The sequence below is a fragment of the Parabacteroides sp. AF19-14 genome, from assembly GCF_003635485.1.
In the GTDB taxonomy this organism is placed as follows: Bacteria; Bacteroidota; Bacteroidia; order Bacteroidales; family Tannerellaceae; genus Parabacteroides; species Parabacteroides distasonis.
This window is the reverse complement of record NZ_QTMJ01000003.1, coordinates 57,672-115,342: the sequence shown is the minus strand read 5'-3', so window position 1 is coordinate 115,342 and position 57,671 is coordinate 57,672. Positions and strand designations below refer to the sequence as shown.

Genomic DNA, 57,671 nt, shown 5'->3' with positions numbered 1-57,671 from the left:
ATAGTCCGTCAACTTCTCGTCCGGTATCCAAAAGCCGCCATTGTCTAACGTTTGCGCCGGCTCAGAATCCTCAAAGCGGAACTCTACCCCGTCCGGATTCGCCGTGTTCGCCAGCTGTACACGTACAGCCATGCCCTTCGTGAAGTTCTCGATATTGAAATTCAAGCTCCAAGTAGCCATCGGATCCCACTTGTAGATAAAGCTATAAGCTACAGGATCCAGAGTATTGGAAAACCGTACCTCCCCTTCCGCCTGGCTCTGTCGAGCCCCGGGTGTCATTCCCGCCGGGCTCGCCGACCCGGCCATACCCCAAGCCAGTCCATGCCCCGGCCATGCGGCGCATAAACATAAGACCATCGCGATGAGCGACAACCTCATACTAATTCCTCGTAAAATTGTTTTCATAAGCAATAAATTTATAAATAGGTGTTTTGTATTCATAATACGTATCGGTATCTCTCACCATTCCCGACTTAGCGTGTCGTATTCGTAGGATGGCCTTTTTCCCATGCGCCGAGCGCAAACACGCCGGGCCGGTATGCGGAGGAAATCCTCCGCATACCGGCCCGGCGTATACATATAATAGATCTGGGTTAGCTTGCTTGCTTGCTTGCTTGCTTGCTTGCTTGCTTGCTTGCTAGACAATTATTCCGATTTACCAAGCGCATACTGATAAAAAAGGTTAACATCATATATCCATCACACATTATCATATGATTTTCATATACTCTTTTAATGTATAAGACGTAGTAAATATAAGAAATAAAAAAATATGTAATAAAGACCTGCACACCCCACACCCCAAAATTCATGCTTATTGTGCGTATATAGCGGATAAGCGATTAAAAATAGCGGTTATGTGACATAAATAAATTTGAATACCATTTTGAGGGGATGGAGACGGGGCACGCCCCGTCTCTACAACTGGGTAATGAGTTAATCCTATAGACCTACTTTTTTCCTTACCAAATATCTTATTACATGGAAATTATTCCATACATTTGCCACTGTACTAATAAATAACAGTTACGACTATGACAAAATTAAGCAACATCCCCGCCAAGGAAACTACGGCCAAGACCGCAAAGACACGTAAGACCAAGACCGGACCCGCAAAGCTCAAGTGGGATCCTACCAAGCCGATGCAATTCACCCAAGAAGAGATCTGGGAACATATCCATGAGATTGAGAAGGGGCCGTTCATGACCCTAGATGAAGGTTTTAAACGTTTTGAGGCATGGAAGCAAGACCTACTCAAAAGCAGGTTATAACCAGTAGTTTATTTTGGGAAAGTTACGATAATGTATATGTTCAAGGCCTTGACTTATTTGGATTCTACCAAGCGGAATTATACGCTAACAAGATAAAATCCATCTTATACGAGTTAGACCAAACCTATCCTTATTATCCCGAATGCCGACACCTAACCACGAAAAGCCACATGTACCGGAACATCATCCTAGATTCACACCTTATCATCTACCGCATCACCGAGGAACGCATCGAGGTGCTGGACATCGTCCATTCAGCATCCAGCATGCGAAAGATCAAGAAGACTAGGAATATCCACATCGAATAACACGAAGAAAGGCGAGCCACCCATAAGTGACCCGCCTTCTTTTTTACTCATTAAATATCTTATTACATGGAAATTATTCCATACATTTGCCACAGTACTAATTAATAACGATTACGACTATGACAAAATTAAGCAACATCCCCGCCAAGGAAACTACGGCCAAGACCGCAAAGACACGTAAGGCCAAGACCGAACCCGCAAAGCCCAAGTGGGATCCCACCAAGCCGGTGCAATTCACACAAGAGGAGATCTGGGAACATATCCATGAGATCGAGAAGGGGCCGTTCTATCCTATTGAAGAAGTACATCAAAGAATAAGATCATGGATGGACAACTATCAAGGAAAAAAGTAATCGGTTCTCCCATTTACGAGGAAAGCCTTGAGAGGATTTTCGTGGAAGGTATAGAACGATTCGGCATATTCCAAGCCCGGAAATATCTTGAGCACATATTGAATACAGTCGAGAAACTGGAAAACGACTATCCTTATTATCCCGAATGCCGACACCTAGCTACGAAAAGCCGCATGTACCGGAACATCATCCTGGATTCACACCTTATCATCTACCGCATCACCGAGGAGCGTATCGAAGTGCTAGACATCGTCCATTCCGCATCCAGCATGCGAAAGATCAAACAGGCTAGGAATATCCACATCGAATGATGCAGAGAAACAGAAAAAGGCGAGCCACCCGTAAGTGACCCGCCTCTTTTTGCTGATATATAAGGATTAAGATTGGATTAGTTATTCTCCGGACGAAGCTTACGTACAGTAACAGCTGTCTGCCACATCTCGCTCTCGCGCAATGCCTTCAATTCAGCCTCCAATTTCTCACGATAATCCGGCTTAGAGTTTGAGTCGATAGAGATCTGAGCCTCGTTACCGCATTTTACGTTTGCGTACAATTTCTCGACAACCGGCTTGATTGCGTCGTGGAACGGACCCATCCAGTCCAAAGCGCCACGCTGGGCGGTAGTAGAGCAGTTCGCGTACATCCAGTCCATACCATTCTTGGCGAATAAAGGCATCAAGGATTGAGTCAACTCCTCGACCGTCTCGTTGAAAGCCTCGGAAGGAGTGTGTCCATTCTCGCGCAATACCTCATACTGGGCCAACAACAAACCTTGGATAGCGCCCATCAAAGAACCACGCTCACCAGTCAAATCGGAAGTAGCCTCACGGATGAAAGTCGTCTCGAACAAGTAGCCGGAACCGATACCGATACCCAACGCCAACGTACGATCCATCGCCTTGCCAGTAGCGTCTTGATAGATAGCGAAAGAAGAGTTCAAGCCACGACCCTCAAGGAACATGGAACGCAAAGACGTACCAGACCCCTTCGGAGCGACCATGATCACGTCAATATCTGCGGGAGGAACAACGCCCGTACGATCGTTCCAAGTGATCGCGAAACCATGAGAGAAATACAGGGCCTTGCCAGCTGTCAAATAAGGCTTCATCGTAGGCCATACAGACATTACGGCAGCGTCGGACAACAAGCACATGATGATCGTGGCCTTGTCGCAAGCCTCCTCGATACCGAACAGAGTCTCACCCGGAACCCATCCGTCCTCAACCGCTTTATCGTAAGTCTTACCTTGGCGCTGGCCAACGATTACGTTGAAACCATTGTCACGAAGGTTCAATGACTGTCCCGGTCCCTGTACGCCATAGCCGATAACAGCGATTGTCTCATCTTTTAATATCTCTCTTGCCTTTTCCAACGGAAATTCCTCGCGGGTCATTACATTCTCTACAACACCGCCAAAATTCATTTGTGCCATTTTCTTTTTAACTATTAATGTTTAAAAACCTATTTATGTATCTCTTTTATTATCTCCAAGTAACCGCCGCACGACAGATCGCCTTTCCCTCATGGCAAATAGCCATGTCTTGCTTATCGGGAGCGGACTCCGCCTTATGAAGCGTAAGCGGCATACCTTGTTTACCCTCGGATTGGTAGGCGATCTCCAGACGGCCGATCTCACGGGTCTTGAACTGGTCGATATCGAACAAATCCAGCAGATGCTCGATATACTTCACGCTATTGAAGTGACCGTTGATATCCAAGTCACTGTATTTGATCGAATACGGGATTCCCTCCGCCTTATTCTCCGCCGGCATGATCTTGCCCGGCTTCTCGATCGGGCACGGACGCTCGTCGATATATTTGCCCAATGCCTCTATATCCAATAAGGTAGGACGGCGGGTCTCCACGTCGATAGCCGCCCAAATAGAACGGGCGAATCCAAAGGTTTTCCCATTCTCATCCGCCAGCTCAAAACAACGGCTGGTGAAGAGGCGTCCGACCTCATCGATCCAAGTGTATAGATTAATATTATCGAAGGCGGTAGGATATTCCTTCATCTCGATAGCCAGACGGGACAACACCCAAGCCGTATGACGCTCCGACATATCATTGAAACCGAACCCACGCTCTCCGGCATGGCTGGAAGCGGCGTGAATCAAATAATTACCAATCATAGGGAGCGTTACACGTCCCCTAAAATCCATCAAATACGGCTCCGCCACGAAATGAAATAATCCTACTTTCTCCATATCTTATTATTGTTGCTTTTCATGTAACTTTCGCTCCATATCGGCCAACATATCGCTCAAGCGCTCCACCTTGCTCTTCGTGATAGCCACACGTCCGGAGCGGATGAATTGCAGGACACCGATCGTCTCGCTCAACTCATTGAACAAGGCTTGTGTCTCGTCATAGTGGCCACTCTTCTCCAATACCACGCAGGTCTCGTTCATCTCCAAGATACGGGCGTTGTATTTACGGATCAATCCCTCCACGGTTCCCATCTTGATGAAAAGCTCGGTACTTAGCTTATAAAGAGCGATCTCTTGATAAACCAAATCCTCATCCGTATTATAATAAGCCTTCAAGATATCCACACGTTTATCGATCTGTTTCACCACCTTATCGATCATATCCTCATCGGCGAATGTCGTGATCGTAAACTTATGGATGCCCTTGATAGCGGACGGAGAGACGGACAGAGTCTCGATGTTCAGCTGTCGGCGTGTAAAGATAATCGTTATCTGGTTCAAAAGACCTACGATATTCTCTGAAAAGATAATAACGGTATATAATTTCTTTGTTGTCATAGCTTCATCTCCTCCTTATTTCTCGTCTCCCATAATCATGTTTGTCACGCTTCCCCCGGCAGGAACCATCGGATATACCATTCCGCAAGTCTCCACGTTAGCGACCAACACGTAAGCGCCGTCGTGGTTTAGCATCTCAGCGATAGCGTCGTCCAATTCCTCCCGCTTTTCAACGGCACGACCGGCGATACCATAGGCTTTAGCGATCGCCACGAAATCCGGATTCTCCATGATGGTGTTTGAATAACGCTCGTGGAAGAACAATTCTTGCCACTGACGTACCATACCTAAGAAGTTATTATTAAGAATGATAATCTTCACGTTCAGTTTTTCCTGCATGATGGTACCCAATTCTTGAATCGTCATCTGCATACCCCCATCACCGGTAAAGAAGCAGACCGTACGGTCCGGAGCCCCGAACTTTGCGCCCATAGCGGCCGGCAGACCAAATCCCATCGTACCTAAACCTCCGGAAGTCACCACGCTACGGGTTTGTTTATATTTGAAATAGCGGACGCCCATCATCTGGTTCTGCCCAACGTCGGTCACCAATACAGCGTCGTTACCGGTCGCCTCGGAAACCTTACGGACTACCTCGCCCATTTTCAGTTGGCCCTCGGTCGGATACAATTCCTTCTCGATTACCTTATCGTATTCCTCTTTCTCGTCCCGATCGAACTCGGCATTCCATTCCGGACGTTTACGTTCTTCCAGCAACGCCGTAATCATCGGTATCGTGTGCTTGGCATTACCCAGCACCTTTACGTCCACGGCAACATTCTTGCCGATTTCCGAGTTGTCGATATCCAGATGGATAATCTTGGCTTGCTTAGCGTATGTCTTTAAATCGCCAGTCACACGGTCGTCGAAACGCATACCGATAGCGATCAATACATCACACTCATTCGTTTTCCGGTTCGGCCCTACGTTTCCATGCATGCCGAGCATTCCCTTGTTCAATGGGAAATCGGTTGGCAACGCGGATAAGCCCAATACCGTAGATCCGGCAGGTATATCATTCTTTTGGAGAAACGCTTTCAATTCCTCTTCCGCACCGCCTAACAATACTCCCTGCCCGACCAGACAGAAGGGTTTCTTCGCCTCATTGATTAAATCGGCGGCGGCCTTGATACGATCCTTATTGATATCCGGCTCCGGTTGATAACTACGTACGTAATCGACCTTCTTATATTCATATTCCACCAACCCTACTTGCGCATCCTTCGCTAAATCCAGCACAACTGGACCCGGACGGCCTGTAGAAGCGATATAAAAAGCACGAGAAACAGCCCATGCGATCTCCTCCGGCTTGCGGATTTGATAAGCCCATTTCGTGATCGGTTGCGTGATGCCAATCACGTCGACTTCCTGAAAAGCATCGGTTCCCAACAACGGCGAGGGTACTTGACCGGCGATTACGACCATTGGCGTACTATCCATCAGCGCATCAGCGATACCCGTGATGGTATTCGTAGCGCCCGGGCCGGAAGTAACCAACGTCACTCCTACCTTGCCAGATACACGGGCATATCCTTGAGCCGCATGGGTAGCGCCTTGCTCGTGGCGCACCAATACATGCCTCAACTGGTCCCTATAATCATATAAACTGTCGTAAATAGGTATCGCCTGTCCGCCGGGATAACCGAAGATAGTATCTACTCCTTCAGCAATCAACGCTTTCAGCAAAGCTTCCGAACCGGTTATCTTTTGTTTCTCCATAAAAAATAACGTGTTTAATGTATATTATTGGCTTTAATCTTCAACAATCCTTACACCTCCCTTATCGGCGGAGCTAACCATCTTCCCGTACGCTCTCAACGCTTTCGAGACCTCACGCTGACGCGTCGGCGGCGTAAAGGCTTTCTTTCCACGTGCCTCTTCCGCCTTACGGCGCTCGGCCAACTCCTCGTCGCTCAACCGCACGTTGATGGAACGTTCCGGGATATTGATCTCGATGATATCCCCGTCTCTCACCAGTCCGATAGCGCCACCGGAAGCGGCCTCGGGAGAGATATGCCCGATAGAAAGACCGGACGTACCGCCACTGAAACGACCATCCGTGATCAAGGCGCACTCCTTACCTAAGTGACGGCTCTTTATATAAGAGGTAGGATATAACATCTCTTGCATTCCCGGCCCCCCTTTCGGACCCTCATACGTGATGACGACCACATCGCCTGAAACGACCTTGCCTCCTAAAATGCCCTCGCAAGCGGCATCCTGTGAATCGAAGACTTTCGCCGGGCCGGAGAATTTCCAAATACTCTCATCCACACCGGCGGTTTTTACGACACATCCGTCCAAGGCGATATTCCCTCTCAAAACAGCCAAGCCGCCATCCTTGGAATAAGCGTGCTCCACGTCACGGATACAACCTTCGGCACGATCCGTATCTAATTCCTTATAATAAGATTCTTGGGAACCCATCTGGATACTGAACCGATGAGCGGGAGCGCTCTTGTATTTACGGATCGCCTCCTCCGTTACGTTCGGGGAAGTGACGGCGTATTTATCAACAGCCTCGGCCAAGGTCAGGCCGTCCGCACGTCTCGTGCTGCCATCCACAAGCCCGGCTTTCATCAACTCGTTCATGATACCGAGGATTCCACCGGCACGGTTTACGTCTTGTACATGATAAGTGTGCGTATTCGGGGCTACCTTACACAGGCAAGGAGTCTTGCGGGATAACATATCGATATCCTCCATATGAAAATCGGCGCCGGCTTCTTGTGCCACGGCCAATAAGTGAAGCACCGTATTGGTAGACCCCCCCATGGCGATATCCAGAGACATGGCGTTCAAGAAAGCCTGACGGGTAGCGATGTTGCGAGGTAACACGGAATCATCCCCATCACGATAGTATTTGTAAGCGTTCTCAACGATTTGCTTAGCCGCGTCACGGAAAAGTTGGATACGGTTCTTATGGGTAGCCACGATCGTCCCGTTACCCGGAAGCGCCAGACCGATCGCCTCGTTCAAGCAGTTCATAGAGTTAGCGGTAAACATACCGGAACAACAACCGCAACCCGGACACGCATGGCGTTCCACCTGCTCGATACGCTCATCGCTTACCGATGTATCGGCAGACTCAATCATCGCATCGATCAAATCAAGATGGCGGCCATCCAGCTCACCTGCCTCCATCGGGCCACCGGACACGAACACCGTCGGGATATTTAATCGCATGGAAGCCATAAGCATACCCGGCGTGATCTTATCGCAATTGCTGATGCAAACCATAGCGTCCGCCTTATGGGCATTTACCATATATTCCACGCTGTCCGCGATAATGTCGCGTGAAGGAAGCGAGTAAAGCATCCCATCGTGCCCCATAGCGATACCGTCGTCGATAGCGATCGTATTAAATTCAGCGGCGAAACAACCTTGTTTCTCGATCTCGGCCTTGACCAATTGCCCGATCTCATGCAAATGCGTATGCCCCGGCACGAACTGGGTAAATGAATTTACGATAGCGATAATAGGCTTGCCGAACTGTTCCTCTTTCATCCCGTTGGCACGCCATAGCGCACGGGCTCCGGCCATCCTACGACCTTCGGTGCTAAATGAGCTTCTTAACGGATTCTTCATCTCTTTCCTATTTTTTGTTCGTAGAGCGCTTTATCCACGCCTCTACCTTGATTTATTTATAATAAAAAAGCCTTTCCCTATATGGAGAAAGGCTTAAGAAATATCTCTACGACTTCACAACTTCTTACACACCTTTCTCCTTACCTACTAATGACTAGAAGGACCACCACGAGAATAATATGCAATACGTTGTTCATCATCTTTTCTTATTGTCTTTGTTTGTTTGACGCTGCAAATGTAGAACAATAATTGATATGCGCAAAGGATTTAAAAGAAAATTCTTCATTTTTCTTTCAATTCTCAAGCAAATACCATTTTAGGATTGCATTTTAACAGGAGCAAGAGTGTATTACTTAGGAATCGGAAGGTATAGAAGGGAAAAAACTTCGATTTCCAAACAGAAACAGTAAAAAGACAAATGTTATCTAAAACAGATCCCAGATAACATTTTTATCAGATAACACGACTTACGATAACACGTATCTCATAAGAAAATCCTATTCTAGCGATAAAAAAGATACATATAAACTCTAAATCACATATTTATTAACACTTGTAGACTATAAATAGCCTTGAAAAAATTCATAATAGTGTTCTAGAAAAAACATAAGAAAGTTTTCTGAAGAACATAAGGAAGAAATTTCATCTAGTATCGGACTAAATTTTGTTAACATTCGAATGAAAATCACCTAAAATCAAGACTAAATCCGGCATAACCCACGCTAGAAGCAGCTCAAGCAAAGACATTTTCAAAATGACTTTCAGACAGAGAAAGCCTTAAATACTCAACCGATAGACAGCTATTCAAACATCAATCATAAAAAAGACCAACAACACCTGCATTCAAACATCATTCTGATTTACACAACCATCAAATGCTTGCGCTTTTTCCGTGCGACCAAGCCCCCGCCCCATAATTCATCACCCACAGAGAGCAATAATAACACTTTGACATTTTGCCAGTTCACGGTTTGATAAGCCATTTAAGTAAACGATTCATTAAATATATCGCCGATTTCCTAATATACAGCATTTCATACTTTGATTTGGATAAACAATAAATATAATAATTTGTATCTTTGACCCCAATAGCAATTAAGAAACTGATCGTTAATAAAAATATGAAACACTACAACTTCGACGAAGTTATCGAACGGCATGGGACGAGTTGCGTGAAATTCGACCGTTTGAAAGAGATGTTCGGTGACGAGAATCTGATACCACTATGGGTGGCGGATATGGATTTCCGCACACCGGACTTTATTGTAGAGGCCCTGAAGAAACGTTGTGAGCACGAGATATTCGGCTATACATTCGGCTCCGACGAGTATTACGAGAGTATCATCAATTGGGTACACTACAAACATAACTGGAAAATACAACGGGAATGGATCAGCTATATCCCCGGAATCGTAAAGGGAATCGCTTTCGCTATCCAATGCTTTACGCAAAAAGGAGATAAGGTCATCATCCAGCCCCCTGTTTATCACCCGTTCCGCATCGTTCCGGAAAAAATGAAGCGTGAGGTCGTTTATAATCCGCTAAAGATGGTAGATGGTGTTTATGAGATGGATTTCGATCATCTTGAATCTATTATAGATGATAAATGCAAGGTATTGATCCTCTGCAACCCTCACAATCCGGGTGGGATCGTCTGGAAAAAGGAAACCTTGGTCCGCTTGGCCGAGATTTGCGCCAAGCACAATATTTTGGTTATCTCCGATGAGATTCATGCGGAAATGGCCTATCCTCAGTATACGCATTATCCATTTGCCTCCGTATCGGATACTGCCGCTTCTTGCAGCATAACTTTCATGGCACCGAGCAAGACGTTCAATATCGCCGGTATCGTGACTTCCTACGCAATCGTTCCCAATGATCGCATCCGGGAAGAATTTTATTCTTTCCTTGAGGCCGGAGAGTTTGGCGATGGCACGATCTTCGCTTATACGGCGACAACCGCCGCTTACACCTATGGCGCCGAATGGTTGCAACAAATGCGAATGTATATCATGGAGAATGTACGTTTCGTGGAAGAGTTCATGAAACTACATCTCCCCAAGATAAAAGTTTACCAGTCCCAAGCCTCCTTCCTCGTTTGGTTGGATTGCAGGGAACTGAAATTAAGTCAAGATGAACTCGTACACCTGTTCAAAGACAAAGCCGGACTAGCGCTGAACGACGGAAGTATCTTCGGCCCCGGGGGAGAAGGCCATATGCGTTTGAACATTGGCTGCCCCCGCTCTGTTTTAGATAAAGCGATGAACGCTCTTAAAAAGGCGGTGGATAAGAAATAAAATCGTATCTTTGCGAGCATTTCTATACATATTTAAAATACAAGACAAATGAAAATTACAGCAAACAAATACGTTGCGGTTACATACGACCTGAACGTTGGCGAAGGTGAAGAACGTGAGTTAATGGAAAAAGCGACGGTCGAGGCTCCTTTGAAATTCATCTACGGAACAGGCATGATGCTTCCGGCATTCGAGAAAGCCTTGAACGGGCTGGAAGTAGGTGGCACGTTCAACTTCTCCATCGAGCCAGCCGAGGCTTATGGCGAATATAACGAGGAGCACGTATTGGATCTTCCGAAGAATATCTTCGAGGTGGACGGTAAATTCGACGCCGAGATGATCAAGGAAGGTAATACCGTCCCAATGATGGATTCTAATGGCAACCGTATGAACGGCTCTGTATTGGAAGTGAAGGATGATATCGTGGTAATGGACTTCAACCATCCGTTGGCTGGCGAGACTTTGCATTTCAGCGGCGAGGTAATCGACGTACACGAACCGACAGCGGAAGAGATCGCAGCCTTCTCCGCTCCCGCAGGTGGATGCAGTTGCGGTTGCGACGATTGCGGTAGCGATTGTGGCGATAACCACGAGGGTGGTTGTGGTTGTGGTGGATGCCACTAAATAATGGGAAATTGAGAATTGAAAATTGAAAATTAGGAGAAGTGCCTAATCATCGGCTTTTGATTCTCAATTTTCAGTTTTCAATTTTCAATTAGACAAAGCGGTGAATACTTTTGGTAATATTTATAGATTAACATCGTTCGGCGAATCGCACGGCCCCGGTATCGGCGGCGTGATCGACGGATGCCCAGCCGGGATCGAATTAGATACGGCATTCATCCAGCAAGAGCTGAACCGTCGTAAACCGGGACAATCCCGTATCACGACCCCCCGTAAAGAGGATGATGAGGTACAGTTTCTTTCCGGTATCTACGAGGGAAAGACAACCGGCACGCCGATAGGTTTCATCATCTGGAACAAAAACCAACATTCCTCGGACTATGACAATATGAAAACGGTTTACCGTCCTTCCCATGCTGATTATACCTATCAAACGAAATATGGAATCCGTGATCCCCGTGGAGGTGGACGTTCGTCCGCCCGGGAAACGATCGCTCGTTGCGTGGCTGGAGCCATCGCTAAACTCGCCCTTAAGCAATACGGCATACAGATTCAAGCTTATACCTCGCAGGTCGGCCCGATCCAATTAGCGGGTAGTTACCAAGATTATGATCTAAGCTTGACGGAGGAGAGCGACGTACGTTGCCCGGACCCGAAGACCGCCTCAGAGATGGAAACCTTGATCGCCGAGGTCAAATCAAAAGGAGATACGATCGGCGGTGTTATTACCTGTGTGGCGAAAGGGGTTCCCGTCGGATTGGGAGAGCCTGTGTTCGGCAAGTTACATGCCGCGTTGGGACATGCGATGCTTACGATCAACGCCGTGAAGGGCTTCGAGTATGGAGACGGATTCAACGCCGCCTTCTTCCGCGGATCGGAAAGGAACGATCGCTTTTTCAATGATAACGGGCATATCAATACTCGTACCAATAATTCCGGCGGTATCCAAGGAGGGATCTCCAACGGACAAGATATTTATTTCCGGGTAGCCTTTAAATCGGTCGCTACGATCTTGATGGAACAAGAAACGGTTAACATGGAGGGAGAGGATACGATATTAAAGGCACGCGGACGTCATGATCCATGCGTATTGCCTCGTGCGGTACCTATCGTCGAGTCTATGACCGCCATGACTTTATTGGATTATTTATTGATCCAGAAGACACGGGAAAACTTTTAAGACTAATTCTATATGGCTTGGATTCTGTTAATTATAGCCGGATTATTCGAGATCGGCTGGCCGCTGGGCTTTAAATTAGCAAGTATGCATTCCAAATATTTTATTTGGTTTATAGGTTTATCGATCTTATCCATGGGCTTAAGCGGTTATTTCTTATATCTCGCCCAGAAAAGCATCCCGATCGGTACGGCTTATGTAATCTGGACCGGGATCGGGGCTATAGGGACTGTTCTTCTTGGAATCTTGTTTTTCCATGATTCCGCGAATATATTCAGATTATTGTTCTTATCCTTGATATTGATAGGGATCGTCGGCCTGAAATTAGTCCATTAATCCGGGAGAAAAACACCAGTATTCGCATAGCCTCACGGCAGTATCGGTGTGAACTTACGCCAGTATAGGCGTAGGGCTATGCGGATACCGGCGTTAAACGATGCGGTTATTCATGATGGTAAGGCTCGTTATTCAAGATCGTCATCGCCCGGTAAATCTGCTCGATAAAGATCAATCGGATCATCTGGTGGGAAAAAGTCATCTTGCTCAACGAGATCTTTTCCGATGCCGCCTTATACACGGCCTCACTAAAACCGTAAGGACCGCCCACCACAAATACCAAGCGTTTCGGGACCGTATGCATTTTCTTTTCCAGATAAGTAGAAAATTGCATGGAGGTGAACTCCTTCCCTTTCTCGTCCAGCAACACCAAATAATCGCCGGGCTGCAAAGCCTTTAAAATCAATTCGCCCTCTTTCTCCTTTTGCTGCGCCTCTGAGAGGTTCTTCACGTTCTTTATATCCGGTATGACTTCCATTTCAAAGGGTATATAATGCGTCAAGCGATTTTTATACTCATTGATAGCCTCCACAAAATAACCGGCATCCGTCTTACCAATCACAATCAGTCCAATCTTCATCTACTTACATTTACAGGTTTAGAAAGGCTAAGTTACAAGAAAAATACATACCTTTGCCACTAATTACTCAATAAAATAAAGAAAGCTTATGAAACGACTCTTACTTACATTCGCCTTGATATTCGCATTCGTATGTGCGCAGGCGGCGGATATTACCAGTATATCAAATGCTTTCAAGGCAGGAAATGCCTCCTCTCTATCCGGTGCTATGGATAAGGTGGTGGATGTAGCCTTGCCCGGTTCCTCTAAGAAATGTAACGGAAGTGAGGCCGTCTCTATGTTGTCCTCATTTTTCAGTTCGAATAAGCCTTCCGGATTCTCGGTCGTACATCATGCGGATAAAAAGGAAAGCGGTTTCCTTGTCGGAAAGCTTCCGACGTCTTCCGGTGAGTACCGTGTAAACATCACGTACCGTGCCGAAGGGAATACAGCGATTATACAATCAATCAGAATAGAATAAAAGATGGACAAACTTATTGACGACTTAATCAAATTAGCGTTTGCCGAGGATATTGGCGATGGTGATCATACCACCTTATGTTGCATCCCCGAGACAGCGATGGGGAAAAGCCAGCTGATCATCAAGGAAGATGGCGTATTGGCCGGCGTGGAAATGGCTAAACGTATCTTCCACGACTTCGATCCGGAACTGAAAATGACGGTCTTTATACAAGACGGAGCCGAAGTGAAAAAAGGGGATATAGCGTTCGTGGTGGAAGGTAAGATCCAATCCTTATTGCAGACCGAGCGGTTGATGCTGAACGTTATGCAACGCATGAGCGGTATCGCTACTACGACTCGTAAATACGCCAAGGCGTTAGAAGGCACCAAGACACACGTTCTAGATACTCGCAAGACAACTCCCGGTATGCGTATGATCGAGAAAGAGGCCGTACGTATCGGTGGCGGCATGAACCATCGCATCGGTTTGTTCGATATGATCTTATTGAAAGATAATCATGTGGATTTCGCCGGCGGCATCGAGCAAGCGATCACACGTGCGCAAAACTATCTGAAAGAGAAAGGAAAGAGCCTAAAGATCGAGATCGAGGTTCGTAACTTCGACGAGTTGGAACAAGCCATGAAAGTAGGCGGTATCGATCGTATCATGTTGGATAATTTCAATATCGAGAATACAAAAGAAGCGGTTCGCCGCATCAACGGACGTTTCGAGGTAGAGTCTTCCGGCGGTATCACGTTCGACACATTACGTGATTACGCGGAATGTGGCGTAGACTTCATCTCCGTAGGGGCTTTGACTCACTCCGTGAAGAGCTTGGATATGAGCTTCAAAGCCTGCTAAAACGAAAAACGATCATTCTATAAAAAAACAGCCTTGAGAAGATCAACTTCTTGAGGCTGTTTTTTCTATATCTACCCTATTATCTTGATTCACTATCATTTCTGATAGAACTATTATCATTTTTAAAACATTACCATTCCTTCCTTTCCCGTACTTTTAAGAACAAATTATTCAACCTAAAAATAGTATCATGAAAGAATTGAAAATGTTTATAGATGGCAGATTCATTGAGAATGAGTCTGGGAAATGGATCAAGGTATTGAATCCTTCTACCGAAGAGGTTATTTCACTGATGCCTGACGGGACGGTTGAAGATGCCAGAAAAGCAATCGATGCCGCAGAGAAAGCGCAGAATCAATGGGAAAGAACACCCTCTATAGAAAGGGCTGCTTATCTGACAAAGATAGCGACAGGCATCCGTAAGAGAGAGAAGGAACTGACCGACATCATCGTCCGTGAAGGAGGCAAAACCCAAGGACTCGCCAATGTTGAAGTTCTTTTTACCGCGGATTATATGGATTACATGGCAGGCTGGGCCCGTCGGTACGAAGGGGAAATCATTCCCAGTGACCGCCCTCATGAAAACATTTTCTTATTTAAGAGACCGATTGGAGTAACGACAGGTATCCTACCTTGGAATTTCCCATTCTTTCTAGTCGCTCGTAAAGCCGCTCCGGCCTTGATCACCGGAAATACGATCGTGATAAAACCTAGCCAGCTTACGCCAGAGAACGCATACGTATTCGCACAGATCGTGGAGGAGGCAGGTTTGCCTGCCGGTGTTTTCAATCTGGTAAATGGACGGGGTAGCGTGATTGGGCATGAACTCGCGGCGAATCCGAAAGTAGGTATGGTTAGTCTGACTGGAAGCGTGGGAGCCGGACAACAAACCATGGCAGCTGCCGCTCCTAATATCACGAAAGTTTCTCTGGAGTTAGGAGGTAAAGCCCCGGCTATCGTGATGAAGGACGCAGATATCGATCTTGCTGTTAAGTCTATTATTGCCTCTCGTGTGATCAATACCGGACAGGTATGTAATTGTGCCGAACGGGTTTATGTAGACAAAGCGATAAAAGAGACCTTCATGGAAAAACTAGTCGCCGGCATGAAGCAGGTAAAAGTAGGAAATCCCAATGAGGTCGCGGATCTGGATATGGGACCGCTTATTGAAGCCAGCGCATTGGAGTCTATGGAGAAAAAAGTAGAGAGAGCGATCCAACAAGGTGCTAGGCTACTGTGTGGTGGCCATAGGATCGGTACAAAAGGATATTTCTTCGAACCGACCGTTTTGGATTGTGTTACGCAGAAAATGGATATCATACAAGAAGAGACTTTTGGCCCCGTGCTGCCGGTTGTCGAATATTCGGACATCAACGACGCTATCGCATGGGCGAATGATTGCGAATATGGATTGACATCTTCCGTATATACACAAAACTTGGATAACGCATTCAAGGTAATGCGCTCCTTAAAATTCGGGGAGACTTATATTAACCGTGAGAATTTTGAGGCTATGCAAGGCTTCCATGCGGGATGGCGTAAATCCGGAATCGGTGGCGCGGATGGAAAACATGGACTTGAGGAGTATTTGCAAACTCAAGTGGTTTATCTTGAGACAAAGGAATAAAAAATAAGACTAAAGATCCCTTCTTGGGATCTTTAGCATATCTACTTAATCTAACGTCAAATTAAACTCATCCCTCAAACGGCCCAAGGTAGGATTTATCTTCATCAGCAACTCTAGCTTTTCCGTGGATGTATAAGCCAAATGCTTCTCATTTCCCTCTACGATCCGGACACGCATCTGGATACGGCTATTAGTAAGATGCTGGCGGAGAAATGGCAGGATATGGATCGCGTTATTGATCAATTCCTCTTGCTGCCCCGGGTTATGTACAGCTACCTCAAAATAATAATTCTCTTGCAAGGTAGGCTTGCAATTGATCATCGTATTCTTAAGATACACTTTCTTGTCAATCGTTGCGGCGTAATTATCCCATTCACGAACCAAGGAATCATTGTCAAAGGGAGTTACTACCTCCTTTACGTTCGTTGTCGCTTGTTGAACGGTTTGTTGCTTAGGCTTCTCCACTCCGATCTCCTTCATGGAGATTCCCATCGGACGAGCCGTTCTACGAACCGGATTAGGCGCTGTAGACGGAGGTGGCGCAGGAACCGAGCTCGGCATGTGCGTACTCATAACTTGTGGAGCACCGGCCGCTGCCGTAACTGAAGGAGCTTGAGGCGGCTGTTGAGGCTTCCCGCTATTCACCGCTTGAGAAGCTGGATTCGTCCCGGCGATCGGCTCAATCAGCGCTTTTTTTTTATCGTCGGCGGCTACCTGTGTTAATTGACAGAGCTGAATCAACGTCAATTCCAATAAAAGACGCTTATTGCGGCTGGCACGATAATTCAAATCGCACGTATTCGCTAGCTCTATCGCCTTGAACAGAAGTTGATCCGGACAATGTTTCGCCATCTCCTTATATCGTTCACGTATAGAAGCCCCCACCTCGAATAGCACCAAGGTGGACTCATCCCGGCATACCAATAAATCCCGGAAATGCCCGGCCAAACCGGTTATGATATTCTGCCCGTCGAATCCTTTGCCTAATATCTCGTTCAAGATCAATAAAGATGCCCGCACATTGCCAGATAAGATCGCATCCGTCAGACGAAAATAATACTCATAATCCAGCACGTTCAAGTTATCGATAACCGCTTGATACGTGATATTTCCATTCGTAAAACTTACCACTTGGTCAAAGATAGACAAAGCGTCGCGCATACCTCCATCCGCTTTCTGGGCGATCACGTTCAAGGCTTCCGGCTCCGCTGTTACCCCCTCTTGCGAAGAGACATATTGCAAATGCTCCACCATGTCGGCGATGGATATACGGGAGAAATCATAGATCTGACAACGGGAAAGGATCGTGGGAAGCACCTTGTGCTTCTCGGTCGTAGCCAAGATAAAGAGAGCATGATGCGGAGGTTCCTCCAATGTCTTCAAGAATGCGTTGAAAGCGGCGGTTGTCAACATATGGACCTCGTCAATAATGAAGACTTTGTATTTACCGATTGGAGGCGGGATACGCACTTGGTCGATCAAGGTACGGATATCGTCCACCGAGTTATTCGAGGCGGCATCCAGTTCATGAATATTGTAAGAACGCTGCTCATTGAAAGCCCGGCACGACTCGCACGCATTACAAGCCTCGCCATCCGCCGTCGGATTCAAGCAATTGATCGTCTTCGCAAAGATACGGGCACACGAGGTCTTTCCTACTCCACGAGGACCGCAAAACAGGTAAGCATGCGCTAATTTGTTACTTTGTATCGCGTTTTTCAGCGTAGTGGTAAGAGACTTCTGCCCTACTACACTCCGAAAAGTGGACGGGCGATATTTTCTTGCCGATACAATATAATTATCCATTCTCTGCTTTTTATTGATAAGACAAAGATAAACAAAATAATTCATTATCTTCGCGAAAACGATGTTCCGATGTCACGCATAAAAGAGTTTTACATAAAGTATCTATCGTGGATCAACGCTTATTGGTTGGTTACCATCGTGTTCCTTATCGTCACCTTTACGGTGGGCGATAGCAGCTTGTATAAACGCTATACGTACGACGAGAAAATACGCAGCTTGGAGAAAGAGATCAAACATTACCAAAAGGAGATCGAAATCAACAGCAAGAAATTAAACGACCTTCATACGGACAAGGAGGGACTGGAACGTTTCGCCCGTGAAGAGTATTTTATGAAAAGGTCGAACGAGGATGTTTTTATTATCAAGGACAAATAAATGAATCAACAAATCAGATCGATTATTTTCGGCGTAGCGGGATTACTCGTATTAGCCGGTGCCGTATTGTTTCTTACTCATTGGGCTGTCGCCCCTTATTTATTCGCTGTCGGTGCGGCGGGTATAGCCGTTTGCTATCTGACCCTTCCGGTTAAGGACTTGGACTTTCGTCGCCGTCGGCTCCACCGTTTCAACGTATTCGCCGGACTTCTAATGATCGTATCTTCCGGCTTTATGTTCAACAACCGTACCGAGTGGATCCTTTGCTTGAGCGTAGCCGCTATCTTACAAGTATATACCGCTTTCGTTACTCCTAAAGAGTAATTGGCCGCAAAACGCAGCGCTACTGATCCGACCGATGAATATATACTGACCAAGCCAACGCAGTATATATTACTTTGCAGATACAGTATATCTTCTATAAAATCCCCGGTAAGTACCGTTAAAAAAGGGTGTATCAAACGTTCCTTTGATACACCCTTTCTTTTATAAATTCTATTAATAGCTTACTTGGCCGGAGAGGAATAATTCTTATTCAAGTATTCCAGCAATTCGCCTGTGATATCATAGGAATCGCCAGCCAAAAGGATATTATCTCCTACCGTATTGCTGAATACCACTTGATAGCCCCTACCCAGATTGAAAGCCTTCAATTGAGAAACAACCGTATCGCGTAATTGCTCGTTCAACTTCTGCTGCTCTTGCATCAACTCTTGAGCCAATTGGTTATCTAAGTTCTGCAACTCTTGTTGCTTATTCAATAAACGTTGTTGCTCTTGCTCCGCCCTCTCACGGGTAAGGAAAGCGTTATTTTCTACCTTACGCTGGAAATCTTGCATCTCGCCTTGTAAACTACGGGCTTTCTGGGTGATGTTAGCACGGGAATTCTCTTGTTTCTTCAAGATGATCTCGTTCAGATCCTTGGAATAATTGTAATTAAGTAACAGGGAATCCACATTTACATAAGCGATCGGAAGTAAGGCCGTTGTGTCTCCCGCTGACGCGAATGTTCTTGTTACGCTTGATTCTTTCTTGCCGGAAAATTGCATAATATACAAGATTACGACAGCCACCGCTAGCACACCGTTAATAACGTAGTTAATGTTCTTCATAAAGTGCAATTTAAATCTTATTTTTTTATTCTTTTATTTCGTTCATGATGTCATAGAGTCCCTTTTGCTTCACCGCCATACGATCCATGGTCTTCGCACAAAATATACCTTTCTTACCCAACGCCCTGTTTCCTTCGATATGCGTATTCGGGAACCTTCCTCCCTTTTTCAACAGCACTTTTATCGATAGCAACACGACACTGATAACAAGAATTATGACCGTAAATAATAACGTTGTAAGCATTTTCTCTATATTTGTGGACGCAAATATAAGAGTTTAAGTGATTACTAAGTGTCTTTTTGGCATTTTATTCTACTTTTTTTCGAACTAAGCTCTTTCAGTTGCGGTTTTATTAACTTTAGAGTAACATCTATAATACATTGTAACATTATGAAGATTACTGATTTAAAGCCTACTATCGTATGGAAGTTCTTCCATCAAGTAACCCAAGTGCCTCGCCCCTCAAAAAAGGAAGGCAAAATGATTGAATTCCTAGAATCATTCGCGAAAGAGTACAAAATAGCTATCAAGAAAGATGAAGCCGGCAACCTTTTAATGTCAAAGCCTGCCACTCCGGGAATGGAGGATCGTCCGGTAGTCGTATTGCAGTCTCACATGGATATGGTTTGCGAGAAAAATAACGGTACGAAACACGATTTCGACAATGATCCGATCGAGACGATCGTCGACGGCGAATGGCTGCGTGCCAACGGCACTACTTTGGGAGCCGATAATGGTATCGGTGTAGCGGCCGAGTTGGCTTTGCTTGCCTCCGATGATATCCAACACGGTCCGATCGAATGTTTGTTCACAGTAGACGAAGAAACAGGTTTGACCGGAGCGAAAGCCTTGAAAGAAGGTTTCATGACCGGAGATATCTTGTTAAATCTCGATAGCGAGGACGAGGGAGAGATCTTTATGGGTTGCGCCGGAGGTAAAGACACACAAGCGACTTTCCATTACGAGCCAGTTCCCACGTCCGATAAGATGCAGTATTTCCGTATCGACGTGAAAGGGTTGAATGGCGGTCACTCCGGTGGCGAGATCCACAAAGGATTAGGCAATGCCAACAAGATCTTGGTTCGTTTCTTATTCTTATTGAAAAAGAAATATGATTTCGTTCTTTGCTCTATCGATGGAGGAAACTTACGTAACGCAATCGCTCGCGAGGCACACGCCGTGATCGGCTTGCATCCGGAAAATAAGGAGGATGTACGTATCTTGCTGAACCATTTCGCCGCCGACGTTGAAAATGAGTTGAAACATGTAGATCCGAACGTTCAGTTAGCGATGGAGTCCACGGATCGTCCGGAGTACCATATCGACAATGCCACCGCCGAGAAATTAATCTACGCCTTGCACGCTTGTCCGCACGGCGTAATCGGTATGAGCCACGATATAGAAGGCTTGGTAGAGACTTCTACCAACCTTGCTTCCATAAAGATGAAAGAAGGCAATACGATCTTGATCGGTACCAGCCAGCGTAGCTCTATCGAATCATGCAAGATCGCTATCGCCAATACGGTAGCCTCCACGTTCCTATTGGCTGGAGCAGATGTAAAACATGGCGACGGCTATCCGGGATGGGCCCCGAACCCCGACTCTAAGATCTTGAAGATCGCACAGGAGACTTACAAACGCCTATTCAACAAAGACGCCAAGATCATGGCCATCCACGCCGGATTAGAGTGCGGTTTGTTCTTGGAAAAATATCCGAAACTGGATATGATCTCTTTCGGGCCTACTTTGCGTGACGTACATTCACCCAACGAGCGTATCGAGATCGCTACGGTCGGTTTATGGTGGAGCCACCTTCTTGAATTATTAAAGAGCATCCCCGCAAAATAAACCAACGTTTTTTGCGTTATAAGAAGAGGAAAGACACGATAACCGTGTCTATCCTCTTTTTTTATGTTAATGTCTTGCAACTTTTTTATAATAATTTTGTTTATCTATTAAAACAAGAACACAAGATATTTACAGTTAACATTTACGAAAATGAAAAGATTAACGATAACGCTATTTATACTCGCGACGCTTCTGTTGAACATGCTTCCGGCATGCGACGGTTTGGATGATCATTATTCCACCAACCCGACTTACCGGCTAAGCTTCTCGACAGACACGCTCGCTTTTGACACGATCTTCAGTACGATCGGTTCTACCACCCGTCAATTTATGATCTACAATAAAAATAGTGAACCTCTGAGCATTGAGTCCATCATGCTGGCCAGTGGAGAGGCTACCGGCTTCCGCATGAATGTGGATGGACGCAAAGGTAGCTCATTTAATAATGTAGGGATACTCGCCAACGACAGCATGTATGTATTCGTGGAAGTAACGGTCGATCCGAATGGGGGTAATCAACCTCTGTTGATACAGGATTCCGTACTTTTCACCGTGAATGGCATCCGTCAATCCGTATTATTGGAAGCCTATGGGCAGGATGTTAATCTTTACAAAGGCGGTGTTACGATTACAAAAGATTCTATCCTCACGGCCAATCGTCCTTATTTGATCTACGATAGTTTGGTTATCGCTAAAGGGGTTTCATTGAATATTGAGAAGGGGGCTACTTTCTATATGCATGATAAAGCGAGCCTGATCGTTCACGGCTCCATGAACGCTTTAGGCACCTTGGATGAGCCTATCACTTTCCGAGGCGACCGTTTGGATTATATACTAAATGATATATTACCGTATGACCGGACTCCCGGACAATGGGGAGGCATTACCTTTAAGGCGGATAGCTACGGGAATGTCTGGGATAATGTAATCGTACGTAATGGTACCTCCGGTGTATATTGCGAGCCTTCCACCCCGGACCGGCCAAAGATCAAGATAAACAACTCACAGATCACGAATATGGGGAGCGATCTATTCTTCGCCATCAATTGTGATGTTATCGCTACAAATACGGAATTCAGCAATGCCGGAGGAAGTGTACTCACTTTAGTCGGTGGTAAATATTACTTCGCTCACTGTACGATGGCTAATTACATGAGTTTAACCAAAAGGGAAATGGCCAGCGAGACTGTTCCTTTGGATAGTAAATGCCTGTACTTGCTCAATAACGTAACAGTAGACGGAAATGGCCCGTATCCTATCACGCAAGCTTATTTTGACAATTGCACTATCGATGGAAGTTACGATGTCGAATTAAAAGCAGATGGCAGTACAGATTTCGATTATCGGTTCAATCACTGTGCGCTTAAAGCCAAAGAATCCTCCAGCGATCACTTCAAGGAGGTCTTGTTTATCAAAAAGACTCCTTCCTATCGGAAAGTAGGAGGCAAGCAAAATAAATACACCTATGATTTCCGGCCAGATTCCGTATCGACTACCGGAGTCGGAAAAGCAGATCCCGAGATAACGAAGAATTATCCGATCGATCGTTACGGTGTCAACCGGCTAACCAGTTCGAACGGCCCGACCATAGGAGCCTACGAGTTTGTTCAAGAAGAGACCGAAGATTCAAACGAATAAGAATACATTACATATTAACAATTAATCAAAGCTTTAACTATGAAGATTTTTATGTTTTTTCTTTTATTCTTTGCCTCCCCTCCGTTATTTGCCCAAGCTACGTTCAAGGTCATGACCTATAATGTGGAGAACTTTTTCGACACAAGGGATAATCCAACCAAGAATGACGATGAGTTTCTACCTTCCGGCAACCGGTACTGGACACAAAGCCGCTACTATCATAAGCTACAACAAATAGCAAAAGTAATAAGCGCTGCCGGGGAATGGAGCACACCGGCCTTAATAGCTCTTTGCGAAGTCGAGAATGACTCCGTCCTGTCTCATCTTACCCGTCGCACACCGCTCCGCTGGCAGGATTACCGATATATTATCACTCAAAGCCCCGATCCCAGAGGTATTAATGTCGCTCTTCTTTATCAACGAGATCAGTTCTTTTATTTACGACATGAATCCATTCCAATTCGTTTTTCCGGGAACAAACACAAATTAACCCGAGATATCCTACACGTATATGGAAAGATCATAACAGGCGATACCTTAGATGTTTTCGTGTGTCATTTCCCCTCCCGCTACGGAGGAGAAAAAGAAAGTGAAAAGGATCGTTTTGACGCGGCCCGCACTTTACGGGAATCTAGCGATTCCCTGTTACTGATACGAGAAAAGCCGCAGATACTCATTATGGGAGACTTCAATGATACCCCTCAAGACAGAAGTATTTCCGAGATATTCGCTGCCCAAGCCTTTCTTGAAAATACGCAGATCACAGATTCCACATCTTGTACCTATTATAATTTGTTCGCAAGCCCCCATATAACTCAATTCCCGGGTAGTCATAAATACCAAGGCGAATGGAGCCAACTCGATCAAATAATCGTAAACCGGGATCTCATCACGCAAGAGTCTTCCATGCATATCATTCCGGAAAGTATCCACATATTCGCTCCTGATTTTTTATTGACTAAGGATAAAACATGGCGAGGGGTACGTCCTTTTCGAACCTATTACGGCTTTAAATATGAGGGCGGTTTTAGTGACCACCTGCCATTAGTCATCGATTTCCAAATATGCCCGTAAAAACACGTACGTGTTTTCCATAGACACAAAAAACACTATCTTTGTATCACAAAATACGTAATACCTATGAATATTAGATCCATATATCTAGCCGGTCTATTCGCGATCATCGGCTCCCACATAATCAACACAAACGCCCAGCAACTTAGGAATCCTTTCGATTTCCCGATCTTACTGAGCGGAAATTTCGGTGAGTTAAGAAGTAATCATTTCCATTCCGGAATAGACTTCAAGACACAAGGGGTAGAAGGTAAACCCGTACATACGGTACAAGAAGGATACGTATCACGTATATCCGTAAGTCCATGGGGCTACGGTAACGGGCTTTACATCACACACCCGGATGGAACGACCACCGTATACGGCCATCTACAAAAATTCTCGAAGAAAATAGCGAATTATGTAAAAGAGCAACAATACGCACAAGAAAGTTTCAATGTAAATCTCTTCCTTACGCCGGATTTGCTTCCTGTCGAGAAAAATGAAGTCGTAGCGTTAAGCGGCAATACCGGAAGCTCTGGTGGACCTCATCTCCATTTTGAGGTACGAGACACCGAGACCGAGGAAGTCATGGACCCCTTGGATTATTTCTCGGATCGGATAACCGATACCCGTCCTCCTAAAATCCAAGGAATACAGATCGTCCCCATCGAAGGAAAAGGCGTAGTAAACGGCAAAAGCAAGAAGCTTGAGATAAAACCCGTCACGGCGAAAAACGGGAAACAGACAATCACTGGAAAAATCGAGGCATGGGGAGAAATAGGGCTCGCTGTAAAAGCCTATGATTATATGGATAATACGACTAACATTTATGGCGTACGAGAAATCACGCTCACGGCGGACAGCCAAGTGATTTTCCATAGTAATCTCGATAGGTTCGCATTTGACGAGACCCGTTATCTGAACACATTCACAGATTACGAAGAATGGAAAGATCATCGCTCTTTCTATATGCGTAGTTTCATCGAGCCGGGAAACCGTCTACGCTTCCTTGAAAGCGTAAACCGGGGAATCTTGCGTATAGATGAACCTCGTACCTATCATTTGACGTATACACTTGCTGACGCTTTCGGCAATGCCACCCGTTTATCCATCTGGATCGAGGGAAAGAAACAAGAGATCCCCCAGATCGATACGACTCATACAGAATTATTCCATTGGGGTGGCGAGAATAGGTTCGGCGCTAAAGGCATCCGTCTCGTCATGCCTAAAGGTAATCTATATAATGACCTCTACTTCCGCTATTCGGTGAAAGAAGATAGTACCTCATTATCAGCCACCCACATATTGCACGATAAGCCAATCCCTTTGCATGGAACGGCCCAGTTATCACTATTCTTGCAAAGCGATACGCTTGAGAATAAACAACAATATGGTGTGGTTCGCTTACAAAACGGACGTGCCTCTTGGATGGGCGGTACATACCGTAATGGCTGGATCGACGCAAATATCAAGGAATTGGGCAGTTATAAGATACAACAAGATACAAAGGCTCCGGTTATCACGCCGATCAACCAACAGACGTGGATCAACAAACAGAACTTCATATTCCGTTTGTCCGATAACTTAAGCGGGGTACAAACCTACCGGGGAGAAATAGACGGGCAGTTTGTCTTATTCGAGATGAATAATAAATCGGTTATTACCTATCGCTTCGATAAAGAAAGACTGCAAAGAGGTAAGCACGAACTTAAATTAATCGTAACGGATGCTTGCGGAAATGAGTCGATTTATACACATCCGTTCACGTGGTAGAACGATTTATCGCATTTTTTAGGCAAAATATAAGTCCTTTGATTGCTTTACTTTAAGAAATTCGTATATTTGTTTCTTGTATATTTATCGTATTGAGTAGATTGCTCAACAATAAACACAATAATATTATAAACATGGAAAACAACGACTTATTAGAAATGGTAAGAAGTAAGGCACAAGGATGGCTTACGAAAAGTTATGATGCGGAAACTCGTGCTCAAGTTCAAGCGTTACTTGACAACGAAGATCCTACTGAGTTAATCGAGTGTTTTTATAAAGACCTAGAATTCGGCACAGGCGGATTGCGGGGAATCATGGGAGTAGGTTCAAATCGTATGAATATATATACGGTTGGCGCGGCTACCCAAGGTTTATCCAACTATCTGAAAAAGGAATTCGCAGATCTTGAGCAGATAAAGGTTGTCATCGGTCACGATTGCCGTAACAACAGCCGTAAATTCGCTGAAATATCAGCCGATATCTTCTCCGCTAACGGAATCAAGGTTTATTTATTCGAAGACCTGCGTCCGACTCCGGAAATGTCATTCGCTATCCGTAAACTGGGATGCCAGAGCGGTATCATCTTGACGGCTTCTCACAATCCGAAAGAATACAACGGATACAAGGCTTATTGGGATGATGGCGCACAAATGATCGCCCCGCACGATAAGAATACGATCGCCGAGGTTAACAAGATCCGTAACGCTAGCGAGATTAAATTCAAAGGAAATAAAGAATTGATCGAGATCATCGGACAAGCGATCGATGATGAATATATCAAGGAATTAACAACGATTTCTTTGTCTCCGGAGGCTATTTCCCGTCATAAGGACATGAAGATCGTGTATACTCCAATTCACGGAACAGGTGTTAAATTGGTTCCTGCCGCTTTGAAAGCTTACGGATTCACGAACATTATCCATGTACCGGAACAAGATGTTGTTAGCGGTGATTTCCCGACGGTTATCTCTCCGAACCCGGAAGAGCCGGCTGCTTTAGCTATGGCTGTAGAGAAAGCAAAAGAGACTGACGCTGAATTGGTAATGGCTTCCGATCCGGACGCAGACCGTGTAGGTGCCGCCGTTAAGAATAACGAAGGCGAATGGGTACTTTTGAATGGTAACCAAACCGCTTTGATGTTCGTTTACTATTTAATCACCCGCTGGAAAGAGTTAGGTAAGATCAATGGTAAAGAATATATCGTAAAGACAATCGTTACGACAGAGACGATCAAGACGATCGCCGAGCGTAATGGCGTAGAAATGTACGATGTTTATACAGGCTTCAAATGGATCGCTAACGTTATGCGTGAGAACGAAGGCAAGAAAAACTATATTGGTGGTGGCGAGGAAAGCTACGGATTCCTTTGCGAGGATTTCGTTCGCGATAAAGACGCTGTTTCCGCTTGCGTTATCTTAGCCGAGATCGCAGCTTGGGCAAAAGATCAAGGTTTGAGTTTGTATCAATTGCTTCAGAAGATTTACGTGGAATACGGCTTCTCTAAGGAGAAAGGTATCTCTGTCGTGAAGAAAGGCAAGAGTGGAGCGGAAGAGATCGAGGCTATGATGAAAAAGTTCCGCGAGAACCCATTGACAGAGATCGCAGGCTCTAAGGTAACTTATTTCTACGATTACTCTACATTGAAAGGTAAGGACTATGCAGAGAACGAAACCGTTACATTAGATATGCCTACTACCTCTAATGTGCTTCAATACTTCACGGAAGATAATACGAAAGTATCTATCCGTCCTTCCGGAACAGAACCGAAGATCAAATTCTATTGCGAGGTTCACTCCAAGGTAAAGAGTATCGATGAATTGCCGGAGGCAGAGAAAGCGGCAGAAGAAAAGATCAATCAGATCAAGGCTTCTTTAGGGATCTAATCGAACTTAATTATTACATATAGAGGCAAGGGCGAGAATCGTTCTTGCCTCTTTTTATTCTATCAGATCAAATCAGACTTACTGAAACAAAACGGCAACAAGGCCGTCGCGCTCGGAACGAGATACGCTTCCTCTTTTCCACAAAGAAGGACTTTCATAGGTTTGTTATAACGTTGCTCGGTTTCCAACATCACTTGCCGGCAGGCACCACAAGGCGTGATAAGATCCACACGTTCCCCATCCTTCATAGCCGCGATCGCCAAAATCTGAACTGCCGCATCCGGATAACGTGCTCCCGCATAAAATAAGGTGGTCCGCTCCGCGCAAAGCCCAGACGGATAGGCTGCGTTTTCCTGATTATTTCCGGAAAGTATCTCCCCATTCTCCAATAGAACCGCCGCTCCCACATGAAACTTGGAATAAGGAGCATAAGCTTTTTTCGAGGCTTCAAAAGCGGCCTCGTACAATTGCCTATATATATTGTCCAATTCTCCTACCGCATAGACCTCTACCCGGGTCTCTAATTTCAATTCTTTCATTTTCTTGATTGTTTTAATGTTTTGAAAGAAACATAACTATAATTCTTATAGGCTATAAATATAAAAAGAATATATTAATTTCGCACCCACATCATAGAATATACCTTAATATAGAACAAAGACATATGCATTCAATGCTTCTTACATCCGATAAAGACCCGATGGGCGCCGCTATCATCGATTATCTCGCACATGGAAAAGCGAGCAAACTCCGTGTATTCTCCTCCATGTTCGATGAAGATGAGATTCCCGTGAATCAATTATTCCGGACTTTCCAAGAAATGCCCTCCTTGGAACAGAAAGCCCTTCAACTCAGTACAGGTAAAATATTGGATGTTGGTGCCGGAAGTGGATGCCACACCTTGGCTTTACAGGAAATGGGTAAAGAGGTTACCGCTATCGACATATCCCCTCTTTCCATAGAGGCCATGAACAAACGGGGCGTAAAAGACGCCCGCTTACAGAATTTTTTTGACAAGAGCTTAACCGGACCATTCGATACCATTCTTCTCTTAATGAACGGTTCCGGGATTATCGGTAAACTGGAAAATCTCCCGGCTTTCTTTCACCGCTTAAAAGAGGTTCTAGCCCGGGACGGACAGCTTTTACTTGACTCTAGCGACTTAAGTTATTTATTTGAAGATGAAGACGGGAATCTGGATATCGCCCCCGAGGATGATTATTTCGGAGAGATCGATTTCCGCATGCAATATAAAAGTATCAAAGGGGATTCATTTGATTGGTTATATATAGATTTCAACACGCTGAATCTATACGCAAGGCAAGCCGGCTTTAAAGCGGAAAAAATAGAAGATGGGGAGCATTACGATTATCTAGCCCGTATCTCCTATTTTTAACCCATCAATTCCCAGTAGATATGTATTTTCTTTTATATATTTGTCCGGTAAAATCGGATCGAAAAGAACAGTTATGCGTTTATCCCTTCATTTTTTAGGTATATTATTATTGTCCCTCGCCTGTTTAAGCGCAGGGGCAGAAAGCCAGCGGAAGCTGACTTCCTATCAAAAATACATCAGTAAATACAGTGATTTGGCGATTCAACACCAAAAGAAATATCGCATTCCGGCAAGTATCACCTTAGCGCAAGGATTACTGGAATCCGGAGCTGGGCAAAGCGACTTGGCCAGACGCTCCAACAATCACTTCGGTATCAAATGCCATTCGGACTGGCGAGGCGGCAGGGTCTATCACGACGACGACCTGCGGGGAGAGTGCTTCCGGAAATACAAACGAGTAGAGGATTCTTATGATGACCATTCCCGCTTCCTCGCCGAACGCTCCCGCTACGAACGCCTGTTCAAATTAAACATCAAGGATTACAAAGGCTGGGCCAAAGGACTACAAAAATGCGGTTACGCCACCGATCGTGCTTACGCGAATAAATTAATCAAGGTTATCGAAGATTATGAGTTATACCGCTTTGACTCCGGTAAGGGAACAAAGAAGACCTCTACCAAGAAGCAAAATCTTCCGGTGTTCAATTATCAAGTCTATCGTACCCACGGTTTGATCTATGTATACGCTAAGGATAACGACAGTTTCGACCAGATCGCCCGAAGCATGGGATTCAAGGCCAAGCAGTTGATGAAATTCAACGAGGTGCCCGAGGACTTCCCGTTGCAGGCGGGCGATATCGTATATCTGGAAAAGAAAAAGAAGAAAGCGGACAAGCCGAATTACGACCACGTGGTACAAGTCGGAGAGTCTATGCACAGTATCGCGCAGATGTACGGAATCCAGATCAAGAGTCTGTATAAAATGAATAAAAAAGACAAAGATTACATCCCGGAGGAAGGAGATGTCTTAAAACTTAGATAAGTAACATAAAAAAGTATTACCTTTGCGGTTCAAATAATATAGTACAATGAGTGATCAACGTTATAACCTGCGAGGCGTTTCCGCTTCAAAAGAAGATGTTCACAACGCGATAAAGAACATCGATAAGGGAATTTTTCCGAAAGCGTTCTGTAAGATCATCCCCGATATCTTAGGCGGTGATCCTGAATATTGTAATATTATGCATGCGGATGGCGCCGGTACCAAATCGTCCTTGGCGTATATGTACTGGAAAGAGACCGGAGATCTTTCGGTGTGGAAAGGTATCGCCCAAGACGCTCTTATCATGAATATCGATGACCTGCTTTGTGTAGGTGCCGTAGACAATATCTTGGTCTCTTCTACAATTGGACGTAACAAGCTGTTGGTTCCGGGCGAGGTGATATCGGCGATCATCAATGGAACAGATGAGTTGCTGGCAGAGTTACGTGAGATGGGCGTTGGTTGCTATGCGACAGGTGGCGAGACCGCAGACGTTGGCGACTTAGTTCGTACCATCATCGTAGATAGTACGGTCACTTGCCGCATGAAACGTTCGGACGTAATCGACAATAAGAATATCCAAGGAGGAGACGTGATCGTAGGTCTGGCATCTTCCGGACAAGCCACTTACGAGAAAGAATACAATGGAGGTATGGGTAGCAATGGTTTGACCTCTGCCCGCCATGATGTCTTCTCCAAGTATTTAGCGCAGAAATATCCGGAAAGCTACGATGCCGCCGTTCCCGAAGAATTGGTTTACTCCGGAGGATTGAAACTTACGGATAAGATCGAGGAATTAGGGATAGACGCCGGAAAGATGGTGCTTTCGCCGACACGTACCTATGCGCCGGTAATTAAGGTATTGCTTGATAAACTACGCTCTCAAATCCATGGCATGGTACATTGTTCGGGAGGGGCTCAGACAAAAGTTATGCACTTCGTAGAGAACAAGCGTGTAACCAAGGACAATCTCTTCCCTATCCCACCGTTATTCCGCACGATTCAGGAGCAGAGCGGTACGGACTGGAGCGAGATGTACAAGGTATTCAATATGGGACACCGGATGGAGATCTACATCGCTCCCGAGCATGCGGAAGAAGTAATCAGCATCTCAAAAAGCTTTGGTATTGATGCGCAAATCGTGGGTTTCGTAGAGGAAGCTGATAAAAATGAATTGATTATCGAAAGCGAGAAAGGTCGCTTTACCTATTAATAAAGATAAATGGCCGAAAATAGTTTACTTGGTAAATTAGACGGATTAGTGAGCCGTTTCGAGGAAGTCGGTACGCTTATTACCGACCCGGCGGTGATCGCCGACATGAAACGGTTCGTAAAACTGAACAAAGAGTACCGTGATTTGGAGAAAATCGTGGGAGCTCGTTCGGAATACGTGAAAGTATTGAACGGGATCGAGGAAGCGAAAGCCTTGCTTGAGTCCGAGCAAGATCCGGAAATGCGGGAAATGGCCCGTGAGGAGCTGGATACCTGCAACGAACGTATTCCCGCTTTGGAAGAAGAGATAAAATTATTGCTCGTTCCCGCTGATCCGCAAGACGACAAGAACGCGATCGTTGAGATACGGGGAGGAACGGGAGGTGACGAAGCCGCCCTTTTCGCCGGTGATCTATATCGTATGTACGTGAAGTATTGCGAACTGAAGGGATGGAAAATAAGCGTGTCTAGCTTTAGCGAAGGCTCGTCCGGTGGTTTTAAGGAAATCATCTTCACGGTATCGGGCGAGAAAGTATACGGAACGTTGAAGTATGAGTCCGGTGTACACCGTGTACAGCGTGTACCGGCTACGGAGACGCAAGGACGTGTACATACCTCCGCCGCTACAGTCGCCGTATTGCCTGAGGCGGATGAATTTGATGTTGAGATTAATGAAGGGGAGATTAAATGGGATACCTTCCGCTCCGGTGGGGCTGGTGGTCAGAACGTAAACAAGGTGGAATCAGGTGTCCGTCTGCGTTATGTCTGGAAGAACCCCATTACAGGTGTGAGTGAGGAAATCTTGATCGAATGTACGGAGACACGAGACCAACCGAAGAACAAAGAAAGGGCGCTTACCCGTCTTCGTTCGTTTATTTATGACAAGGAACACCAGAAATACTTGGACGATATCGCCAGCAAGCGTAAGACCATGGTATCTACCGGTGACCGCTCCGCGAAGATCCGTACGTACAATTACCCGCAAGGGCGTATCACGGATCACCGTATCAATTACACGATCTATAATCTTTCAGCCTTTATGGACGGCGAAATTCAAGATTGCTTGGATCACCTGATCGTAGCGGAGAACGCTGAGCGATTGAAAGAGTCTGAATTGTAAACACATCCAATCATTTCATACTGAAAAGAAAATGAACAAACAACAGCTATTCGAGAATATTAAAAAGAAACAATCCTTCCTTTGTGTCGGATTAGATACAGATATAAAAAAGATCCCGCAACATCTATTGTCGGAAGAAGATCCTATTTTCGCGTTCAATAAAGCGATCATCGACGCTACCGCCGATTATTGTGTCGCTTACAAGCCGAATCTGGCTTTTTACGAGAGCCTTGGTACAAAGGGCATGATGGCTTTTGAGAAGACTGTGGCTTACTTACGGGAGAATTATCCCGATCAATTTATCATCGCCGACGCGAAACGTGGCGATATCGGAAATACCTCCGAGATGTATGCCCGTTCTTTCTTCGATCATATCAAGGTAGATGCCGTAACGGTCGCTCCCTATATGGGCGAGGATAGCGTAAAACCATTCTTGATCTACCCGGAGGCTTGGGTAATCTTATTGGCCTTGACCTCCAATAAAGGCTCACATGATTTTCAAATGACGGAAGACGCGAATGGTGAACGTCTTTTCGAGAAAGTATTAAAGAAATCGCAAGAGTGGGCAACCGACGAGCAAATGATGTATGTAGTGGGCGCTACCCAAGGCAAGATGTTCCTTGATATTCGTAAACAGGCTCCGAATCATTTCTTGTTAGTCCCGGGCGTGGGCGCTCAAGGCGGAAGCTTGGCGGAAGTAGCTCAATACGGGATGAATGACCAATGCGGTCTTTTGGTAAATTCTTCCCGTGCGATTATTTACGCGGATAAGACGGAGGCTTTCGCCAACGTAGCCCGCGAGGCGGCACATGCCGTACAGAAAGAAATGGCCGGTTATCTACATGATAAGGGAATTATTCCCTGCAAAGCATAGGCTATATAAAGAATTTTCACCATTTTTGCAAACTAACTGTCTATAAACAGCGGACAGTCAACGAAGATACATATATAATTGAATAAGTAATGGAGTTTTCAGCCCAACAAATTGCCGGCTTCCTGAACGGAACGATCGAAGGAGATCCGAACGTTAAAGTCAGCAACTTCTCTAAAATAGAAGAAGGAAAGCCAGGTACATTGACCTTTTTGGCGAATCTTAAATATGCGCATCATATTTATAATACCGAGGCAAGCATTGTTTTGGTGAATAATGATTTCAAACCGGAACAACCGATAAGAGCCACACTTGTAAAAGTAGAGAACGCTTATGCGGCGCTCGCGATGTTATTAAATTTGGTAGAGCAATCGAAGAGCAAAAAGAAGGGGGTTGATTCTACCGCTTTTATCGCCGCTTCCGCGACCGTGAGCGACGATTGTTATGTCGGTAACTTCGCCTACATCGGAGAAGGCGTAAAAATGGGTAAGAACTGTATGGTATACCCGCACGCTTATATCGGTGATCACGTGACGGTAGGAGATAATTGCGTATTCTATCCGCATGCCACCGTTTACGAGAATTGTACAATCGGCAATAATTGTATCCTTCATGCCGGTAGCGTAGTTGGAGCCGACGGTTTCGGATTCGCTCCCGAAGGTGAGACTTACAAGAAAATCCCGCAATTAGGCAACGTTATTATCGAGGATGATGTAGAGATCGGAGCCAATACGACAATTGACCGTGCGGTGATGGATTCTACGATCATTCGCCGAGGCGTTAAGCTGGACAATCTCGTACAAATCGCTCATAACGTGGAGGTAGGCGAGAATACCGTGATGGCGGCGCAAGTCGGCATCGCCGGTTCCGTAAAAGTAGGAAAGCATTGTATGTTTGGCGGACAAGTTGGTCTGGCCGGACATATCCATGTGGCGGACCACGTCGTATTCGGAGCTCAGGCTGGCGTTATCAGTGACGTGAAGGAAGCGACGACATTACTCGGGGCGCCGGCGATCAACGCTAAGAACTTCATGCGTTCCAGTGCGATCTTCAACCGTCTTCCGGATATATACCGCTCGCTGGGGCAAATGCAACGGGAAATCGAACAACTCAAGAAAGAAATTAATAAACAATAAAGACCTATGCAAAAACAGAAAACGCTTGCGGCAAGTTTCTCCTTGAAAGGAAAAGGGTTGCATACCGGATTAGATATAGAGATTACGTTTAATCCCGCACCCGAGAACCATGGATACAAGATCAAACGTGTCGATATGGAAGGCCAACCGACGATTGATGCCTTGGCCGAGAACGTGGTTAATACACAACGGGGTACGGTGCTTAGCAAGAATGGCGTTCAAGTAAGTACGATCGAGCATGCGATGGCGGCTTTATACGCTTATGAGATCGATAACTGCTTGATCGAGGTAAACGCACCCGAGTTTCCGATCCTAGACGGAAGTTCTCGCTTCTTCTCCGAGGAAATCCAAAAGACAGGGGTCGTTGAGCAAAACGCTCCGAAGGATTATTATATCGTAAAGCACAAGATCGAGGTAAAAGATGAGGAAACCGGTTCTTCGTTGATCATCCTTCCGGATGATAAGTTCAGCGTGAACGTATTGATCTCATTCGATTCGCCCGTGCTTTCCAACCAATTCGCCACGTTAAACGATCTCAGCGAATTCCCGACAGAATTGGCGGCTTCACGTACGTTCGTATTCGTACGCGAAGTGGAGATGTTGCTCAACCACAACTTGATCAAGGGTGGCGATTTAGACAATGCGATCGTTATCTACGACCAGAAGATACCGCAAGAATCTTTGGACAAATTGGCAGATATGCTGAACATCCCTCACAAGAATGTGCAGGAATTAGGCTATATCAATAACAAGCCGCTTGTATTCGATAACGAACCGGCACGTCATAAATTGATCGACGTGATCGGAGATATCGCCTTGATCGGTAAGCCGATCCGCGGACGTGTGATCGCTACCCGTCCGGGACATAAGATCAATAACCAGTTAGCTCGTATGATCCGCAAGGATATCAAGATGAACGAGGTGCAAGCCCCGGTATACGATCCGAACCGTGAGCCGGTGATGGATATCAACCGTATCCGTGAATTATTGCCGCACCGCTATCCGTTCTTATTGGTTGACAAGATTATCGAGGTTGGCGGGAACTATATCGTAGGCGTAAAGAACATCACGACCAACGAACCGTTCTTCCAAGGGCATTTCCCTCAGGAGCCGGTCATGCCGGGAGTTCTACAGGTTGAGGCTATGGCACAAACAGGTGGTTTGCTAGTCTTGAATTCCGTAGATGAGCCAGAGCGTTATTCTACCTACTTCATGAAAATAGATGGCGTGAAATTCCGCCAAAAAGTCGTTCCGGGCGATACGTTGATCTTACGTCTGGAATTATTGGCACCGATTCGCCGCGGGATCTCTACCATGAAAGGGTATGTATTCGTTGGTGATAAATTGGTTAGTGAAGCCGAGTTCATGGCTCAGATTGTAAAAAACAAATAATAAGATAAAGTACGATAATGAATATATCTCCTCTAGCAGTCGTTCATCCAGAGGCCCAGATCGGCCAGAATGTAACTATCGATCCGTTTGCCGTGATTGAGAAAGATGTCGTAATCGGTGATAATTGCCATATATATTCTCACGCCGTTATCTTGGATGGCGCACGGATTGGTAAAAATTGCAATATTTTCCCGGGAGCGGTCGTTGCCGGTATCCCTCAAGACATGAAATTCGCGGGGGAAACCACGACGGCGGAAATCGGAGATAACACGACGCTTCGCGAATGCGTGACGATCAACCGGGGTACCGCTTCCAAAGGCAAGACCGTGGTAGGTCGCAATTGCTTAATCATGGCTTATTCGCACGTGGCCCATGATTGCGTCTTAAAAGACCATATTATCATCGGTAACGCTTCGCAAATCGCCGGGGAGGTAGAGATTGATGATTTCGCTATCGTAAGCGGAGGTTCCTTGGTGCATCAGTTCACCCGTATATCCAAGCACGTGATGGTACAAGGCGGTTCTCGTATCGGAAAAGATATCCCTCCTTATACCTTGATCGGCCGTGATCCGATCGTTTATTGCGGTATCAATATCGTAGGTTTACGTCGCCGGGGATTCACGAATCAGCAGGTATTCTTGATTCAAGACATCTATCGCACGCTGTATACCCGAGGCTTGAATAATACGGAGGCGCTGAAAGCGATCGAGACCGAGTACGAGCCTAGCGAGGAACGGGATTTGATCCTCAATTTCATCAAGTCTTCCAGCCGGGGTATCGTAAGAGGTTCGATCGACGAATAAGCGACACAAACATCCGGACAACCAAAAACAAATCGGCGCAAATCCGCATCTTACGATGAGGGGTTTGCGCCGATTCGCTATTTATGTCGCCAAAATTATTTATAGGGTAATTCCCGTGATCTGCCGGATCATTTCAAGATCGATCCCCATAGCTTTCATCTTCTTGGCGTTTTCTAGGTTCGCTTCCGCCTTACCTTCCGCCAGTCCTTCCATATGTCCTTCCATACGTGCCTCAAGCTTCGCCTAATCCTGGAGCCATGGTGTCAGGACGGATCGTTCCGTCCTTAAGGTAGTTCATCCATTCCTATTCAAGGTGACAACTGCCGCTAATATCTCAGCCTCAGGTTCAGAAGAAATCCCATACAGGGATCAGATGCGCACCCTCTTTCATTATTTATAGCGACGTATATTGGGTATATCCATATTTTTACTACTTTTGAGGCGATAATAAAACTAAACGACTATGCTATTTAGATTTCTAATCCTATCAGATGAAGCAGATGACTTCAAGCGCGAGATCAAGATTGATTCCGAGTCTACTTTCTTGGATTTGCAAAACGCCATCCTCGACTCTGTAGGTTATACAAAGGATCAAATGACCTCTTTCTTCATATGTGACGATGACTGGAGTAAAAAGACAGAGATCACATTAGTGGAGATGGATACCTCTTCCGAGGAAGACAGCTATGTCATGGCCGATACTCAACTGGAAGAATTGTTGGAAGACGAGCACCAAAAACTACTTTTCGTTTTCGATTATATGACCGAACGTGCCTTCTTCATGGAACTTCGTGAGATCGTTCCGGGAAAAGACTTGGATGCTCCTATTTGCAGCAAATCGGTAGGTACGCCTCCCGCCCAAATAGTTTCTTTCGATGAGTTCGAGGCTAAGAACGGTAGCACGGACGTAGGAGAAGATTTTTACGGTGACTCCGAATACGATATGGACGAATTAGACAAAAGCGGCTTCGACGGTTTAAGCGAAGGTCCGATGGATAATCCTTACGACGACGAGCGCTTTTGATGAATTCCCTCGTTATATTACTTGGGCCGACAGGAGTCGGAAAGACCGAGTTAAGCCTCCAAGTGGCGGAACGTTTCGGCTCTCCGATTATCTCTTCCGACTCCCGTCAGCTCTATAAAGACCTTCCGATCGGCACGGCTGCCCCTACACCGGAACAAATGGCACGTGTCAAGCATTATATGGTAGGCACTCTCTCGCTTACCGATTATTACAGCGCCAGCAACTTCGAGGAAGATGTGGTCTCCCTCCTATCCGAATTACATAAAACGATCCCGACCGTCGTAATGACCGGAGGCTCTATGATGTACATCGATGCCGTATGCAAAGGTATTGACGATATCCCGACGGTTACACCGGAGATCCGGGATGCCCTATACATGCAATTTGAAACCGAGGGGCTAGCCCCTATCCTCGCTGAATTAAAAGAAGCAGACCCTGTCCATTATGAGGAAGTGGACCGGAATAATTATAAACGAGTGATCCATGCCGTAGAGATTTGCCGGATGACAGGCAAGCCTTACTCCTCCTTCCGCACGAACATTAAGAAAGAGCGTCCGTTCCGGATCATCAAAGTAGGGCTTACTAGAGATCGTGACGAATTATGCGACCGCATCAACCAACGTGTAGATCAAATGATGAGCGAAGGATTATTGGAAGAGGCTCGCCGGGCTTATCCCTTCCGTCATTTGAATTCCTTGAACACAGTAGGTTATAAAGAATTATTCAATTACTTCAGCGGAGAATGGACATTAGACCTCGCCGTGGAGAAAATCAAAAGAAACTCCCGGGTCTACGCCCGGAAGCAAATGACTTGGTTTAAACGGGACCCAGAAATAACATGGTTCCATCCGGATGAGACCGAAGCTATATTTACACATCTGAGCCAACAGATCATATAGCGTTTTAACAATGCCCATTATAAGGTGCTTACAATGGGCATTATAAACATGCTTGAATAGGCATTGTAAGCATCTTACAATAGGCATCAAGGTATTCCGCTGATTATCAAAGCCAAACGCAACGACTTTATTTCTTGAAAACCAGATAAACCGCCGCTACCAAGAATACGAAAGCAAGCGCATGGTTCCATTTAAACGACTCCCCCTTAAAAGCGATGGTACTGAAGGCCACGAATACCACCAACGTAATCACCTCTTGGATCACTTTCAATTGAATCAAGTTGAACGGCCCCCCGTTATCCCGGAAACCGATGCGATTCGCCGGTACTTGGAAACAATACTCAAAAAAAGCGAGAAACCAACTAAACAGGATTACGCCAAACAAAGGAAGATGCTCAAACCAACTGAATTGTTGCTTCATCTTCAAATGACCATACCAAGCGCATGTCATAAAAATATTAGACACGATCAATAATAAAATCGTATAAACACTTTGCATATTATCTTATTTTTCGAGGTAAATAATCTTCTTGTATATTCGTCATGCTCCCCCAAAGGCTGTAACGGGCCTCCGGATTGATCGCTTCCAGACTTTTCAGCAGCTCTTTCATATCCGAACGACTGGAACCCGACTCATAAGGACAGTTCTTCAATTGTTTCCGGTACCCTTTCCATGCGGCGACCTGAATCAACTCCCTCTCTTCCACCAGACACATCGGACGGATAATCTCCATATCAAACTTATCCATTTTCAACCGGGGAGGCATTGTTCCGAAAGCCCCTTGGTGGGTCAGGTTCATCAACAGTGTCTCTAGGATATCATCTTGATGATGCCCTAGCGCAATCTTATTGCATTTATGAGCCTTAGCGATCTCAAACAAAGCTTTCCGGCGAGTCCAAGAGCATAAAAAGCAGGGAGATTTGCGAGTGTCCGTAGAAGGATCGAAACTTGTCTCATGGACAATGAAAGGCAAATCATGCTCCTCCGCGCAACTTCTAAGATATTCCCGATCCGAACAATAAGGGATATTCGTCATCACGATATGCGCTACCACGACCTCAAACCGAGGACAATAGATTTTCGACCTGCGCCCCAGTAAATCCACCAAGGCCAAGGAATCTTTTCCTCCGGACAACCCGACCAAGATCCGGTCGCCATCATTGATCAAGCCATAGTCGAAAATCGCTCTCTTTACCTTATCCTCTATCTTGCGAAACAAACGTTCGTCCTCTGTCAATTTTGCCATATACTTCCTTTACGGGCGCAAAATTATATATTTATCTTTTCGATTTGTATGCCTCTACAAAAATATTCTTATCTTTGAAACTGCATAACTATATAATCTAGAATAGACAAAATGAAACGGTTATCCAAAAAGCTGCTTTATACGCTAGGAGTTACACTCCTATGCGGAGGAATGCAACTACATGCGCAAAGTCTTGATCAGGCAAAAAAATTATATAACGACGGGAAATACGCGGAAGCCAAACCTGTGTTCGAGAAACTAGTGAAACAAGCGCCAAGCAATGCCTCTTATAATCAATGGTATGGTGTTTGCTGTTTCGAGACCGGAGATTTAGCAGGAGCGGAGAAACATCTTAAGGTTGCCGTAAAGCGTAGGGTACAAGACGCTTATCGATACCTTGGAGAAGTATACTACCAGACCTATCGTTTTGACGAAGCCGAGGAGATGTTCGACGAATACATCACCCTCCTAACAAAAAAGAAACAAGATGTGGAACTTTACCAGATCCGTATGGACTTGGCGAACAAAGCAAGCCGTATGCTTGATAAGGTAGAGAATGTCCAGATTATCGATAGCTTGGTCGTTGATAAAGATGATTTCTTATCAGCCTATACCTTAAGCGAGGAAAGCGGTACGTTGACCACTTACCAAGATTTCTTCCAGACAAACGATCCGGGCAACTCATCGGTATACATGAACCAGAAGGGGGATAAGATTTATTACGCCCACTCGACAGACGGTAACCACAATTGTCTTTTTACCCAATCCAAGCTCATGGATCAATGGGGAGACGAGAAACAGTTACCGATGAATATCAATAGTGACGCCGACGATGGGTATCCATTCGTGCTATCCGATGGCGTAACGATTTATTACGCATCCAAAGGGAACGGCTCTCTGGGCGGATATGATTTATTCGTCACTCGCTACAACATCAATTCCGATACTTATCTTACACCGGAGCAATTGGGCATGCCCTATAACTCCCCGTTTAACGATTATATGATGGTGATCGACGAAGCCAAGCAATTGGGATGGTTCGTTTCCGACCGCTATCAACCGGAAGGAAAAGTCTGCGTATACCTATTCATCCCGAATGACAACCGCGAGCGAGTAGATAGCGAGGATATCGAACTAAAACGTGCCCGGGCCTCTATTGCCTCGATCAAGGATTCATGGAAACCCGGATCGAATTACGAAGAGCTTATTCATTTAGCTCATACCGAGATTCCTTATGGACGTATAGAAATAAAGAAAGATTTCACGTTCCCGATCCATGATGATATCGTTTATTACACCTTAGACGATATCCAAAGTCCGGAAGCGAAGAACTACTACGAGAAAGTAGTTTCCATCCATAGACAGATCAAGGAGCTAAATGAGAAACTAGAGAGTTTACGAGCCAGCTACATCAAAGGGAATAAGGCGAAGCGAGAACAACTGAAGCCTACGATTCTTGATGCGGAAGAAAAGTTAAACAACCTGCTCGCTCAACCGGACGAATGGGAGAAAAAGGCACGTAACGCAGAGATCGTATACCTAAGAAACAACCATAAATAAGAAGAACTATGCTACTGGACATAGCCATCATCGTCTTCCTCATGGTAGCGGCCATCCTACTGATACTGGCAGAGATATTCCTTCTTCCGGGAATAACACTCGCGGGTATAGGCGGGGCTATTTTCGCTATCGGCGGAGTCGTTTTCGCTTATACGGTAGGTATATGGGTAGGGCATCTGACTTTATCCTTATCAATCATTACATTCGGAATAATCTTCGCTTGGTTATTGCGTTCCCGGTCTTTTAATAAGATCGCTTTAAAGACAGATATCGATTCCAAGCTGACATCCAGCAGGGATCTCGGAATAGAACCCGGAGACGAGGGGATCACGCTCTCACGCTTAGCCCCTATCGGCAAGGCCCGGATTAAAGGTATTAACGTGGAAGCGAAATCTCAAGACGAATTAATCGATGAGAACACGCCGATCGTAGTGATCAGGGTAGACAGTTACAACGTAATTGTCCGTCCTAAAGAAGAAACAAATATTCACGCTTAATTTTATATATATGGAAATAACCTTTTTGCCACTTATCCTATTGGGGGCCGCAGTACTTCTGCTGGCAATCTTTTTCTATTATGTGCCATTCCTGTTATGGATCTCGGCCAAAGTATCAGGAGTCAATATCTCCTTGATCCAGTTATTCTTGATGCGTATCCGAAAAGTTCCTCCCTACATCATCACTCGCGCAATGATCGAAGCGCATAAGGCAGGAATAAAGACGCTTACACGCGACGAGCTGGAAGCGCACTATTTAGCGGGTGGACATGTCGAGAAAGTAGTGCATGCGCTGGTTTCCGCGTCGAAAGCGAATATCGACCTTCCTTTCCAGATGGCTACCGCTATCGACTTGGCCGGACGTGACGTATTCGAGGCTGTACAAATGTCGGTAAATCCGAAAGTGATCGATACCCCTCCGGTAACAGCGGTAGCAAAAGACGGAATCCAGTTAATCGCCAAGGCACGTGTCACCGTTCGTGCGAATATCAAGCAATTAGTGGGTGGTGCCGGAGAAGAGACGATCTTAGCCCGTGTAGGTGAAGGTATCGTATCTTCCATTGGTTCATCCGAAAGCCATAAGACCGTATTGGAAAATCCGGATTCCATCTCGAAATTAGTGCTTCGCAAAGGGCTTGACGCCGGAACAGCTTTCGAAATCCTTTCCATCGATATCGCCGATATCGATATAGGTAAGAACATCGGCGCTTTCTTGCAAATGGATCAAGCTCAAGCGGATAAGAATATCGCTCAGGCGAAAGCCGAGGAACGCCGTGCGATGGCTGTCGCCCTCGAGCAAGAGATGAAGGCGAAAGCACAAGAAGCCCGTGCCAAGGTGATCGAGGCAGAAGCGGAAGTTCCCAAGGCAATGGCAGACGCTTTCCGCACAGGAAACCTAGGCGTAATGGACTATTACAAGATGAAGAACATCGAGGCGGACACTTCTATGCGTGAAGCGATAGCTAAACCGGCCGGTACTCCATCAAAACCATTAAAGGACTAAAATAGTTATATACATGGAACTATCTCCAAGGGCAGGGTCGCACCTTGCCCTTTTATGATTAAAAGTAAACTTAATTAGCTGATCGAATATGAGAACAATCCCCGCTTCAGAATTAGCGATCCATTCAGATGGTAGTGTTTTCCACCTGCATTTAAAACCAGAACAACTCGCGGATCGTGTGGTACTTGTTGGTGATCCCGCACGAGTTACAACCGTCGCTTCCTATTTTGAGTCTCAGGAATGTGAGGTTTCCAGCCGGGAGTTTCATACCATCACGGGCCAATACAAGGGAAAACGTATCACGGTTGTATCCCATGGCATCGGTACAGATAATATTGATATCGTATTAAATGAGTTGGACGCTCTCGCTAATATTGACTTCTCAACCCGTACGATCAAGCCGGAATTCAAGCAACTTTCCCTAGTTCGTATCGGGACTTCCGGAGGGTTACAGCCATTTGTCCCGATTGGGACTTATGTAGCTGCGGAGAAATCGATCGGATTCGATGGAGTCATTTATTTCTACGCAAATAGTAATTCCGTTCGTGACGCAGACTTGGAATCTGAATTAATAAAACAGCTTGATTGGCGGCTTAGCGGCATATGGCCTTATGTCGTATCGGCAGATCCATCGTTGATCGAGCAAATCACCCGTAATGATATTATCCGGGGAACGACTATCGCGGCCAATGGCTTCTATGGGCCGCAAGGACGTGAGCTCCGATTGCCCTTGACCGATCCAGAATTGAACCGGAAAATAGAAGCTTTCGATTATAACGGGCGAAAGATTACGAACTTCGAGATGGAGAGCTCCTCTTTAGCTGGTCTGGCCGCTCTCATGGGACACCGGGCAATGACCGTATGTTGTATTATCGCCGGACGTGTGGATAATCATATGAATACGGATTATAAAGGTTCTTTGGAGGAACTGATTGAAACTGTATTAGACCGTATATAATAATATCAAGACTATGAAGTGGGATCATTCACTAATCGATACGTTGGAATGGGGGAATCAGATCTCCCATAAGGAAGATAAAATAAAGATAGCGGACCTTATCGCATCTAAAGTCGAAAACGGACAAGTCATAGGTGTTGGCTCCGGTTCTACCTCCTATCTAGCGTTAATTCGCATAGCGGAACGTATCCGGACGGAACGTCTTTCCATCTTGGCGATCCCCACTTCATTAGAAATCCGGATGACTTGCGCCCAGCTAGGCATTCCGGTTACCAGCCTGTTTTCCCACAAGCCGGACTGGACCTTCGATGGGGCTGATGAAGTAGATTCCCACTTTAACTTGATCAAAGGGCGTGGAGGCGCCATGTTCAAGGAAAAGCTATTAATCAGCTCCAGTCCGCAGACCTATATACTGGTCGATCCTTCCAAGAAAGTGGAGAGGCTGGGAGCTAAATTCCCGATCCCGATAGAGATTTTCCCGGAAGCTCTCACCTATGTAGAGGACAGACTCCAGCGTTTGAATCCCGGTGAGATAAAACTTCGTATGGGGCAAGGTAAGGATGGACCGATCATTACCGAGAATGGCAATATGATCCTAGACGTATGGATGGACTATATCCCTGAAAATACAGAATCCACTCTCAAGTCGATTACGGGCGTACTCGAGAGTGGACTCTTTATGAACTATAAGGTAGAAGTATTAGGGCTTACTTCATGAATCCTTGTTGTTTCAATACCTTCAAGAGCACCTCGGAGAAATGTTCACTATTTTTCTTCGTATAGCGTACGTCCGTAAAGACCTGCGCCAGTGTTTCCTTATTATTCTCCCTTACAAACTGCTTATTCACCTCTAATGCCTCTTTCTCACTATACAAGGCATCGATGGAAGCCGGAGTAAAGTCCGTATAAGTCTCGTTTTGTACCACAGCCGCCAATGGTAAACGTTCAACTTGAGCGGGTATAGGCTCTGTCGGATAACCCACCGTAACCGTAACGATCGGGACAACCAGACGGGGAAGAGAAAGCGCCTCAATGATCTGGTCCGCATTATAAGCCGTCGTACCCAGATAGCAAATGCCTAAGCCTTTTTCCTCAGCGGCATTGCAGAAACTCTGGGCGAACAACATCGCATCTATCGTCGAAGCGATAAACGTTTGTAAATTATCGAATCCGGCCTCCGCTTTCCTGCACTCCGCCCATTTCACGAAACGGTTCGCATCCGCACAAAAAGTGAGTACCACCGGGGCTCCCGTAATCATTGGTTGGTTAAAATGAGCCGGAGCCAGTTTCTCTTTGTTCGCAGGGTCGCGGGTAACCACGACACTATACAATTGCATATTTCCTGTATTCGAGGCACGAGTAGCCACTTCCAATAATTCATTCAGTAAAGACTCCGGGATATCCTGATCCGTATATTTACGGATACTTCTTCTATTCTTCATGCATTCTAACATAGTAATCCTATTTTTAAATTCTCAATAACTAAATCCTAATATCCATGCCGGCATACGGTTAAACACACTTTTCGGTAACCCGTAGATAGCCGCATAAGCGTCGGGTACGAAGCGGAGACGATCATATCCCCTTAAGGGATCACCTACGGCGAAGATATATTTACCGCCAATCAAGAAATCTCCGTTCTCCATGAATTCCACGTTCGCCACGGAACGCATCTGGCTTAAGAAATAGGTTTCACACATCAATTGCCGATTCTCCTTATCTCCGAAAAAAGAGATCAGCAAGTTGGTATCCCCCATAAAGACTTTCTGCTTGGCCGGAGTGGTTCCCAGTTGGTCTGCCGAGTAATAAATAAGCCTCACATCATGAAAAAAACGCAACAGGCTATCGCTTTGCTGACGAAGCATATTTGTCTTACGGGTTACATCAATCGATTTCGGACGTAAAGGAGCCGACTCAGCCACCATCATAAAATATTTTTGAGCTCGTTCCAGATTACTCATCGAAATAGAAACCACCGAAGGCAAATCCCGGCAAATCTCTTTTCTCACTAATTCTTGCAGACGGAAATAATACATATCCGGGTCTTGCCAATAAAAAGGATAACATCCATGTTCCAGATAGTTCCGGTAAATCGGCACAATATTCATCTCCGCATTGATCTCCTTCACCAAATCATGATGGTTCGCTAAGATATCCTCCAACGGAATGGGATCTTTATCCAGAATGCTTTCGTAAGAAAGGAATTCACGGAACGACATCGGATGCATGGTATAAAAAGCAGCCTCATGCCTTAACCCGTTCCGCACCTCTGTCTGCGAGTACAAAGAAGTGGTAGCGAAAACAATCTTTAAGGCGGGGTTGGCATCCAATAAAGTTGAGACCTCTTCCATCCAGCCCGAATAGAAATGGATCTCATCCAAAAACAAATAATGCCCCCCGGCTTGCAGGAACTCCTTAACCGCATCGGTCAATGAATGTGTCTCAAACCAGAAATCATCCAGATTCACATACAGGGCTTCCCGCGAATCTTCAAATTTCAACTTAATATGCTGTAACAACAAGGTAGTCTTACCAACCCCTCGAGAGCCGAAGATGCCGATTAACCGATCCTCCCACTCTATCCGTGCATGCAAATAACGCAGGAATGTACAATTTATTCCTTTCAACAATAGCTGATGATTCCGCTGAAGCAAGTCCATATACAAATCTGTTTTACGCGAATATAAAAAATGTTCCGTGTTTTTCGTACCTTTGTCAACACTAAACCAATAAAAAGATGAATACATCCAAAGTCTACTTTACTAATTTACGCACGACCCCCAGCAGCAACCTGCTGGATAAGATGGAACGTCTGGTAAAACGTGCCGGTATCGCCAATATCGACTTCAAAAATCAATTTGTAGCCATTAAGATCCACTTTGGCGAACCGGGGAATTTGGCATACATTCGTCCTAATTACGCCGCTCGCTTGGTAAGCCTGTTACGTGAATTAGGCGCGAAACCGTTCCTTACCGATTGTAACACCTTATACTCGGGCCGTCGCTCCAACGCTGTCGATCATCTTCAAAGCGCCATGGAAAATGGGTTCAATCCCATGTCCGCCGGTTGCAACGTTATCATCGCCGATGGCGTGAAAGGTACGAACTACCGGGAAATCGAGATCGACGGGCAATATTGCAAGGCCCCGAAAATAGGTGCCGCTATCGCCGATGCCGATATCATCATTTCCATGAACCATTTCAAAGGTCACGAGCAAGCCGGTTTCGGCGGTGCGCTGAAAAACCTCGGGATGGGATGCGCCAGCGTAGGCGGTAAACTGGAATTACATTGTGCCTCACAGCCTCGTATCGATACGGAGGCTTGTAAAGGCTGTAACATCTGTGTAAAGCACTGCGCTCACGATGCCATCCATTTGAATAACAACCGAAAGGCCGAAATTGATTACGAGCGTTGTGTAGGTTGCGGGCAATGTGTGGCTCTTTGCCAGTACGACGGTGCCGTAATGGGCGAAGGTGATACTTCCGAGCGATTGAATTACAAGATCGACGAGTACACGAAAGCCGTATTAGCAGACAAGCCTCATTTCCATGTTAGTTTTATCATGAACGTATCTCCGGAATGCGATTGCTGGAATCATAACGATGCCGCCATCATCCCCGATTTGGGGATCGCTGCGTCTTTCGATCCGGTGGCCTTGGATAAGGCTTGCGCCGATATGGTTATCAACGCTCCTATCATCGGAGGTAATAAATTAGCCGAGACTCATCCTCACGAACACCTTGAGGGAGAGGATAAATTCCATTTGATTCATCCGGATACGAACTGGCAAGCCGGCCTACGTTATGCGGAGGAAATCGGACTGGGTTCTCAAGCGTATGAATTAATAACGGTTTAATAGACGGAATGAGTACAATTTGCGCTATATCTACAGCTCCGGGAGTAGGAGGAATCGCAGTGGTTCGTGTCTCCGGGCCGGATGCTTTCAAGATTTGTGATCGGATATTCCGGCCGAAGAAGGCAGGTAAGAGTTTATCTACCCAAAAGGCTTATACCTTAACGTATGGTTCCATCGTCGGTAACAATGACGAAACCATAGATGAGGTGATCGCCGCAGTTTTCCGTGCCCCCCATTCTTTCACGGGGGAAGATACGGTGGAAATCACCTGCCACGGCTCGACGTATATCCAACAACAAATCCTGCAATCCCTTATCTCCAGCGGATGCCGTATAGCGCAACCGGGTGAATATACGCAACGTGCTTTCATGAATGGCAAGATGGACCTTAGCCAAGCGGAGGCCGTTGCGGATTTAATCGCCTCCACTTCGGCTGGCCAACATCGTTTGGCTCTAAGCCAGATGCGAGGTGGTTTCAGCAAGGAACTTGCCGAACTTCGGAACCAGCTGCTCCATTTCACCTCTCTCATGGAGCTGGAACTGGATTTCAGTGACCATGAGGAATTAGAGTTCGCTGATCGTAGCGAGCTTCGCACGCTTGCGGATCATATCGAACAGGTCATCTCCAAACTCGCCCAATCTTTCAGCGTAGGTAACGCTATCAAAAACGGTATTCCCGTCGCCATCATCGGTGAGACGAATGCCGGCAAATCTACTTTACTAAACGCCTTGTTGAACGAGGATAAAGCGATCGTCAGCGACATCCACGGAACGACCCGTGACGTTATCGAGGATACGATCAATATCAACGGCCAGCTCTTCCGTTTCATCGACACCGCCGGTATCCGTGAAACAAGCGATACGATCGAAGCTCTTGGTATTGAACGTAGTTTCAAGGCTCTAGACCAAGCGCAAATCGTCATCCTCATGTACGACTTAACCCGTGACCTCAAGGATTTCGAGGCTTTCTATCAAGAAATAGCTCCGAGATTAACGAATAAGTCTGTTATCTTAGCGATGAACAAATGCGATGTATTACCCGCATCCTCTCTCCCAACCTTCTCTTTCCCCACCGAAGGCTGGCATCAAATCGCTATTTCCGCCAAAGGCAAGCTGCATATCGCAGAGCTACAACAACTCCTCACGGAAGTCTCTTCCATCCCCACCCTCCACCAAAGCGACATCATCGTAACGAATGCCCGCCACTTCGAGGCGCTTACGCATGCGCTGGAAGCTATACATAGGGTACAAGAAGGTTTGAACTCCAGCCTTTCCGGGGATTTCATCTCGCAAGATTTACGGGAGTGTATATTCCATTTATCGGATATCGTAGGAGAGGTTACGACGGATCAGGTGTTGGGGAATATATTTCGGCATTTTTGCATCGGTAAATAGTTGCATATAACTAATTGATTATCAATATATTATACAATATACAATAGAAAGTAAAAGAAGAAACAGTCCAACTTCGATGACATTGATAATCAACACATTAAATGCAAAGGAATAATAAAGTATTGTATCAATTTTTCATGATTTTGTCCCCCGTTTGTTCCCTGGACGGATACAAGGGACAAAATTCTGTCCCTCATACAATTTAACAGTGATAAATAGGCAAATTTTATCAGTACCACTAAAACTTATCCAAATTACAGATAATATTCGAATAGAACTGAATTGTTTTTTCAGCCAAAATAGATTCTGATAATCAAGCGATTGGTATATTTGAATATAACAGCAGAAATCATCACCAATGAGATTTCATATAATACATTTGATAAATATTCCCAACCATTATTGCGAAGTATTCGAATCATGGCATATTGAACATCCTCTTAAGTCTCACAGTGATTTTTATAGGGTGATTTGAAGAATTCACTGAAAAATATTTGGAGTATTGCGAAATTATTCTGTACATTTGCGCCTCTTTTGAAAATTTACAATGCAGCAAAATAGAATGAACATATTATCCCAAACGACAATTCGAGGCAACAAATGCTTCGAAGTTCAGTCGTATGTTCTTCATGTTTGGAGCATTGAAACGCCAGAGAATATCATAAATACTTTCCAACGAACAGATATAGGAGATAAGATGCGATAGATGCTCGTATCTTGATCTTAAAATAAACAACAGAATAGTTGGAGAGTCCTTACCGAACTTTCCAACTATTTTGTTTTATGCCCATTGGTGACTGTTTGCTCCGTGCAATTCCTCTCCCGTCATTTCCGTACAATGAGCACAAGAACAACCAATTTTAATTAACCGCACAGCAATGTGCACAAAAGAGAGCAAAATGAATTACAAGTTTGACGGAAGCAAGGTGTATTTTACATCGGACACGCACTTTTATCATTCGAATATCATTGGCTTTTGCAAGAGGCCATTCAAGAATGTAGAAGATATGAATGAAACGCTGATCGAAAATTGGAACCGGGTAGTTGGTCAAGATGATATCGTGTTTCATCTGGGGGATTTTTGCCTGGGAGGATCCCATGAATGGACCAAGATTCTTAACAGACTGAATGGAAAAATCTATCTCATTCTCGGTAATCATGATCTAAAAAATATCAGGCAAGGGTACGCCAGCAGGTTTGAATTGACAAGCATGCAAATGCACATAGAGGTCGACAAGCAGAAAATCTACCTGAACCACTATCCGTTCCTCTGCTATGGAGGTGCTTACAGGAATATGTGGCAACTGTTCGGGCATGTGCATACGAGCAAGAATAATACGGGAAAAGACGCTTCACGGCTGGATATGATTTTCCCGACGCAATATGATGTGGGAGTGGATAATAATGACTTTATTCCGGTCTCATTTGAGCAGGTAAAGAGGATAATCCAAAAACAGGTTGAACAAACAAATAAAAATAAGTAATATGAGAATACAATATATGAGCGATCTGCATTTTGAGTTCAGGGAGAACAGCAGGTACATAAAACAAAACAGATTTCCGGTAACGGGCGATATACTCGTATTGGCCGGAGATATTTTCTATCTGAAAGACAGAGTAGCTCCTTTGGGGAATTTCTGGGAATGGGCATCTAAAAACTATAGGCAGGTTCTTATTGTTCCCAGGAACCATGAATATTACAATTATTGCGATGTGATGGAACGGGGATTACAATGGCGATGGATGTTCAAAGAGAATGTCGGTTATTATCAAAATCAAGTATTGAGAATAGACGATACCGATTTCATAATGAGCACATTTTGGTCACATATCGAACCGGCAGACGAATATTTCGTTTGGAAAGGACTTAACGATTTCCGTCAGACCATGTATAAAGGGAAACTGCTCCAAACGGAAGCATATAATCAGATGCATGACTTCTGTTTAGGTCATATCAAAAAAAGTCTTGCCGAAAGTACGGCAGAACACATAGTGGTCGTGACTCACCACCTGCCTACTTTGCAGGTTGTTGCTCCTCAGCATAAAGGTTCCGTATTGAACAGCGCCTTTGCCAGTGAATACGGAGACCTGATCGGTAACAGCCGAATTAATGCTTGGATTTACGGACATTCGCATACCAATATCGACACAGAAATCGGGAGTACAAAAGTGATTTGCAACCAGATGGGATATGCATTTGAAAACGAGCATGTAATCAATGGATTTGATCCGGGGAAATTTTTAACGATTGAAAACGAATGAGATATGAAACAACATAAGAAGACAATCTTTACCATGCATCTTTTCATAGACTTGGCGAAAGAATGCGGATTGAATGCTGCGATATTCGAACAGCTCGGAAGCGGGCGCAATACAGAAATCGTGGTTGATAACGATACATTGAAGATGTTAGTTAAACTTCAGGAGCAATTTGCTCAACTGGAAAAGATGGGTGACGATGAATACAGAGGATTTTATATCGAATTGCCCCGCCCTACTCCGGAAGAATGGGGAGATTGCGAAGCGTCGATTGCAGACGGAGAATATGAGAGCAAGGAAGAATACCTCCGGGATTGGGAATTGTCAAATCCCAGGGAAATGGTATGGTATCATGTTAGCTCCGCCAGATATAAAGAAAATCGTACCATACAATTCTCGGACAGGAAACACTCGTATTTTACTATTGCGAATTATTCCCGATATGGAGACAGAATAGGTGATTGTTTTTATCCCGAATGGCAAAGGGATTTCTTTGTAAAGTTGGCCTTATATCTTCAGAAGTTAATCGATGCTATCATACAAGATCCGGAGGGGTTCAATGATTATGTGGCGAATCATCTTCCTTACCAGCAGCGAAACGGAAGAATTGCGAGAAAGGAGTTCAACAGAATCGAACCGAGATTTAAAATTGAAGTCAAAGACGAGGAGACTGCAATAAAAGCACTGGAGGATTCCGTCTGCAAGAATTTCGGGCGACTGTTAGATACAATGACGATATGTTCGTATTGCAAATACTATCGGATCGCTCATGAAGCCTATGACCGGTATTTTGAAAGGTTTGATACTACACGAAAGAAGCGGACCTTTCTGAATGGAGTACCATTGGAATTACAAAATGTCGCATATTACAACATGGTTAAATTCTGCGATTTGCAAGATGAATACGATCTCGACAGTGAAACGGATTTCAACAAATTCGCCTCAGACCATTATGGGGAACTGGGATTGTCGCGGCTGAATGTACTCGCATCGGATTTTGACAGCCCCGGATGGAGAATCATTGTTTCCAACAGCTACTCAGCGTATGCGGATGTCGCGATAGAAGTCGCCACTGCGCTTTACAAGGCTGGCGCTCCTTTGGAAATACACAACGCTGCCAAACTTTTACGAATACTCAAGGAGAAGGATCATGTGAAATTGATTCCGTACACATTTCACGACTACATGGGCCATCATGAAGAAGGAACCGTTTATCAACTTCCATGGGAATACGAATGTATGGATAGCGAGGAGAATGTTTTATCATTGAAACAATACCATGACATTATCTCTCTGGCAGAATGGGATGAAATAGAAAAAGTAAACATTGACAAAAACGGGATATAATCCCGTAATTATTAGCAACATATTTGGCAGACAATGATAGTCTGCCAAATATGTTATAATTAACTATATAATTAAAGACAAGAGGAATTAATTAAAAAGAAGCGTGTAAAAGGATGAAACTTGACTCAAATTTTATAGCATTCTGCAAGCAGAGCATCGCATTGGAACAACGAATGGCGAAACAGGCGGGAAAACGGTTGAATGAAGCAATGCGCAACAATATCCAAGATATTAATGTATTGGATCGGATTGCAGACCAGCTACTTGACACTATGTCAGGGCTATCAGGTGCGGGAGAACGAACTTATATGAAATATATTAAATACTTGGGAACGTTTAACCCTCAAGCTGCAAAAGAAACAAAAGATGCCTATGAAGATATCATGGGATATAAGATACATGTAGCATACGCAGCGGCACGATTGGCCAAAGAATTGCACAAAGGACAGGTAGATCAAGCAGGTAAAGATTACTTTGAAGAACATTTATCGACTGTCGGACGAAACGGTTTCGACTGGAAAGAAAAAACCGTGGGATTTCTGTTTAATGCAGCTGAAGATACAGGTCATACCGTAAAAGAGATCATTAGAAAACTGAAAGCGATACTGGATGACTGGGAGAAGAACAAGGAAAAACATGACTGGATTTATGAATTTGAAGGTATCGTAGGATCCTTTCCGAACGAAAAATACCACAAATTAACAAAGCAAGAATGGGACGAGATTGAAGAGGCTCTCGATCTAATGGACTTCCGCACAACTACCAATCGTGAAACATATATCGAGCGTTTCCGCGGACATCGTTTGGCCATCAAAGTCAAATTGAATGACCTTCAGTACAATATGGATATTACCCGCATTCTACACCCGACAGACAAAGACTTAGCGAAGATGGAAAGACATAAGAAAGAATATTATCTGTTATTAAAGATGCTGGCAGATTGAAGTTTTAAGACAATCAAAATTTAACTCGACTTAGTGGCATGAACCTACAAGAACAAAAGATGTAAGGTTTAACCGAGATGATGGAAATCATATATCTATCATGCCACATATGGTAAATCAAAAAAATGAGAAAAGATTGCTTCTAAACGACTCAGAAGACTTGTAAAAACGCAAGTTTGACATATTATGTACATCTATTTTGGAAGTAACTAAGCTTTTGAATGGTAAGCTGTAATAGTCAAGACTTGTTCAGAAAGATAGCCTTTCACTTCAACGTTTCGCTTACTGCAATCAATCTCGCCAAGGGCACTTGCAAAAGAATGAAAATCAAATATTCGATTTCTTCATGCAAGTCGGTAACACACAATGCCAATATGCTTGAACGGCGTGTTCGCCATTCAAGCAGACACGACATTAATTGACAAAATTTTCAAAGAACTACTTTTATTTACCGCAGAACCGCTTAGACTTGGCTAATTTTTAACGAACTATTGAATATATTTTCAATACATTTTTGCGGAATTTTCTCTTGCTCTAGACGTAGGTTGTGAGACTTGATATGATTATACAGTGTGGCTTCCGCAGGGGTAAGATGGAGAGGCTTTGATACATTGCTTGGAGTGCCTTTGTCGCCTTCAAAATAGGTGTCAAAGGTAGCGCGATCCATCAGAAGGCTTTGCGTCTGGGGAAAATAACTGCGGAACTGCGAGAGAATTTCGAAGCCCTGTACATCAATGTCGCCCCAATAGTATAGGGAAGCGTGCCGCATGAATGGAACAGACTTGAGGATGCCAACGGTGAATCCATGCCCCCAAATCAGCAGACTTCCTGCCAACTTGGGAAAAGTCAGGAAGTTGACTTTATTCTCCACCACAAACACCTTCTGCACAGGCAACGATAACGCACAGAACTGACTCTGAGGCATCGTCAGATCGTCTACACCAGAAAAGTATTCACTCGCAATCGATGCTTCCAACACACGAATGCGCACCCATGGCTCATCGTATCGCAATCCAAAGCGCTTTTCGAACTCCTTCTCATCCGAACAGACATGCTCTACAATGACAATATCCAGCAACTCACGAAGCACTCCCTTATTGCGCTCAATGAACTTGGTGTGCACCTCAATAGGCAATTCACGAATGTACAACTCAGGACAAGGATTCGCCACAAAATAGCGCAAAACTTTCAACAAATCAGGCCAAGAGGAAGCATTCTCGATCACCTTAAGTGGATAGCGTTCCACCCATGGACGAAGCTGCGGAAACTCATTAAACAACATCGCCACATCCTTGCGAAACTGTGACACTTCACCACCCTTCAGCAAGAAGCGCTCAACGTCCGATGCACTCCTGAACAACACACGCTCAGGCAGATCCTGTTCGCCCAATGCTTTCGTTTTCACTGTTTTCCACTCAATCGTGTAACCAAAGCCCTTCACCTCTTTCGATTGCGAACGGATGTCCGTTAGTTCGTGCTGATACTCATCCATCGATGCGCTCGCTTTCTTATCGCAAGGAATCACAATTGGTTCAAACTCAGAGCCAGCGACCACTGAACGCAAATAATCCACATACTTGCGTTCTGTCTTCTTACGTATTTCTGCTGCCGTTATCATACCTCCATACTCCTTTCACGTTCTGCCTTAAACTCACTGATAGGCATATTATAGAGTACAGAACGGTCGCCCTTGCGCTCCACATAATGCACATACGAAATATCGTTCTCCACGATGTGGATGTTGTCACTCGGAGTCACCACGAGCAACTGCAGGTGGAGTTGTTTGCAGAGCGAAATCAGATAGCGAGCCTTGTCCTCGTCCTGTGCGCGAAAAGCCTCATCTATGGCAATGAAGCGGAACGAAGAGTCGAGTCCGTTCTTAGTCAAGCCAAACTGATAAGCGATAGCTGACCCCAGGATGGTATATGTCAATTGCGCCTTCTCGCCACCTGACAGCTGTCCCATAGCCTCGTAGGTGTTACGCTTCTGATCATCGTCTTGATAAAACTCCTCCGCCTTATATGTGTACCATCCACGCACATCCATCACCAACTTTCGCCATGATTCGTCTTGTAAACGAGACATCAGTGGTTCGATATGCTGTTCAAAATGAATCCTGCTGCCATCGATTGTCGAATTCATCTCATGGATGTTCGGGATTGCACTGCTCAGAAGGTCTTGGAACTCCTTCAAATCCACGTTCAATCGTTTGGCTGCGACCAACTGGATATACGTCTTTGGAGCATCCTTGAAATCGATGCCCACAAGATACGAATTCAATTGGTCGATGGTCTTGGTGATAGACTGGCGCCAGTTCTGGAAGAACATATTGAATGCACTGACCTTGTTGATGATATTCTCCTGTAAATACTTGTTGAAGCGCGATTCAAACCCAGGCAGATCTTCGTCCAGCAATCGTTGGTAATAGGTCTGATATTCGCCCACAAACTCCACGGCTTCGGGCAAACGGTTCACGTCCGAACGCCAATCGCGATACTTCGCGGTAATTTCCTCAGTGGGATTCTTGAAGCGATAAATCAGGTTCTTCAAATCGCCACTCTTGCTACCCTTCGTCTCACGTTGTTTCCGCAAAGCGGAATTGATGTCACTCTGTAACGTGTCACGCATTTTGTCCAAACCCACCAATGCCACATTCAGTAAATCTGTGTGTTGCGACTCAAAAGCATCGGTATCAACAACGCCTATTTGAGCCAAAGCCAAAGCACAATCATTGCTCTGTTTCTTGAGTATATTCTCACGATTTTCCAATAATGCTTTGTTACCGATAGCTTCATTAAACTTCTCCTCAAGTGCACCAAGTTCCTTTCTCACCCTCTCCAATTGCCCCTGCAACATTTTCACCTTATCATTGGTCTCCTCCAGTTGTCGCTTCTGTTCTTCCTTTTGCTGAATGACGAGTGCACACGACCACCAGTCGATATCATCAAACTTATCGTATTTATCAAACAGCTTCGAGTAGGTTTCTCGCTTCTCCTGAGCATTCTTTGTATCTGCCTCTATACGACGGACTTTGGTTGCCACCTCCTTTTCATTCTGCTGCAACTGGCGTACTTCCGCCTGTAGCATGGCAATCTTCTCCTTATTGTCCCAGCCCAACACATAGTGTTCCTTGCCTCGTGTCTCTGGTCGGTCGTCTTTCTCATGCTTACCACCTCTCGCCTTTATCAGTCCCTCTTTCGTTACTGCTTTCTCTTGCAGATAGTTGAAGTCCGCAAGCGAATCAACACAACTATAGTTGAACTCAGCAAATAACCTATCCTCAAGCCAATCCAAATACAAGCACTTTGGCTTGTATTCAACCTTACGGAGCAACGAATCCACCTTCAATGTCCTATCCTCAAACTCACGAAGAGGCTCTGTGCCCTCGTATCGCTGATACACGATGCGTCCTCGCAGATTATGACCATTCACATACTCATTCACCTGCTTGTAATACTTCTCTGGCACCACCAATCTCAATGCAAAATTGTGCAGAATACGCTCGATGGCATACTCCCAATCGCACTCAATATCCTTCACACGTATCAGTTCACCGATGAATGGAATCTCTTCGGCGGTTGCACCAACAGCCTCCAGTATCTCATCACGAATCTCAGCCACACGACCAGAGATATTGTTCTTATGCTGCTGCAGATAGCGTATAGTATCCACTCGCTCTGATATCGTGCAGTTGATTTCATCCTGACGGTTTTGTGCCTGACGCTTCTCTTCCATGAGTTGCCTGTCAATCTTTACCTGCAGAGCATCTTTCTCGTGTTTGGCGGTCGCACGATTGGCATCGAATACCTCTGCATCAGGACTTTGTGTCAGCTCCACCGTCTTTGCCAGCTTATCGTATTCTTCGGCTTTGGCCTTGCGGTTATCACGCATCTTCACCTTCTGATTGATTTCCTTCTCAATCTCACGTATCTGCTGACCCACCTCGTCCTTCTCAATAGCCACCGACAAGCGCGTCTGCTCTTGTTCCAGCTCACTCTTCTTCACCTTTAACGCCTTCAACTCATCTTCCAGTTTTCTCAAGTTGCT

General features: G+C 45.2%; 57 protein-coding genes and 1 pseudogene (2 of these 58 cut by a window edge). 40 read left to right on the top strand and 18 right to left on the bottom strand.

Annotation, left to right across the window (positions count from 1 at the left end; all coding sequences use genetic code 11):
* Positions 1-405, bottom strand: the 5' end (the start) of a protein-coding gene (locus tag DWX33_RS03810) for a T9SS type A sorting domain-containing protein (protein WP_122379875.1). The gene continues 4,122 nt to the left of window position 1, outside the view; 405 of the gene's 4,527 nt are visible here — the first part of the coding sequence; the start codon lies at positions 403-405; its stop codon lies beyond the left edge, outside the window.
* Positions 406-1,034: 629 nt separating this feature from the next.
* On the opposite strand from DWX33_RS03810, the gene DWX33_RS03805 reads away from it, so the two are divergent.
* The 4 genes from DWX33_RS03805 (at position 1,035) to DWX33_RS03790 (ending at position 2,243) form a co-directional block, all read left to right on the top strand.
* Positions 1,035-1,271, top strand: coding sequence for a hypothetical protein (locus DWX33_RS03805; RefSeq protein ID WP_057327368.1), 237 nt, complete (start codon positions 1,035-1,037; stop codon positions 1,269-1,271).
* On the top strand, positions 1,238-1,579 hold the full coding sequence (locus DWX33_RS03800) for a type II toxin-antitoxin system RelE/ParE family toxin (protein ID WP_122379874.1): 342 nt from the start codon (positions 1,238-1,240) through the stop codon (positions 1,577-1,579). Before DWX33_RS03805 ends, DWX33_RS03800 begins: the two co-directional genes overlap by 34 nt.
* Before the next feature lie 119 nt (positions 1,580-1,698).
* Positions 1,699-1,932, top strand: coding sequence for a hypothetical protein (locus DWX33_RS03795; protein WP_121962828.1), 234 nt, complete (start codon positions 1,699-1,701; stop codon positions 1,930-1,932).
* Positions 1,902-2,243, top strand: coding sequence for a type II toxin-antitoxin system RelE/ParE family toxin (locus DWX33_RS03790; protein ID WP_009275741.1), 342 nt, complete (start codon positions 1,902-1,904; stop codon positions 2,241-2,243). The genes DWX33_RS03795 and DWX33_RS03790 overlap by 31 nt, the downstream gene beginning before the upstream one ends.
* Positions 2,244-2,320: 77 nt before the next feature.
* Here the strand turns inward: DWX33_RS03790 and ilvC are convergent, their stop codons facing one another.
* From ilvC to ilvD, 5 genes are read right to left on the bottom strand one after another with little or no spacing between them, the layout of a single operon-like run.
* Positions 2,321-3,364 carry a ketol-acid reductoisomerase gene (gene ilvC / locus DWX33_RS03785; RefSeq protein ID WP_005864389.1) on the bottom strand — a complete coding sequence of 348 codons (1,044 nt, stop codon included), beginning with the start codon at positions 3,362-3,364 and terminating at the stop codon, positions 2,321-2,323.
* Positions 3,365-3,413: 49 nt separating this feature from the next.
* Positions 3,414-4,139: an acyl-[acyl-carrier-protein] thioesterase gene (locus tag DWX33_RS03780; protein WP_122379873.1), complete on the bottom strand. Its 726-nt coding sequence runs from the start codon at positions 4,137-4,139 to the stop codon at positions 3,414-3,416.
* Between the two features lie 6 nt (positions 4,140-4,145).
* Positions 4,146-4,700, bottom strand: a complete 555-nt coding sequence (ilvN, locus tag DWX33_RS03775; RefSeq protein WP_008780057.1) for an acetolactate synthase small subunit — start codon at positions 4,698-4,700, stop codon at positions 4,146-4,148.
* Between the two features lie 15 nt (positions 4,701-4,715).
* Positions 4,716-6,419 carry a biosynthetic-type acetolactate synthase large subunit gene (gene ilvB / locus DWX33_RS03770; protein WP_048927571.1) on the bottom strand — a complete coding sequence of 568 codons (1,704 nt, stop codon included), beginning with the start codon at positions 6,417-6,419 and terminating at the stop codon, positions 4,716-4,718.
* A 33-nt stretch (positions 6,420-6,452) separates the two neighbouring features.
* Positions 6,453-8,288: a dihydroxy-acid dehydratase gene (gene ilvD, locus DWX33_RS03765; RefSeq protein ID WP_005864376.1), complete on the bottom strand. Its 1,836-nt coding sequence runs from the start codon at positions 8,286-8,288 to the stop codon at positions 6,453-6,455.
* A gap of 1,121 nt (positions 8,289-9,409) precedes the next feature.
* Here ilvD and DWX33_RS03760 point away from each other — a divergent pair.
* The 4 genes from DWX33_RS03760 to DWX33_RS03745 all read left to right on the top strand — a co-directional run bounded on the left by DWX33_RS03760 (position 9,410) and on the right by DWX33_RS03745 (position 12,722).
* Positions 9,410-10,585 (top strand): MalY/PatB family protein, encoded by a 1,176-nt coding sequence (locus tag DWX33_RS03760; protein ID WP_122379872.1) that lies wholly within the window; start codon positions 9,410-9,412, stop codon positions 10,583-10,585.
* A 48-nt stretch (positions 10,586-10,633) separates the two neighbouring features.
* Positions 10,634-11,209 (top strand): peptidylprolyl isomerase, encoded by a 576-nt coding sequence (locus tag DWX33_RS03755; protein WP_005854436.1) that lies wholly within the window; start codon positions 10,634-10,636, stop codon positions 11,207-11,209.
* A gap of 103 nt (positions 11,210-11,312) precedes the next feature.
* Positions 11,313-12,389: a chorismate synthase gene (aroC, locus tag DWX33_RS03750; RefSeq protein WP_022192777.1), complete on the top strand. Its 1,077-nt coding sequence runs from the start codon at positions 11,313-11,315 to the stop codon at positions 12,387-12,389.
* A 12-nt stretch (positions 12,390-12,401) separates the two neighbouring features.
* Positions 12,402-12,722 (top strand): multidrug efflux SMR transporter, encoded by a 321-nt coding sequence (locus DWX33_RS03745; RefSeq protein ID WP_005854432.1) that lies wholly within the window; start codon positions 12,402-12,404, stop codon positions 12,720-12,722.
* A 106-nt stretch (positions 12,723-12,828) separates the two neighbouring features.
* Here the strand turns inward: DWX33_RS03745 and rlmH are convergent, their stop codons facing one another.
* Positions 12,829-13,302 carry a 23S rRNA (pseudouridine(1915)-N(3))-methyltransferase RlmH gene (gene rlmH, locus DWX33_RS03740; protein WP_005854430.1) on the bottom strand — a complete coding sequence of 158 codons (474 nt, stop codon included), beginning with the start codon at positions 13,300-13,302 and terminating at the stop codon, positions 12,829-12,831.
* 88 nt (positions 13,303-13,390) lie between these two features.
* On the opposite strand from rlmH, the gene DWX33_RS03735 reads away from it, so the two are divergent.
* The 3 genes from DWX33_RS03735 (at position 13,391) to aldA (ending at position 16,232) form a co-directional block, all read left to right on the top strand.
* On the top strand, positions 13,391-13,762 hold the full coding sequence (locus tag DWX33_RS03735) for a DUF4783 domain-containing protein (protein ID WP_008780051.1): 372 nt from the start codon (positions 13,391-13,393) through the stop codon (positions 13,760-13,762).
* 3 nt (positions 13,763-13,765) lie between these two features.
* Positions 13,766-14,605, top strand: a complete 840-nt coding sequence (gene nadC / locus DWX33_RS03730) for a carboxylating nicotinate-nucleotide diphosphorylase (protein ID WP_005854425.1) — start codon at positions 13,766-13,768, stop codon at positions 14,603-14,605.
* Between the two features lie 190 nt (positions 14,606-14,795).
* Entirely contained in the window at positions 14,796-16,232 is a 1,437-nt protein-coding gene (gene aldA / locus DWX33_RS03725) for an aldehyde dehydrogenase (protein WP_122370009.1), read from the top strand.
* A gap of 45 nt (positions 16,233-16,277) precedes the next feature.
* Here the strand turns inward: aldA and DWX33_RS03720 are convergent, their stop codons facing one another.
* A complete protein-coding gene (locus tag DWX33_RS03720) occupies positions 16,278-18,038 on the bottom strand; it encodes a DNA polymerase III subunit gamma/tau (RefSeq protein ID WP_036613276.1) in 1,761 nt (586 codons plus the stop codon).
* 69 nt (positions 18,039-18,107) lie between these two features.
* On the opposite strand from DWX33_RS03720, the gene DWX33_RS03715 reads away from it, so the two are divergent.
* Together DWX33_RS03715 and DWX33_RS03710 are read left to right on the top strand one after the other, a co-directional pair.
* On the top strand, positions 18,108-18,413 hold the full coding sequence (locus tag DWX33_RS03715; RefSeq protein ID WP_122379871.1) for a septum formation initiator family protein: 306 nt from the start codon (positions 18,108-18,110) through the stop codon (positions 18,411-18,413).
* Positions 18,414-18,737, top strand: a complete 324-nt coding sequence (locus tag DWX33_RS03710) for a hypothetical protein (RefSeq protein WP_036613279.1) — start codon at positions 18,414-18,416, stop codon at positions 18,735-18,737.
* A 182-nt stretch (positions 18,738-18,919) separates the two neighbouring features.
* Here DWX33_RS03710 and DWX33_RS03705 read toward each other — a convergent pair whose 3' ends face one another.
* Positions 18,920-19,525, bottom strand: a complete 606-nt coding sequence (locus DWX33_RS03705; protein WP_005854413.1) for an OmpH family outer membrane protein — start codon at positions 19,523-19,525, stop codon at positions 18,920-18,922.
* A 25-nt stretch (positions 19,526-19,550) separates the two neighbouring features.
* A complete protein-coding gene (locus DWX33_RS03700) occupies positions 19,551-19,769 on the bottom strand; it encodes a hypothetical protein (RefSeq protein ID WP_005854411.1) in 219 nt (72 codons plus the stop codon).
* Positions 19,770-19,916: 147 nt separating this feature from the next.
* Between DWX33_RS03700 and DWX33_RS03695 the strand changes: the two genes are divergently transcribed.
* From DWX33_RS03695 to DWX33_RS03675, 5 genes are all read left to right on the top strand, one after another.
* Complete coding sequence (locus DWX33_RS03695; protein ID WP_009275738.1) at positions 19,917-21,374, top strand: aminoacyl-histidine dipeptidase; 1,458 nt, start codon at positions 19,917-19,919, stop codon at positions 21,372-21,374.
* Between the two features lie 150 nt (positions 21,375-21,524).
* Positions 21,525-23,012, top strand: a complete 1,488-nt coding sequence (locus DWX33_RS03690; protein ID WP_005864361.1) for a hypothetical protein — start codon at positions 21,525-21,527, stop codon at positions 23,010-23,012.
* A gap of 39 nt (positions 23,013-23,051) precedes the next feature.
* Entirely contained in the window at positions 23,052-24,086 is a 1,035-nt protein-coding gene (locus tag DWX33_RS03685) for an endonuclease/exonuclease/phosphatase family protein (RefSeq protein ID WP_122379870.1), read from the top strand.
* Positions 24,087-24,152: 66 nt separating this feature from the next.
* Positions 24,153-25,841, top strand: coding sequence for a M23 family metallopeptidase (locus DWX33_RS03680; RefSeq protein ID WP_122379869.1), 1,689 nt, complete (start codon positions 24,153-24,155; stop codon positions 25,839-25,841).
* A 134-nt stretch (positions 25,842-25,975) separates the two neighbouring features.
* Positions 25,976-27,724: a phospho-sugar mutase gene (locus tag DWX33_RS03675; RefSeq protein WP_008780043.1), complete on the top strand. Its 1,749-nt coding sequence runs from the start codon at positions 25,976-25,978 to the stop codon at positions 27,722-27,724.
* 62 nt (positions 27,725-27,786) lie between these two features.
* Here the strand turns inward: DWX33_RS03675 and cdd are convergent, their stop codons facing one another.
* A complete protein-coding gene (gene cdd / locus DWX33_RS03670) occupies positions 27,787-28,263 on the bottom strand; it encodes a cytidine deaminase (protein WP_005864357.1) in 477 nt (158 codons plus the stop codon).
* A 125-nt stretch (positions 28,264-28,388) separates the two neighbouring features.
* Here cdd and DWX33_RS03665 point away from each other — a divergent pair, with 125 nt between their 5' ends.
* From DWX33_RS03665 to lpxA, 8 genes are all read left to right on the top strand, one after another.
* Positions 28,389-29,120 (top strand): bifunctional 2-polyprenyl-6-hydroxyphenol methylase/3-demethylubiquinol 3-O-methyltransferase UbiG, encoded by a 732-nt coding sequence (locus DWX33_RS03665; protein ID WP_122379868.1) that lies wholly within the window; start codon positions 28,389-28,391, stop codon positions 29,118-29,120.
* A 73-nt stretch (positions 29,121-29,193) separates the two neighbouring features.
* Positions 29,194-30,102: a glucosaminidase domain-containing protein gene (locus DWX33_RS03660; RefSeq protein ID WP_044546228.1), complete on the top strand. Its 909-nt coding sequence runs from the start codon at positions 29,194-29,196 to the stop codon at positions 30,100-30,102.
* A 46-nt stretch (positions 30,103-30,148) separates the two neighbouring features.
* Entirely contained in the window at positions 30,149-31,315 is a 1,167-nt protein-coding gene (locus tag DWX33_RS03655) for an AIR synthase related protein (protein WP_005864354.1), read from the top strand.
* A gap of 9 nt (positions 31,316-31,324) precedes the next feature.
* The gene (gene prfA / locus DWX33_RS03650; protein ID WP_005854384.1) at positions 31,325-32,434 is read left to right on the top strand and encodes a peptide chain release factor 1; all 1,110 of its coding nucleotides are present in this window, start codon (positions 31,325-31,327) and stop codon (positions 32,432-32,434) included.
* Positions 32,435-32,465: 31 nt separating this feature from the next.
* Positions 32,466-33,308: an orotidine-5'-phosphate decarboxylase gene (pyrF, locus tag DWX33_RS03645; RefSeq protein WP_005864353.1), complete on the top strand. Its 843-nt coding sequence runs from the start codon at positions 32,466-32,468 to the stop codon at positions 33,306-33,308.
* An 89-nt stretch (positions 33,309-33,397) separates the two neighbouring features.
* Positions 33,398-34,441: a UDP-3-O-(3-hydroxymyristoyl)glucosamine N-acyltransferase gene (lpxD, locus tag DWX33_RS03640; protein WP_005864351.1), complete on the top strand. Its 1,044-nt coding sequence runs from the start codon at positions 33,398-33,400 to the stop codon at positions 34,439-34,441.
* 6 nt (positions 34,442-34,447) lie between these two features.
* Positions 34,448-35,833 carry a bifunctional UDP-3-O-[3-hydroxymyristoyl] N-acetylglucosamine deacetylase/3-hydroxyacyl-ACP dehydratase gene (locus DWX33_RS03635; protein ID WP_005864349.1) on the top strand — a complete coding sequence of 462 codons (1,386 nt, stop codon included), beginning with the start codon at positions 34,448-34,450 and terminating at the stop codon, positions 35,831-35,833.
* A 17-nt stretch (positions 35,834-35,850) separates the two neighbouring features.
* Positions 35,851-36,636, top strand: coding sequence for an acyl-ACP--UDP-N-acetylglucosamine O-acyltransferase (lpxA, locus tag DWX33_RS03630; protein WP_009018102.1), 786 nt, complete (start codon positions 35,851-35,853; stop codon positions 36,634-36,636).
* A gap of 99 nt (positions 36,637-36,735) precedes the next feature.
* Here lpxA and DWX33_RS23140 read toward each other — a convergent pair whose 3' ends face one another.
* Complete coding sequence (locus tag DWX33_RS23140; RefSeq protein ID WP_008773553.1) at positions 36,736-36,861, bottom strand: hypothetical protein; 126 nt, start codon at positions 36,859-36,861, stop codon at positions 36,736-36,738.
* Between the two features lie 238 nt (positions 36,862-37,099).
* On the opposite strand from DWX33_RS23140, the gene DWX33_RS03620 reads away from it, so the two are divergent.
* Both DWX33_RS03620 and miaA read left to right on the top strand, forming a co-directional pair.
* Complete coding sequence (locus DWX33_RS03620; RefSeq protein ID WP_122379867.1) at positions 37,100-37,660, top strand: hypothetical protein; 561 nt, start codon at positions 37,100-37,102, stop codon at positions 37,658-37,660.
* On the top strand, positions 37,660-38,559 hold the full coding sequence (gene miaA, locus DWX33_RS03615) for a tRNA (adenosine(37)-N6)-dimethylallyltransferase MiaA (protein ID WP_122379866.1): 900 nt from the start codon (positions 37,660-37,662) through the stop codon (positions 38,557-38,559). Before DWX33_RS03620 ends, miaA begins: the two co-directional genes overlap by 1 nt.
* A gap of 127 nt (positions 38,560-38,686) precedes the next feature.
* Here the strand turns inward: miaA and DWX33_RS03610 are convergent, their stop codons facing one another.
* Positions 38,687-39,058 (bottom strand): DMT family protein, encoded by a 372-nt coding sequence (locus DWX33_RS03610; protein WP_005854365.1) that lies wholly within the window; start codon positions 39,056-39,058, stop codon positions 38,687-38,689.
* 1 nt (position 39,059) lies between these two features.
* A complete protein-coding gene (locus DWX33_RS03605) occupies positions 39,060-39,806 on the bottom strand; it encodes a tRNA 2-thiocytidine biosynthesis TtcA family protein (RefSeq protein ID WP_008773556.1) in 747 nt (248 codons plus the stop codon).
* 111 nt (positions 39,807-39,917) lie between these two features.
* Between DWX33_RS03605 and DWX33_RS03600 the strand changes: the two genes are divergently transcribed.
* The 5 genes from DWX33_RS03600 to rpiA all read left to right on the top strand — a co-directional run bounded on the left by DWX33_RS03600 (position 39,918) and on the right by rpiA (position 44,542).
* Complete coding sequence (locus tag DWX33_RS03600) at positions 39,918-41,366, top strand: tetratricopeptide repeat protein (protein WP_122379865.1); 1,449 nt, start codon at positions 39,918-39,920, stop codon at positions 41,364-41,366.
* Positions 41,367-41,374: 8 nt separating this feature from the next.
* Entirely contained in the window at positions 41,375-41,863 is a 489-nt protein-coding gene (locus DWX33_RS03595) for an NfeD family protein (protein ID WP_009275728.1), read from the top strand.
* A 10-nt stretch (positions 41,864-41,873) separates the two neighbouring features.
* Positions 41,874-42,866: a flotillin-like protein FloA gene (gene floA / locus DWX33_RS03590; RefSeq protein WP_005864341.1), complete on the top strand. Its 993-nt coding sequence runs from the start codon at positions 41,874-41,876 to the stop codon at positions 42,864-42,866.
* Positions 42,867-42,954: 88 nt separating this feature from the next.
* Positions 42,955-43,824 carry a nucleoside phosphorylase gene (locus DWX33_RS03585; protein WP_057327239.1) on the top strand — a complete coding sequence of 290 codons (870 nt, stop codon included), beginning with the start codon at positions 42,955-42,957 and terminating at the stop codon, positions 43,822-43,824.
* Between the two features lie 13 nt (positions 43,825-43,837).
* Positions 43,838-44,542, top strand: coding sequence for a ribose 5-phosphate isomerase A (rpiA, locus tag DWX33_RS03580; RefSeq protein WP_005864338.1), 705 nt, complete (start codon positions 43,838-43,840; stop codon positions 44,540-44,542).
* Here the strand turns inward: rpiA and DWX33_RS03575 are convergent.
* Both DWX33_RS03575 and DWX33_RS03570 read right to left on the bottom strand, forming a co-directional pair.
* Positions 44,532-45,278 carry a nitroreductase family protein gene (locus DWX33_RS03575; protein WP_122379864.1) on the bottom strand — a complete coding sequence of 249 codons (747 nt, stop codon included), beginning with the start codon at positions 45,276-45,278 and terminating at the stop codon, positions 44,532-44,534. The two genes, rpiA and DWX33_RS03575, sit on opposite strands and share 11 nt — an antisense overlap.
* Positions 45,279-45,299: 21 nt before the next feature.
* Positions 45,300-46,484 (bottom strand): AAA family ATPase, encoded by a 1,185-nt coding sequence (locus DWX33_RS03570; protein WP_005854357.1) that lies wholly within the window; start codon positions 46,482-46,484, stop codon positions 45,300-45,302.
* 77 nt (positions 46,485-46,561) lie between these two features.
* On the opposite strand from DWX33_RS03570, the gene DWX33_RS03565 reads away from it, so the two are divergent.
* The 7 genes and pseudogenes from DWX33_RS03565 to DWX33_RS23135 form a co-directional block, all read left to right on the top strand.
* Positions 46,562-47,680 (top strand): DUF362 domain-containing protein, encoded by a 1,119-nt coding sequence (locus DWX33_RS03565; protein WP_122379863.1) that lies wholly within the window; start codon positions 46,562-46,564, stop codon positions 47,678-47,680.
* A gap of 8 nt (positions 47,681-47,688) precedes the next feature.
* The gene (gene mnmE / locus DWX33_RS03560; protein ID WP_122379862.1) at positions 47,689-49,074 is read left to right on the top strand and encodes a tRNA uridine-5-carboxymethylaminomethyl(34) synthesis GTPase MnmE; all 1,386 of its coding nucleotides are present in this window, start codon (positions 47,689-47,691) and stop codon (positions 49,072-49,074) included.
* 899 nt (positions 49,075-49,973) lie between these two features.
* Entirely contained in the window at positions 49,974-50,558 is a 585-nt protein-coding gene (locus tag DWX33_RS03555; protein ID WP_121962671.1) for a metallophosphoesterase, read from the top strand.
* Position 50,559: 1 nt separating this feature from the next.
* Positions 50,560-51,336, top strand: a complete 777-nt coding sequence (locus DWX33_RS03550) for a metallophosphoesterase (RefSeq protein WP_121962641.1) — start codon at positions 50,560-50,562, stop codon at positions 51,334-51,336.
* 3 nt (positions 51,337-51,339) lie between these two features.
* Positions 51,340-52,680 (top strand): hypothetical protein, encoded by a 1,341-nt coding sequence (locus DWX33_RS03545; protein WP_122379861.1) that lies wholly within the window; start codon positions 51,340-51,342, stop codon positions 52,678-52,680.
* A 113-nt stretch (positions 52,681-52,793) separates the two neighbouring features.
* Positions 52,794-53,624 carry a hypothetical protein gene (locus tag DWX33_RS22745; RefSeq protein ID WP_122379860.1) on the top strand — a complete coding sequence of 277 codons (831 nt, stop codon included), beginning with the start codon at positions 52,794-52,796 and terminating at the stop codon, positions 53,622-53,624.
* Positions 53,625-53,854: 230 nt separating this feature from the next.
* A pseudogene (locus DWX33_RS23135) lies at positions 53,855-54,101 on the top strand (transposase); the annotation flags it as partial.
* Here DWX33_RS23135 and DWX33_RS03535 read toward each other — a convergent pair.
* Positions 54,088-55,242, bottom strand: a complete 1,155-nt coding sequence (locus tag DWX33_RS03535) for a Wadjet anti-phage system protein JetD domain-containing protein (protein ID WP_007855926.1) — start codon at positions 55,240-55,242, stop codon at positions 54,088-54,090. The pseudogene DWX33_RS23135 and the gene DWX33_RS03535 overlap by 14 nt on opposite strands.
* Positions 55,239-57,671, bottom strand: partial view of an ATP-binding protein gene (locus DWX33_RS03530; RefSeq protein ID WP_122379859.1) — the 3' portion only. Its footprint extends 963 nt past the window's final position; the window shows 2,433 of its 3,396 coding nt (coding positions 964-3,396); its start codon lies off the right edge, out of view — the gene reads right to left on this strand; it ends in the stop codon at positions 55,239-55,241. The genes DWX33_RS03535 and DWX33_RS03530 overlap by 4 nt, the downstream gene beginning before the upstream one ends.

Bases quoted from the DNA above. Each gene is read 5' to 3' on its own strand.
- DWX33_RS03805 (WP_057327368.1), top strand. From the start codon at position 1,035: ATGACAAAATTAAGCAACATCCCCGCCAAGGAAACTACGGCCAAGACC.
- DWX33_RS03800 (WP_122379874.1), top strand. From the start codon at position 1,238: ATGGAAGCAAGACCTACTCAAAAGCAGGTTATAACCAGTAGTTTATTT.
- DWX33_RS03795 (WP_121962828.1), top strand. From the start codon at position 1,699: ATGACAAAATTAAGCAACATCCCCGCCAAGGAAACTACGGCCAAGACC.
- DWX33_RS03790 (WP_009275741.1), top strand. From the start codon at position 1,902: ATGGATGGACAACTATCAAGGAAAAAAGTAATCGGTTCTCCCATTTAC.
- ilvC (WP_005864389.1), bottom strand. From the start codon at position 3,364: ATGGCACAAATGAATTTTGGCGGTGTTGTAGAGAATGTAATGACCCGC.
- DWX33_RS03780 (WP_122379873.1), bottom strand. From the start codon at position 4,139: ATGGAGAAAGTAGGATTATTTCATTTCGTGGCGGAGCCGTATTTGATG.
- ilvN (WP_008780057.1), bottom strand. From the start codon at position 4,700: ATGACAACAAAGAAATTATATACCGTTATTATCTTTTCAGAGAATATC.
- ilvB (WP_048927571.1), bottom strand. From the start codon at position 6,419: ATGGAGAAACAAAAGATAACCGGTTCGGAAGCTTTGCTGAAAGCGTTG.
- ilvD (WP_005864376.1), bottom strand. From the start codon at position 8,288: ATGAAGAATCCGTTAAGAAGCTCATTTAGCACCGAAGGTCGTAGGATG.
- DWX33_RS03760 (WP_122379872.1), top strand. From the start codon at position 9,410: ATGAAACACTACAACTTCGACGAAGTTATCGAACGGCATGGGACGAGT.
- DWX33_RS03755 (WP_005854436.1), top strand. From the start codon at position 10,634: ATGAAAATTACAGCAAACAAATACGTTGCGGTTACATACGACCTGAAC.
- DWX33_RS03745 (WP_005854432.1), top strand. From the start codon at position 12,402: ATGGCTTGGATTCTGTTAATTATAGCCGGATTATTCGAGATCGGCTGG.
- rlmH (WP_005854430.1), bottom strand. From the start codon at position 13,302: ATGAAGATTGGACTGATTGTGATTGGTAAGACGGATGCCGGTTATTTT.
- DWX33_RS03735 (WP_008780051.1), top strand. From the start codon at position 13,391: ATGAAACGACTCTTACTTACATTCGCCTTGATATTCGCATTCGTATGT.
- nadC (WP_005854425.1), top strand. From the start codon at position 13,766: ATGGACAAACTTATTGACGACTTAATCAAATTAGCGTTTGCCGAGGAT.
- aldA (WP_122370009.1), top strand. From the start codon at position 14,796: ATGAAAGAATTGAAAATGTTTATAGATGGCAGATTCATTGAGAATGAG.
- DWX33_RS03720 (WP_036613276.1), bottom strand. From the start codon at position 18,038: ATGGATAATTATATTGTATCGGCAAGAAAATATCGCCCGTCCACTTTT.
- DWX33_RS03715 (WP_122379871.1), top strand. From the start codon at position 18,108: ATGTCACGCATAAAAGAGTTTTACATAAAGTATCTATCGTGGATCAAC.
- DWX33_RS03710 (WP_036613279.1), top strand. From the start codon at position 18,414: ATGAATCAACAAATCAGATCGATTATTTTCGGCGTAGCGGGATTACTC.
- DWX33_RS03705 (WP_005854413.1), bottom strand. From the start codon at position 19,525: ATGAAGAACATTAACTACGTTATTAACGGTGTGCTAGCGGTGGCTGTC.
- DWX33_RS03700 (WP_005854411.1), bottom strand. From the start codon at position 19,769: ATGCTTACAACGTTATTATTTACGGTCATAATTCTTGTTATCAGTGTC.
- DWX33_RS03695 (WP_009275738.1), top strand. From the start codon at position 19,917: ATGAAGATTACTGATTTAAAGCCTACTATCGTATGGAAGTTCTTCCAT.
- DWX33_RS03690 (WP_005864361.1), top strand. From the start codon at position 21,525: ATGAAAAGATTAACGATAACGCTATTTATACTCGCGACGCTTCTGTTG.
- DWX33_RS03685 (WP_122379870.1), top strand. From the start codon at position 23,052: ATGAAGATTTTTATGTTTTTTCTTTTATTCTTTGCCTCCCCTCCGTTA.
- DWX33_RS03680 (WP_122379869.1), top strand. From the start codon at position 24,153: ATGAATATTAGATCCATATATCTAGCCGGTCTATTCGCGATCATCGGC.
- DWX33_RS03675 (WP_008780043.1), top strand. From the start codon at position 25,976: ATGGAAAACAACGACTTATTAGAAATGGTAAGAAGTAAGGCACAAGGA.
- cdd (WP_005864357.1), bottom strand. From the start codon at position 28,263: ATGAAAGAATTGAAATTAGAGACCCGGGTAGAGGTCTATGCGGTAGGA.
- DWX33_RS03665 (WP_122379868.1), top strand. From the start codon at position 28,389: ATGCATTCAATGCTTCTTACATCCGATAAAGACCCGATGGGCGCCGCT.
- DWX33_RS03660 (WP_044546228.1), top strand. From the start codon at position 29,194: ATGCGTTTATCCCTTCATTTTTTAGGTATATTATTATTGTCCCTCGCC.
- DWX33_RS03655 (WP_005864354.1), top strand. From the start codon at position 30,149: ATGAGTGATCAACGTTATAACCTGCGAGGCGTTTCCGCTTCAAAAGAA.
- prfA (WP_005854384.1), top strand. From the start codon at position 31,325: ATGGCCGAAAATAGTTTACTTGGTAAATTAGACGGATTAGTGAGCCGT.
- pyrF (WP_005864353.1), top strand. From the start codon at position 32,466: ATGAACAAACAACAGCTATTCGAGAATATTAAAAAGAAACAATCCTTC.
- lpxD (WP_005864351.1), top strand. From the start codon at position 33,398: ATGGAGTTTTCAGCCCAACAAATTGCCGGCTTCCTGAACGGAACGATC.
- DWX33_RS03635 (WP_005864349.1), top strand. From the start codon at position 34,448: ATGCAAAAACAGAAAACGCTTGCGGCAAGTTTCTCCTTGAAAGGAAAA.
- lpxA (WP_009018102.1), top strand. From the start codon at position 35,851: ATGAATATATCTCCTCTAGCAGTCGTTCATCCAGAGGCCCAGATCGGC.
- DWX33_RS23140 (WP_008773553.1), bottom strand. From the start codon at position 36,861: ATGGAAGGACATATGGAAGGACTGGCGGAAGGTAAGGCGGAAGCGAAC.
- DWX33_RS03620 (WP_122379867.1), top strand. From the start codon at position 37,100: ATGCTATTTAGATTTCTAATCCTATCAGATGAAGCAGATGACTTCAAG.
- miaA (WP_122379866.1), top strand. From the start codon at position 37,660: ATGAATTCCCTCGTTATATTACTTGGGCCGACAGGAGTCGGAAAGACC.
- DWX33_RS03610 (WP_005854365.1), bottom strand. From the start codon at position 39,058: ATGCAAAGTGTTTATACGATTTTATTATTGATCGTGTCTAATATTTTT.
- DWX33_RS03605 (WP_008773556.1), bottom strand. From the start codon at position 39,806: ATGGCAAAATTGACAGAGGACGAACGTTTGTTTCGCAAGATAGAGGAT.
- DWX33_RS03600 (WP_122379865.1), top strand. From the start codon at position 39,918: ATGAAACGGTTATCCAAAAAGCTGCTTTATACGCTAGGAGTTACACTC.
- DWX33_RS03595 (WP_009275728.1), top strand. From the start codon at position 41,375: ATGCTACTGGACATAGCCATCATCGTCTTCCTCATGGTAGCGGCCATC.
- floA (WP_005864341.1), top strand. From the start codon at position 41,874: ATGGAAATAACCTTTTTGCCACTTATCCTATTGGGGGCCGCAGTACTT.
- DWX33_RS03585 (WP_057327239.1), top strand. From the start codon at position 42,955: ATGAGAACAATCCCCGCTTCAGAATTAGCGATCCATTCAGATGGTAGT.
- rpiA (WP_005864338.1), top strand. From the start codon at position 43,838: ATGAAGTGGGATCATTCACTAATCGATACGTTGGAATGGGGGAATCAG.
- DWX33_RS03575 (WP_122379864.1), bottom strand. From the start codon at position 45,278: ATGTTAGAATGCATGAAGAATAGAAGAAGTATCCGTAAATATACGGAT.
- DWX33_RS03570 (WP_005854357.1), bottom strand. From the start codon at position 46,484: ATGGACTTGCTTCAGCGGAATCATCAGCTATTGTTGAAAGGAATAAAT.
- DWX33_RS03565 (WP_122379863.1), top strand. From the start codon at position 46,562: ATGAATACATCCAAAGTCTACTTTACTAATTTACGCACGACCCCCAGC.
- mnmE (WP_122379862.1), top strand. From the start codon at position 47,689: ATGAGTACAATTTGCGCTATATCTACAGCTCCGGGAGTAGGAGGAATC.
- DWX33_RS03555 (WP_121962671.1), top strand. From the start codon at position 49,974: ATGAATTACAAGTTTGACGGAAGCAAGGTGTATTTTACATCGGACACG.
- DWX33_RS03550 (WP_121962641.1), top strand. From the start codon at position 50,560: ATGAGAATACAATATATGAGCGATCTGCATTTTGAGTTCAGGGAGAAC.
- DWX33_RS03545 (WP_122379861.1), top strand. From the start codon at position 51,340: ATGAAACAACATAAGAAGACAATCTTTACCATGCATCTTTTCATAGAC.
- DWX33_RS22745 (WP_122379860.1), top strand. From the start codon at position 52,794: ATGAAACTTGACTCAAATTTTATAGCATTCTGCAAGCAGAGCATCGCA.
- DWX33_RS03535 (WP_007855926.1), bottom strand. From the start codon at position 55,242: ATGATAACGGCAGCAGAAATACGTAAGAAGACAGAACGCAAGTATGTG.